Origin of the sequence: Natronoflexus pectinivorans, from assembly GCF_004345615.1 — a bacterium.
Classification (GTDB): Bacteria; Bacteroidota; Bacteroidia; order Bacteroidales; family Marinilabiliaceae; genus Natronoflexus; species Natronoflexus pectinivorans.
The window spans coordinates 7,705-62,994 of record NZ_SLWK01000018.1 but is presented as its reverse complement, the minus strand read 5'-3'; the positions used below and the strand labels follow the sequence as shown (position 1 = coordinate 62,994).

Below are 55,290 nucleotides of genomic sequence, written 5' to 3'. Positions count from 1 at the left end.
CGGATTCTTTCATTGCTGTTTGTTCCCATGTTTGTTGTCCAATTAAAAAGTTATTAACAATTTTCTTGTCAACTTATATCATGGAAAGACAAACTCTCAACTCTCAACCCTCAACCCTCAACCCTCAACCCTCAACTAATATACTACCTACTCAAATATACATATCCCGTTATCTGTTTTTTTAGTCCCGGAATTTTAATGGCATAATAATAGACTCCTGTTGGTAAAAGTTTTCCATTAAATGGGCCTGTGTTCGCCATGCCATTCCAGTTATTGTTATATTGTTGATCATCATAAACCATTACTCCGTGACGATTAAAAATAGTTATAGAAAGATTTGAGTATTGGTCAAATTCAGGAATATTAAAAGTATCATTAATATTATCTCCATCGGGAGAAAAGCCTTGCGGGATAAATATCTTGTTATCCGAATCATCAGCCAGTTTAATAAAGAGATATGCTCTGGAACAATCGCCATCCCTGTCGCATACTTCATAAAACAAGGAGTCCATTCCTAAGAAATACTGATCAACCCTGAATGAAATTTGATTGTTGAAAACTTCAGCTCGGGCATTTCTGAAATTTGAGACTATTGATAAAGAGATTGGGAGATCGTATAAATTTCTATCGTTCTGAAGAACATCAATGGTTGCATTACTATCTTTAAATACAGTTACAGTGTCATTTACTGCAATTGGTTTAAAATCAAAGTCTTGTACAGAGACGAAGACCGAGGCTTCATCACAGTTTCCATAAGTGTTACATACACGGTATTCAAAATAATCATGCCCGGTGAAATAGCGATTAGGCGTATAAATGATGGTGTATCGTTCTGTAACAATGGCCGTACCATTAATGGGAGGTTCTGTTATGGTCATACTTGTAACGCCGGCGCTTAGCCCGTAATCGTTAATTCTCACATTGGCCTCGTGTGGATGCATCTTATTGGTAACAATAACGTCATTGTTGGCAATAACAGGAATTCCGCTTTGTTCTTCAAGCATTGAATCGCTGATGTCGCTGATTGACATGTCAATGCATGCTCTGCCATAGTTGGGTAGTAGCAAGCATAGAAACAGAAGTAGTACTGTTGTTATTTGTTTTTTATTGGATATGAGGGTAAATGTTGTCATCAACCAACTTTTGGTTTTGTATTTTGTACTGCGAATATATAAATAAACGCCATATATCCTTAATTATTACCAGAGACTTATTTTAATTGATTTCTTAGGCAATTAGATTTTGCCTCTCCGAACCGGATTCCGGAGTAATGATCTGGTGATACATAAAATTCCACCTGTAATCCTAAGTTGGCTTAGCAGGTGGAAATATAATTTATTTTGGAATTTTTTAGCGCCTTCTGAAAATGGAGAATCTCCTTCCATTTCCGTTGTCGCCTCCCGGCGATTGCAGCATTTCATCACGCTCATGACAAGGCAATGTTCTCGGACGCCCGCTTCTGCAAAATGCATATCCAACTACCAGCTGCATAGCACTTCCTAAATGAGTTTGTGCTGATGTTAAACCATGTTGATACTCTATTCCAAAGTTAATTCCTCTGTATACAAGTCCCAAAGTTGTTGCAATTCCCAGGTCTTTGCCGAGTTGGTGATCAACAGTTCTACGGTGAGCAAGTACGCCCCAGAAAGCCAGATCCGGATCGGGTGTTGGCATGCTCATTTTCAGGTTCATGTCCATACGGGTATCTGAGAGAGAATTACGCCTATAATAAACCAATGGTTCAATGTAAATATCGTAATTAGGAATTTTAAATAGAGAACCAACATGAAAATGCAAATCAGCAGGTAGTTCTGGTTCAAATTCTGAATTATACATCGGGTTATTTTGTGGGAAAATATTTGTAACAGAAGCCCCAATGTGATGTTGATTATGGTTCAGAATGAATCCGGATGCTGCATTAAAGCCTGTTCCGCTCAAAGTACCATTGTCTAGCACCGGATCCATGATCCCCGGGGTAAAATTGCTCTGATTTATAGAGGTTTGTTCAACAAGAGCAGACAACCCAAATCTCAATGTTGTATATCCCCTCATGTTTTCTCTCAAGGTAACCACTGTTGAGAAGGTTTGCTGTATGCCGATTTTTTTGTTATTTCCGTTTTGATCGTTATATAGGTATGTTCCTGAGCCAACATTGGCTCCAAGTGGTGCCTGTAAGGTAAATAGTTGAGTTGTTGGAGCCATATCAATACCAAACCACTGACGCTGGTAGAAGCCGTTCATGGTTACACACTCTGTATTTGAACCGGCACCTGCAGGATTCATCAGGAAAAGATCATATACGTAATTGTTGGTTACATAATACCTTTGACCATTTAAATGTGCGGTAAATATTATCAGTGGTATGAGTAATATGGTTAATTTATTCATTTTAATCGTTTTTGGTTACATTTTAAGGTTAATTGGTTGTGTTGGTTTGTCCTCTTCATCAGGTTTACTACCTGATGAGAGTTACATTTCCTCTTATATACTTATCAACCGGTAACAGATGGATGACGTACCAATAGTCGTCTGAGGGCAATGGCCTGTTCAGATAGGTTCCATCCCATGGTTGGTCTGCAGCTTTGAATTTTCTAAGGAGCTTTCCGTATCGGTTATAAATATATACGATTGATTCTGGCAATCTTTCTAATCCTTCAATGATCCAGTCATCATTAATTCCATCACCATTGGGAGTGAAGAAGTTTGGTATTTCAATATCGTAATCTGAATCCAGATTGAAAACAGCAAACGTTTCACATCCATGTGCATCTTCCACCCAAATTATGTGTTCCCCGTTGGGAACATTCATAAAGGTGTGGTTTGTTTGTGGAATTCCATCGTTTAATACATAGCTATATGGCATGGTACCACCTTCAACAAACGCAGTAACCTGTGCATAAAACATGGTATCTAATCCAGCAATAATGGGAGATGGGTAATAGGACACATCAAAAGTATCAGTTAGTACCCAACAACCATCAAAGACTTCAACTATGTATCTTCCACTTTCATGTATCTCAAGGTGTTGCTGATCTGCTTCAGCAATGGGGTTTTCACGACTGTTTAAAAACCAGTTGTATTCAATTATATCGTATCGTATTTCGTCATCGCTTCCTTCGCGGAATGTGAATTCGCCGCCGTCTAAAACGATTAATTCCGGTTCACAAGCTTCAACTGTGTCTCCAACCATAAAAAAGTTTGGTTGTTGTAAGTGTACCGTATGTGTGAGCATTGAGAGGCAATTGTTAAGGTCTCTGATGTACGCAACATTTACCGTATCGAGAATATTTGCAGGCCTTCTGTATTCATTGAAGAATCTGTTGTCGTGCCATGTTATTTCCTGAAACTGATCTATGTCTCCTCCCAATTCAATAATAAATGGAAGGTCGATGGGACATAAGGCTTCCACATCCTCAGGTGAAAAATAGGCGCGGGGTAATTCAATCCAATCAATAAAAGTTTCAGCTACAGAACGACAGCCATATTGATCCGTAACACTAACTGCATATCTACCCATTTCTGCCTGAATTGAGTTTGTATCTCTAATATACCCTTTTGGTGTGTCCCAATATATGCTATAATTATTGGGATTGAAACCTACAGATAAATCAGTGCTTTCGCCGGCACATTTTGTGGGGATGTCTGGAAGATTAACAACAGGGTGTTCAATTACATTAACTTGCAAGGAGCTTGATGAAGAGCAATTATGCTCATTCCAAACTTGTAGATTTACGCTGTTCTCTCCCGGAGTGGTAAGCACGTAAAAGGCAGGTTGATCATCTTCTGCATTGCCTCCCCATTCATACCTGGTATAAGTATCATCAATTTCAATGGTAATGGTTTCGCCAATACATACCGCCCTGTCCTCTCCCAAGCTGAAAACAGGAGACGGATTCATTGTGGCTGTAAAAGTTACGGAAGTAAAACAACCAATTTCATCAAAATTCTCGTCGAAATGTAAATTATTGTCCTCAACAGTGAGTGTATACTCACCCGATTCGGTGATAGAAATGTCATTATCGGTGCTGCTCCCCGATGCCCAACTCCATGTGTGATTGCGAATATCATCTGTGTCTACAACATCTGAAAGAGAGATGATTCTACTCTCATTATCACAAAATTCAATATCTGTAAGATTGATGGTTGGAACTATGTAATGCTCTGCTGCAGCGGATTCAGTTCTGAAACATCCTCTTTCGTCCCAGACTGTTACGGTATATGTTCCGACGTTTGGCACTGTAATAGAAGTTGCCTCTTCATCAGTATCATGTAACCATTGAACATTCAGAATATCTAAACCATCAACAAAAAGCCAATCTATTTCAAATCGGAACTCTTCGGTTCCGGGACATAGTGTTACATCAAACAAATAAAATTCTGGTTGAGGATATAGCTCTACCTCAATTTCGTCCTCATTTCTACAACCAAAAGTTTCAGTTGCTTCAAGTCTGTATATCCCGGGAACGGTTGCAATTATATATGGCTCATCACCAATATCCATAAATACAGGGTCAGTAACCTCTCTAAAAGACCATTTATAGCTACTAAACATATGGCCTGGTGTTGAAATTCTTATGGTATCCATAGAACACATAAAGCCTGATTCTGCGTACTCATTAAAGTTTTCTATTTCTAGAGGTGGGTTGCCAATATAGATCTCAACATCAAAAGTACTGCTAACATCGCATCCATTGTTATCAACGGCGGTAATGGTATATGTTCCCTCTTCATCAAGCTCTCCCAGAAATGAGTTAATATTCTCAGGATCCGTTGTATAGGGTGGCTCGCTGTTAAATTGCCATACGATATTGCTAAACAAACTTCCGTCAACTTCAACATCAAAACCTACTCCCGCACAAATTCTCACATCTTCATAGTCAAATGGAATTTGATTATGTACTGTGAATTCTGCTGTAGCAGTTGCTTCACAACCATATTCATTGGTTACGGTCACGCTCACTTCAGGTACTGACTCGCTCAAAGTAATTGAACTCCCTGTTTCATTGTTATGCCACCTGATGGTTTCATAGAGAGCCCCGTCAATTGTAAAAGTCCCTGTTTCACCATGGCAAACTTCAATGTCATTCAATTCAACCACTGGCAATGGGTTGACATTTATTTGGCGTGAATAGGTATCAAGGCACTCTTCTTCCGTCCAAACTGTTAAACTATACAATCCGGATTCTGTAGGTTCAATATAATTCTGCTCAGGCTCTCCGGGATTTAAAACCGTACCATTAAACGACCATTCATAACGATGATTTGGCGAAAGATTCCGGATTTCATCTCCTAAGCAAATATCATTGGTTTCTCCAATGTTCCAATCTATTATTGGTGCAGGCAGTCCTCGTGCAGTAATGGTTTGAGTATCATAACAACCCATTTCATCTGTTACGGTTAGACCAATGACGTATGTTGTGGATGGTTCTATCGTTAAACTAAAATTGTTGTCTGCACTAAAATCTTCCCCATTTAGAGTCCATTGAAACGTTTCTCCGCTTGTGAATTGATTGAATTCAAATGAGAGTTCTTCTCCCGGACAAAGTATTTGATCTTCACCTAAGTCGAATTCAGGTACTGCAAATTGAACATTCAGTTGATCCGATGCCACACATCCTGAATATTGCATCTCGACCCAATAAAGACCAGATTCTGTAACAGTAACGGATTCTGCTGTGGCAAATGGTGCTCCGGGGTTACTTTCGTGAAACCACATAAGATCTACCCCGGCTTGATTAGTGCTTAGCGTTATTTCACTTCCTCTACAAGACATTGATGGACCATCAATATGCAATTGATTGTATGAACTAAAATACCCATAACTCATACTGGCTCCGTTTGCATCAAGAATACTGAGGTGGAACAATCCATAGTGATCGGGAATAGAAGGATTGAACATGATGGTGTATGGTCTTTCTGTGCTGATGGTATTTTGTGGGAAGTTTTTAACAGCACTATACCAGGTGTCTTCGTGTCCGGCAGGGCCTGTGCCGGGCACTCTTACCCAGTTAAGATCATTAAGATGTGCGTGAGTCTCGCTTGGTAGCATGACTAAATCATTACGGTATTTATATTGAGTCATGATTTGTACCAAAAAATCTGCATTGTTTATTTTTTGAAAACTCACCTGTCTGGAGCCGGTACAATTAATAGCAGGCAGTATGGCACTTCCTAATTCATAACGAAAACTGGCAAACTGGTAAACATATACCGGAGCAGTTGCTGTAATGTATATGGCATTGTTTGAAATATCAGTCATGACAAACTCTCCCCGTCCTAATCTAGGTCCGGTAGCGACTCCGTTCACAGAGACCTGAGTTCCTCCTGGTTGATCAGTTGCTGCCCAAATGAAAACTTTCTGATCAGTACTTTCATATACTGTGGAGGTGTTATACGCAGTATGCATGGCTATGTATTCTGTACCAATAATACTGATTGGAACCAATTGGTCTCCTACCAGATCATAGTGCCCCATTCCCCTTGTATTGCTGGTTCCATCTCTGTGCGCAATTGAATCATCTGAAATTGTAACAGCTATTGGTCTGTTTGATGTGATGTATGTTCCTCCCAGATGACGTCTTCTGTCCCTGGATGTTGATCGCAGGCTGTATGTTTGTCCTCTGTTTAAGGTGATTGTGAATGTAGATCCGGCTGCGTGACCTTCAATAGCATGGTCGTCTGTTAACTCAATTGTTATTACAGTATTATCTTCGGTAGCTACTATGTCAACTTTTTCTCTGGCATTGGGTGTGTTTTGATGATTGACATATATGTTTTGCGATGGTATTAAGAATTCTGTTCCCAGCGCATTTCCTCCTTTCAAGTTGAATCTTTCAGGATTGCTTCCGTTGGCAACTTCATAATAAACAGAAATAAATTCGTCGGATTCAATAAGAATTCCTTTGTTGAAGGGTGTCCCGGCGGACCATCCCTGCCAGTCATTCGGGAATGAGTATCCTTCTCCGCTTAGGGCATCCATAGTGCCATTTTCTATGGTCCAGAGCATCTCTTCAAAAATTACTCTGCCGTCACGAACTATAACTGCGTCATGAAATTCATGCATTAATTGCGAATTTGCCGGAACGTTGAGTTGTATAGGTTGAAAGTCAGGGTTAGTCGGCATTGAAATGGTTACATTTGCCGCATTTTCGAATGCGGTTACTCTGAGCACACCCGGGGCTTTGTTATGTGCTCTGGTTGTTTCCGGTGCAACAAACCAGAATCTCTTATCTATCTGTCCAAGAATATCTGGGTTGATAAGAAATAAAAGTACAAAAAATAGAACTGTGAATTTTATTGTCTTATTCATATTTTTAATGATAAGGTGTAGGTTAAATAGTTGATTAAAACAAATTAATAAATAACAGAACGTTTTTTGTTATTATGTTAATCTAGTTATCTGAATTTTAAATATTTCTGACAAAATAAATGAGCATGCAATTGTAATTAGTTTGCACTAACAATAATTTATACTAATTAACAGTTAAATTGTTACACTTTTTCAATAAAAAAACAATTCGATTCTAATGTTTTTGAAAATCGAAAGATTATGTTAATTTAAATCGGTGCGAATCCCCAATAAACCTTGTGTGGTTTATTATTTTGTGTATTTTTGTGTGACGTGAAGAGTATCGTCACATAAATAGTCAATTATACCTTTAGAGGTTTATTTGTATTTTTAATAAGTCGCATTCCCGTTTTTTATACATGCAAAAGTATAATTTATAGGTAATCGGCAAAACTTTATAATGAATTTTTAACGAATATTTCTATATGCAGGTTTTAAAATTTGGAGGAACTTCAGTTGGTAGTGCTGAAAATATTCAAAAAGTAAAAGAGATCGTTTCGTCTGTTCAAGGACAGAAGGTTGTAGTTGTTTCAGCTGTTGGTGGCATCACCGATCGGTTAATTTCTATGGCGCGAACGGCAGAATCTGGAGATAGAACCTGCTTTGAAAATCTTCAGTCAATCATAGATGATCATTTTGAAATCATTGATAAACTTTTTCAACCAATTGAAAAGGATGAGGTAATTAAGTTGATTGAACCTGATATTGAGGAACTAAAAATAATCATTAAAGGCGTTTATCTGATTCGTGAGTTAAGTCGAAAAAGTTTCGAGAATTTATCGGGAATGGGGGAGCGCTTATCATCAAAAATCATCGCCCGATATATTGGTGCCAATTGGTTTGATAGTCGTCATTATATAAAAACCAATTACGAGTTTGGTCGTAATCAGGTTCTAATTGACGAAACACAGAAGCTTTTGTCAGAAGTTAAGCTGGAAATGGGCAATTGTTCCCTTTTTCCGGGGTTTATCAGCAGTAACCAAAAAAGTGAAAATACCACATTGGGACGAGGCGGAAGCGATTACACAGCAGCCTTATTGGCTGCTGCTTTTGATGCCGACAACCTTCAAATATGGACTGATGTGGATGGCTTTATGACGGCCGATCCCAGGGTTATCAGTCGTGCTTATTGTATAGATAAATTGAGCTATGCCGAGGCCATGGAGCTTTCACATTTTGGTGCTAAAGTTATTTATCCGCCAACCATAATACCGGCCTTCCAGAACAGCATTCCCATATGGATTAAGAACACATTTAATCCGAGTGCACCGGGTACTTTGATTAACAACGAGAAAGTCGACATAAAGGAACGGCAAATTAAAGGGATCTCCTCCATTAAAGAAGTTTCGTTGTTAACGCTGCAAGGGATTGGAATGGTAGGAGTTACCGGCATTTCTATGCGAATGTTTACGGCGTTGGCTGCCAATGATGTAAATATTATTCTTATATCTCAGGCATCATCGGAGAACAGCATCAGCGTGGTTATAGGCGGCGATCAGGCCTCAATTGCCCGTGAGGCAATTGAATATGAATTTAGAAGAGAAATTGCTCAAAATCATATCAGTCCGGTTACCATTGATGATAAAATGGCCGTTGTGGCCATTGTTGGTGAAAATATGAAACACACCACCGGGATTGCCGGACAATTATTTAACAGTGTTGGTAAAAATGGCGTTAATATTTACGCCATTGCGCAGGGTGCCTCTGAGTTGAATATATCTTTCGTTATCAAAGAGAAGGATATACGTAAGGCATTGAACGTTATTCACGAGGCGTTTTTCCTCTCTGATTACTCTCGTCTGAATCTGTTTCTTGCCGGAAAAGGAACTGTTGGTAGCAAGTTGCTTCATAAAGTTGTCTCGCAGGCGCGCAAACTGAAAGAGGAGAACAACCTGATGATTCGGTTGGTTGGAGTTGCCGGAAGTCGAAATATGCTTTTGGAACGTGAAGGTCTTAATGCCGCCACAGTTATTGAAGATCTTGATAAAATTGGAGAAGCATGTACCATTGAGTCTTTTCGCGACCGCATCATCGAAATGAATGTGGCAAACAGTGTCTTTGTAGATTGCACCGCCAGTGAGGAGGTCGCATCGGTATACCAGTCGCTGCTTGATGCCAACGTATCGGTTGTAACTGCCAATAAAATTGCCAGTTCATCTTCTTATGCAGCATATAGTAAATTAAAGGCCACAGCGCGCGAAAAAGGCGTTAAGTTCTTTTTTGAAACCAACGTGGGAGCGGGATTACCTGTTATTGCCCCAATCAATGATTTGGTTAAGAGTGGTGATAAAATTGAGAGATTAGAAGCAGTTTTATCAGGGACTCTAAATTTCATTGTGAATACCCTTTCGGAGGAAAATCCCCTTTCAGAAGTCATCGCAGAAGCTAAAGCCAAAGGCTTTAGCGAACCCGATCCCCGTGTTGATTTAAGTGGAACCGATGTGGTGCGCAAGCTTCTTATCCTTGCACGCGAATCAGGTTATGTTCTCGAACAGGAAGATGTGGAAGTTGAACCTTTTGTTCCTGCTGAATATCTGGATTTGCCTTCTTTGGATGCTTTTATGGACAAGGTGAAAGATTTAAATCCTGTGTTTGAAAACCAGAGGAAAAAGCTGGCTTCTGAAGGAAAGCGCCTCCGCTACGCTGCGCGCTTGTCAGAAGGTAAAGCAAAAGTGGGATTAATTGAAGTAGATAGTAAACACCCGTTTTACGACTTGGAAGGCAGCAACAACATCATTCTTGTTTGGTCCGAAAACTACAATGAGCATCCCCTGCAGGTAAAAGGGTACGGAGCTGGTGCAGATGTTACAGCGGCGGGCGTGTTTGCCGATATCATTAAAGTGGCAAATGTGTAATAGAGAAATCCAGAATCTAGAATTTTAGATTCTAGATGATTAGAGACTGTTTAAATCGAAATTGAATCCTGTTGAGATTTTATTTAAACTTTTATTCAGTAACCTGTACAACAATTCCGGATGGACGTAAAGTTGATGTTTCATCCTGTTTGAACTGAACTTCCGGGTTGCCGGAATAGTAAACATTCCCTGAAGAAAAAATGGTCACATCAAGTGTTTCTGTAGAGTTTACAAAACAGTTGCCAAAGGACAAATGACGTATGTTGGTTGTTCCTGTTTTCAGGTCGGATGCGTTGATGTTGGTTCCGCCTTCTATGTGGTAGTATGCTTTATTTGCAACGCCTGTTAATTGATGCGTCGTCTTTGTACCACGTCCATAAACATTGAATCGAAAAAGGTTACCTTTAAGTTTCAATTGACTAGTGGTATATGTTCCTCTTCCGTTAATGGATATGTAGAGATTTTCAAATTTCAACGAGTCACGGTTGGCAAGTCGGCTCGGAGCATTTATGGTTAATCGCCTGAAATCAGGTGAATAGATTAAAATATCTGGCAGTTTGTCCTGTTGAAGCCGAAAAGGATTGGTATGTGTGATGTTTAGTTTGTTATCGGATGTATCAATTTCATAGCCCCTGGCTATGAAATCCATTCCCGTTATTTTGATCTTATAATCTTCGCTGTTTACCAGAACAATTGAGGATGAGGCGTTAACTTCAATTTGCCCTGATCCATTCCATGGAATTTCCATGGTAATTTCTTCTCCTGTTCTTTTCAGGTCGGTGATGTAATCACAGGCCGAAATAATAAGTATTGTAAAGAGAATGAATGAAATGACAGTTTTTTGCACGATATATATATGTTTGTTATTTGTCCTTTCAATGATTATCCCCCAGCAACTATAAACTAAAAACCCTAAACCCTCTTAACCTTCCCACCTTTTCACCTTTTCACCTTCCCCAACCTAATACCTAAATCTATATCCCAAGCCAAATTCGATGAACTCTGCCGTGAAAAAGTTGGCCTTTATACCAAAATGCCCCAGTAGGTTTTCATAAATCATTTGCCTGATGCCCAAACGTGCATACACTGGTTGGCGAGGTTCTGTTTTATAATGCACATAAGCACCTGCAGTAATATAAAGTGCCGTAGTTCCGAGGTGCGATTCCATGGTTCCGGTAATTCCGGTGTAAAAATAGTCAGAAAATCCATATTCCGCATTAAAATCCATATCCTCTAATTTAATGAAGGCCAAAGGCGCTCCGCCGTATCTAATAAAATCCAGTCCCAATCCATATGCTTTGGCTTCAGTTTGATACCACAAATGTGTAAAAGTCAAACTGCCCGACCAATGTATATCCGGAGGATATGGCGCGGCCTGATTGCGTCCTGCACTCAGTGTTCCGACAATTTCACGAGCTTTGATTCGAGGTGAGGTTTGTGGAAGAACCCGTGGGTAATCTTGTTCTGACAAATAATAGACTGCACCAAAGGAGATCGCAGCCGTATTGAGTCCGTGATTTGGTTTGCGTGAAGAGCCATTGCTCATATGGTTCAGCGAGAGGGTTGAACGAAGATCAATTCTATCACTGACCGGGTAGGATAGATAAAGCCCCAGACCAATATACGCATTCAGGTATGATCCAAAAATGTTGTTAAACAAGTTTTCCGTTTTGTCATAAGGGGTATCTGCATACCCCAACCCAAGTGCAACCCTGTATCTGGCATTAAAGTTTCCAATGTCGAACAGGTTGGAATTGATGTAAGGATATATGGCATATCCGTTTCCGTAGATATTCGGCTCTCCAAGAGTGCTGAACCAGAAACCGATTCCGGTTTCCGGGTATCCCATTTTACTTTCCCAGATTTGAGAGCCAAATCGTCTTCTGTTTAAATTTATTTCCACTCCACTGGCATAATCACTTATAAAATATGCCATGTTTGAGTGATGAGGTATGATGATTCCGTAATGGTATCTGGCTTCTATTGAGTAGAAAGTGCTGTCACTGTTTGCCTCCGAATTTGATGAGAACAAAGTCCAGATAATTAAAAAAAACGTGACGTTTTTTTTAAGAGTTAATAATTCCCCAATGACTTTTATTAAGTTATCAATCAATTTCTAATTCGATTACTATGTTAAATGTTTGTAGTTTATGGTTGATCGTTTGTAGTTGATTAGTCTATAGTTATTAAGCCCCTAAACCCTAAACCCTAAACCCTACTCCAAATAGGTGTATCCATATAATCCTGATCGGTATGTAGATAAAAACTCTTTACCTTCCTCTGCAGTAATTTTGCCGGTCTTCACCGAACTTGTTACCCAGGTTTCGACAGTTCTAACCAGTTTTTTTGGATTAAACTGAACATACTCCAAAACTTCAGCTACCGTTTCTCCGTCAATAATTTGTTCAATGTTGTATCCATCTTTATCAACACTTACATGAACTGCATTGGTGTCGCCAAACAGATTGTGTAAATCGCCCAGTATTTCTTGATAAGCACCCACAAGAAAAACTCCTATATAATAGGTCTCTTTTGATTTTAGGGGGTGAACGGGCAGGTAATGAGAAATATTTCTGGTAGCTATAAAGTTGTCAATTTTACCATCAGAATCACATGTGATATCTTGTAAAGTGGCGGCGCGGGACGGTTTTTCGTCCAATCGATGAATGGGCATGATGGGGAAAATTTGGTCAATGGCCCAGGAATCAGGCAGCGACTGAAACAACGAAAAGTTGCAGAAATACTTGTCAGACAGGATTCTCGACAGATTTCTGAATTCATCGTTGGGATGCTTCATGGTAGATGCCATTTGGTGAATTTCACCTGCAATAGACCAGAACAAACGTTCAACTCTGGCTCGTGTTACCAAATCAAGAACCCCGAGACTATAACGGTCAAGTGCCTCCTCACGAATCTGAAGCGCATCGTGCCAACTCTCCAACATCCTTGGCTGATTCAGGTTATCCCATAAATCATAAAGTTCTTTCACTAAATCGTGATCCTCTTCGCCCACTTCATCGTCATCTTTCCACATAGGGGGAGAGGTTGCCTCCAATACTTCAAATACCAAAACAGAGTGGTGAGCCGTTAATGAACGTCCGGACTCAGTGATTACATTTGGATGTGGAATTCCCTCCTTATCACTGGCAACAACGAAATGAGAAATGGAGTCGTTTACGTACTCCTGTATGGTATAGTTTACGCTACTTTCACTGATTGAGGAGCGGGTTCCATCATAATCAACGCCCAAACCTCCACCAATATCAACAAAGTCAATTTTAAATCCAAGTTTATGAAGCTGGACGTAAAATTGAGCAGCTTCACGTAGAGCTGTTTTTATTCTGCGAATTTTTGTGACCTGGCTGCCAATATGAAAATGGATTAGTCGCAGACAATCTTCCATTTTGTTCTTTTCAAGGAATTCGCAAGCTTCTAGCAATTCACTTGAAGAGAGACCAAATTTGCTTTTATCGCCTCCCGATTCTTCCCATTTACCGCTTCCACTGCTGGCAAGTTTTATTCTGATTCCGATATTTGGCTTAATTTTCAATCTTTTGGAAATGGACGCAATGAGTTTAAGTTCATTTAGCTTTTCAACTACAATGAATATTCGCTTACCCATTTTTTGAGCCAACAGCGCCAGTTCAATATAGTCTTCGTCCTTGTATCCGTTGCAAATAATTAACGAATTGGTCTCAGTATTGATGGCCAACACAGCATGAAGTTCAGGTTTTGATCCTGCTTCAAGACCTATGTTGAATTTCTTTCCGTGGCTTACAATCTCTTCCACAACCTGACGCATTTGATTTACCTTAATCGGGTAAATCAAAAAGTTTTGAGCTTTGTACTCGTATTCCTCGGCTGCTTTTTTAAAACAGGTGGATATGGTTTCAATCCGGTTATCCAAAATATCCGGAAATCGGATGAGAACAGGGTTGGGGACATCCCGAACCATTAATTCATCCATGAGCTCCTTGAGGTCAACGCCTGCCTGACCTTTTTTAGGGGTTACTATAACATTTCCTTTATCGTTAATGGAAAAGTAATCTACTCCCCAACCGTTGATGTTGTAAAGTTCAGCAGAATCTTCAATACGCCATTTTCTCACTTCTGACCAATGTTTTAAGGTTTATAATATAAAGTGCGAAATAACTACTTTTTTATGAGAAAAGAAACAGATGTTACAATTCAAATTCCTGATTACTTCAATGAAGGTTTTATGGAGGTATTCTTTATTGAATAAGGATGTGTAACAGCAACTTCCAATCCCCAGTCGGTTAAGCCTTTAAACTTGCCTCGCAACTCTCCGCGTGTCATATCCATTTCAGCACAGTCGCCGTTTTCAACGGCTCCCCACGACCAGGCCAGCCAGCCAATGTCGCGTTTCTGGCACTGCTCCATGATGGTTTCATAATCAATGTATCTCGCACAGTTTACACCCATCGGTGCAAATTCTCCAACTATTAAAGGAAGGTTTAGTTCGACAGATTGTTCAATTCCATCAATAATTCGCTGGGTTGAGCCATCTTCAGCAACCCACCACATGTGTACAGAGAAAATCAAATTTGATAGTGGATCATGTTTCAATAAGCCGGGACCTGTCTCCAGAAGAATATCCAAATCCTGGCCCCAACCTGATGCATCAATTACTAATGGACATCGTAACCCGGTTGCACGAATTCTATCAATGGCTAATTCGTAACCCTTTCTAAATGTTTTTGCATCAACATCATGTCCTCCGCATTCGTTGGCAATGTTGAGTAGCAGGTAACGTTCATGTTTCTTCAAAACTTCAACAACTTCAGGCCTTACCCAATAATCTACTTGTTCCTGTAGTTTTTCCCATTTGCCGGTTGCTCCATGCAATTCCGGCATGGGGAACATGCCGGCATCAGCTGTGTTTTGAATGATTTTATCCAGATTCTCTGGTGTAGCATTGATGTTTTCTGAATCCGTTAGCCAAACAATTCTTAAAGTGTTGGAGTTGGTTTTCACAATTTCCGGAATGATGGTGTCTCCAATTAAATCATCACTCCAAATAAACATCTCGTTGACTCCCCGCATAACCAGTTTTTCATGGTTTGCGGTATAAATATGTCTTCCTTTCACATAAACCACATCATCCATCGATGGCGAGCTTGAGTTGCAATTTGTTAATCCCAGCATCGTCACAAGTGAAAAGATCCAACATATTCTCATATGATTTGCTTTTTGGAATTAAAGAGGGTTGCTTAAATTAAATTCTGCTCTGAACACAATCTCGCCTAAATAGCCTAATTCATAGGTCATGGTTGACAAATCATCAGAAAGTATAACGTTCCAAACCCGGTCAAGATCATCGTCCAGAAGATCGTCGGTATATTGATCTGCAGGGAATGATTGTCTGAATGGAGTCCCTGATCCATCCGAATAGCCACCATATAAAGTCAAGTCTTCTGGCGTCCCATCAGGATGTCTGTGATCGTGCCTGAATCGTAATGATCCGTTATCATTAATAAACATCCATGTACGTGAGGTATCATCGTCAATGTGGAACGGAATATGCACTTCATCTGATTCGCAAACTGTGAAAAAGATGACCATTCTTTTATGTGCCCAACTGTCGCGCCCATCCTTGGTGTAAGTTTCTCTTCCTTCAAAAGATTGGCCGCAAAAGGATTTTAGATTGTCGAGGAATTGTTGCTCTGTTTCAGAGAGGCTGTTAGATTGCTGAGAGTCTTGTCCCGGTGAGGTTGAACAAGCAACCAATATCCATGAAAGGGTTATGAGACTTAATACAGTTTTCATTTTTCTTATAATTTAAAGTGTGCAATTGAAGTCAAAGATATACTCTTGTTTACAAATTAAAAGTTTAACGAATTATTAATTGTATTGATTCTAAAATTAATTGCGATGCTAATTTATGCATAATATAAAGTGGATTTTTTTGATAAAAAATCTATCTCTTCCTCTTTGGTTAGATGTTTTCGATGTTCAAAAACTTAAAAATTAGTAATGTTCATGTATGATGATGCTCCACTCAATTATTTTTCGATGCAGAAGGAACCTCTTTAGTTGTCAAAACTGAAGTAAATATCGTATTTTAATGTTTATTTACAAAACAGCAACCTGGGAGCTTTTTATAAATTGGGTAGGCGAAATCATTAGTTCCATTTCGAAAACCAATGAAATTAGTTTTCAAGAGCGTTAAAAACCATCTTAAAAATTGTGTTATCTTGTAAATACATGTATATTTGTGGTTTTTAAATCTTTTGTTGTGTAGGCTTGTCATATTAGGGGGCAGGGCACAATTTAACCAACTCATTATTATTTGTTTTGTTGTTAGCGTCTTTACAAGTTATAATAATTTAATATCTGTGCCATGACCACTATTATCTACAAAAAATGGAAAAGTCTTTTTTCCCTTCTATTGATTTCAATATTTATTATTAGCGGATGTAAGGTTGATGATCATGACTATCCATCTTCTCGCATAACCATTTCATTTAACAATGATTGGATGTTTATGGAAGGAGACCATGAGGGAGCCCAGGCAAGAAGGTTTAATGACCGAAGTTGGAGAGCCCTTAATGTTCCTCATGACTGGAGTATAGAAGGAGAGTTTGATCAGAATAATCCAACCGGAAGAGGAGGGGGGTATTTGCCAAATGGCATTGGCTGGTATAGAAAATCGTTTGATATCCCATCAGCCTTTGAAGGGAGAAGAGTTTTTGTCCACTTTGATGGCCTTATGGCCAATAGTGATGTTTATATTAACGGAGAGCATCTTGGGCACAGGCCGTATGGCTACGTGAGCATGGAGTACGAATTGACCGACTACTTAAGGTATGGCCGATCTAATACCATAGCTGTGCGTTTGGATAATTCAAAACAGCCTGCATCACGATGGTACACAGGTGCCGGAATTTACCGAAATGTCCGTCTGATTGTGAAGAATGATGTGTATATTGATAATTGGGGAACTTTCTTTTCTACACCCGAAGTATCTGAAGAGTCAGCAACAGTGAGAGTGTTAACCACATTGAAAAATAGTTCTGACAGGATCCAACAAGTACATTTAAATACGCTGATCCATAATCCTTCAGGGGAACTTGTTTCAGAAAAAGGAACAGCTTTTGATCTCGCGGCAGGTGAAACTATGGATATTGAACATTTTATAGAAGTTAGGGATCCACAACTGTGGTCTCTTGATTCACCCCAACTTTATACAGGTGTTTCACGGGTGACTATAGATAATGAGTTGCAGGATGACCTTGTAACCAATTTCGGAATAAGATCGTTTCATTTTGAGTCTGCTACCGGATTCTATCTCAATGACGAGAACATCAGAATTAAAGGTGTATGCCTTCACCATGATGCAGGTGCTGTTGGTGCAGCTGTTCCTCTGGCGATTTGGGAAGAAAGATTAAATCAACTTCAATCGATAGGCATTAATGCGATAAGATTATCACATAATCCTTTTGCACCTGAGTTTTTGGAGCTTTGCGATCGTATGGGGTTTATTGTCATGAATGAGAGTTTTGATACTTGGCGTGCGCGCAAAAACCACGGAGATTACGGATATCAACTTCATTTTGATGAATGGTGGGAGGAAGACACTCGTTCCATTGTTCTAAGAGATCGCAATCACCCGTCAATATTTATGTTTAGCATTGGTAACGAAATACGGGATAATCTTGATAATGAACAGGGTTTTGAAACATTTAGGATGCAGTATGATCTTATTCATAAACTAGATGGGACACGCCCTGTTACAATGGGTTTGTTCAGACCAAATCAGGCCAATGTTTATCAGAATGGTTTTGCTGAAATGATGGACATTGTAGGACAAAATTATCGGGAAGAAGAGTTGCTTCAAGCATCAATCGATAATCCACATTGGAAGGTAATTGGTACGGAAAACGGGCATACCCGACAGGCATATCTGATTTGGAGAGATAATCCTGCCATCGCCGGACACTTTCTATGGACAGGATTCGATTATCTTGGCGAAGCTGACTGGCCTGAGGTGTCGCATGATTTTGGCCTTTTTGATCGCGCTGGTTTTACCAAACCACGCACCTACGAAAGAGAAAGTTGGTGGTCTGATAAGCCTATGATCAGAATCTTTAGACGTGAACAACATTTAGGTGAAGGAGGACTTGTGGATGATTGGACACCTACTGATTTTGATACATATGATGAGGCTCATATCGAAATTTATACCAATTGTGATGAAGTGGAATTGATCTTTAATGGTGAATCGCAGGGTATCAGAAAACGTCCTGCCGATCATTCACCCATAAGATATCGACTGACCTTTCAGCCTGGGTCTATAAAAGCAATTGGGCGAATTGATGGAAAAGATGTTGCAATCCATGAGATGCAAACGGCTATGCCTCCTTCTAATATTGCACTATCAGCGTCTAAAAATACATTGAAAAATGATTGGGATGATGTGGCCATCGTTCGTGTTATGCTGACTGATGAAAATGGCGCTCATTCTCCCAATTTCGATCGGCCATTGACTTTTAATGTTTCAGGAAATGGAGAGCTAATTGCGGTAGATAACGGCCAACGGGATAGCCACGAGCCGTTTAAGACCAATGTGAGAAGAACATCCAGAGGACAAGCCATTGCTATTGTGAGAGCTAACGCTGATGTTGGGCAGATTCTTGTGTCTGTGTCTGGTGAAGGTTTGGAAGAGAGCTCCATTGAGATTAATATAAACCAATAAACCTATACGACTATGAGATCTATTGTTTTAAGTGCTTTCTGTCTTTGGATAGCTGTAAGTTGCTCAACAGATACCGAAAAACAACCTGTTTTAACAGACACAACTGCTCCTTTGCATCTTTTGCAGGCCGACCATGGCGTTCCGTATGGTATAATGGCTGAAGAGGATATCATGGATGTTTTATTCAGAGTTCTTGAATATTTAGATAGAACAACACCAAAAACCCTGATTAATAAAAACTCATTATTGCCGGTATCTGACTATACTGAGATAGACAAAGAAACCATTTTTACAAGGGGCGATTACCGTTTGATCAGTTACGAATGGGGTGTAACCTATGGAGGCATGTTGCTGGCTGGTGAAATCACAGGAGATAAGAGATTTACGAACTATTCGGTAAGCCGATTGGAGTTTTTGTCAGAATTATTGCCTTACTTTAAGGAGCTATATGATAATGGGTTTGTTGAAGGTAACCCCATGAGAACCGTCATTGAACCTCGTTCATTGGACGATTCAGGTGCGATGGCTGCTGCTATGATTAAAGCTGTACGAGGAGGGTATACCGATGGACTGGATTGGATGATCCGGAATTATGTGGATTTCATATCCAATGATCAACTCAGGTTGTCAGATGGTACATTGGCGCGACACCGACCGCAGCCATATACTCTCTGGCTTGATGATTTGTTTATGAGCGTGCCTGCTCTGGCTCAAATGGGGGTTTACACAGGCGATGATAAATATTTTGATGATGCAGTATTGCAGGTGAAGAACTTTGCGGATTACATGTTCAACTGGGATAAAGGTTTATACATGCATGGATATGTAACCGGTATGGATGTTCACCCTGAATTCAGATGGGCACGTGCAAACGGCTGGGCAATTATGACCAAGATAGAGCTGCTCGATGTTTTACCGGCATCTCACCCTGGGTATGATTTCGTAGTTAACCTGCTTCAAGCCCATGTTGCCGGATTGGCAGAAGTGCAATCAGGATTTGGGTTCTGGCATCAGTTGCTGGATAGAAGTGATAGTTATCTTGAAACATCAGCCACAGCCATATTTACTTATTCAATGGCTAAAGCAATAAATGAAGGTTGGATTGATGGCTTGGCATACGGACCTGTTGTCTCTTTGGCTTGGAACGCTGTTTCGACCAAAATAAATGCAATGGGACAGGTTGAAGGCACATGTGTTGGAACAGGTATGGCTTTTGATCCTGCTTTTTATTATGCTCGTCCGGTAAATGTTTTTGCTGCACATAGTTATGGGCCAGTTATGCTTGCTGGTGCTGAGATGATTAGGTTGTATCGAGAGCAGAAAACTTCAATGAACGATAGTGCATTTCTGTTTTACGATGATGATGCTGAACTTGGAAGTGACCCGATTTTTTATGTTATACCTTAAATTGTTGAAAATTATTTATTTATATTGATGGTTCTGGATGATGCGTAAATATTACCTATTTGTTTTAAACAGAACAAAACTCAAATATGAGAAGCAAAATAGAGGCTGTTCCCATGGAACAGCCTCTATTTTGTATTAGCCTTGTCAAAGGTATTTGTGATCTTATATATTGCTAAACCCTCTATTCAATCTAATCGATTTTTTGCAATCAATGAATTTCTTTAGCCGATGCAATGATGATGTTTGTAAATTGGTAAAGATAGCAAGTTGTTGCTATCTTTGCTTTCTTTTCATGTTGCTCTAGGCCGACTTTAAAAATATATTCATATCATGAGATTTGATAAATACGATTTCCATCCTCAACTAATTAAAAACCTAGCTGATCAGGGGTTTAAAAAGCCTACCGATATACAGTATAAATCGATTCCACCCATTTTAAAAGGTGAGGATGTTTTGGCGGTTGCGCAAACCGGAACCGGAAAAACTGCAGCTTTTGCCATTCCTGTAATCGAGAGACTTATTCACAGGAAGAGAAGTCTGGCTAATTTTGAAGTGCGATGCATGGTAATGGTTCCAACTCATGAACTAGCGATGCAGGTGGCCGGGGTTTTTGATTCCCTGCTAAAAGGAACCGGACTTAAGGTTCTTCCATTGATTGGAGGGGTTGATCAAACACCACAGATTAATCGTCTGAAAAAAGGTGTTGATATCATGGTTGCCACGCCAGGCCGTATGTTTGATTTGTCAAGTCAGGGTTATCTGGATCTAAAATCGATTGAGATTTTAATTCTTGATGAAGCTGACCACATGCTTGAACTCGGTTTTTATAACGACATGCGTCAACTTTTCAGAAATCTTCCTAAGAATAAGCAAACATTGTTCTTTTCAGCCACGATTGATGAAAATATAAAGGATTTGGCATATGGTTTAGTCAGACATGCGGTGCGAATTCACATCTCACCCAAGAATCCGGTTTCCGGCAAAATTGATCATGCTGTGACTTATGTGGAGATGGATCATAAACGGTTTTTTCTGGAGAGAATCATCAGAGAGCATCCCGATAGTAAAATATTGGTTTTTGTACGTACAAAAGTTCGTGCAGAACGTGTTCTTAAAGCGATGGAGCGGGTTGGACTCTCCTCTGAAACCATTCACAGCGATAAGGATCAGAAGAACCGTAACAGTGCTATGAGTAATTTCCGGGAAGGAATTAATAAGGTTTTGATAGCTACCGATGTTAGTGCCAGAGGGGTTGATATCCCTAATGTTGAGATTGTAGTAAATTATGATTTGCCTGAGATTCCGGAGAATTATGTTCATAGAGTTGGACGAACAGGCCGGGGCGTAAATCGAGGAAAGGCTGTTTCATTTTGTAGCGATGAGGAACGTGAAATTTTGGAGCAAATTGAAGAGTTTTTAACAAATCCGATTGCCGTAATTAATATGAATCCTGAAGAGTATGAAAAATCGATAGATTTTTCTCCTGCAGCTACACATGACTGGAAATCATTGATTGATGAGGATCTTGATAAAGGAAAGAAAAAGATTAAAAAACGCAGATAATAATACCTGATTTAATTGCCTTTTGAATTAAAAAATCATAAATTTATTAAAAATAAAGCACTGTTTTTTGAAACGATAATCTCTTGAGTTGCGTACAATTTAATAAAGGATGACACATGATACATTAAAACGTTAAATGCTTCATAAAACAGTCTCCTTTATGACTTTTATAGTCTGGAACGGGAACCCTGTGTTCGAAGTAGTTTTAATTTTAACTGGAGGAACGGTCATGAAAACGAAAACATTAGTATTCAGGTTTCTTGCTGGACTTCTGGTGGTAGCGTTGATTAACATTCAAGGGATTTCCCAGGAGAAAGAAAAGTTAACTGACATTGGAACCATTTGTATTCTTATAAGCTCTGCTTATAGCCAACCAGTTTTAATTGAGAACTTTTCTTTTCTTGAGGATTGGATGATTAATGATAATTTCGTTGCCGGAAATCAGGAGATGAAGTTTATATTAGAGCCATGGATGTTGGACATCGAGAGGAATAATGAAATTGTAGAAGAATTGAACATGGTTTCTGATTGGATGCTGGAAATTGGGTTCGATGTTATGATTGATGAAACTGAGGGTTTGTTTGATTGGATGATTGAATTTGAGCAGTTTGTGATAGATGAGTTGTTGATCCAGACCATCGATTACCCTAAGTTGGAGCAGTGGATGTATGATGAATTTTTCTCTCTGGACGAATGGACAGCCGGAGATGAGGTGGAAGAGTGGATGCTTAAGTGTTTTAGTTTGAACTAATAGTTAGATTAGAAATTTGAATAAAAAAGAGTTGCTATTCGGCAACTCTTTTTTTTGTGACTTATATCAATGCAATATTCTATATTATTTTACATTGCTGTCCATCTAAGATTTTTTTAAAATGATATTCATATAATAGATTTCTCGCTTCGCTCGAAATGACAAGCTGTTGCGTGGTGAGAGGTGAAGGGTTTATTGCGGCTTCGCCGCAATAAACCCTTCACCCGCCTTGACCTCCTGAAGGTTTTGTCATTTCGATCAGAGCGAGAAATCTAAATTAATTAGCGGTCAGCAGTGATTATTTTAATATATTTGTATTCATATTGTTTAAAATACACTAAGCATGGCAGTAATTGATCTTTCTAAGAAACAAGTGATTGTTACAGGCGGCTGTAATGGAATTGGGAAAGAGATTGTAAATCAATTTCTTGTAAGTGGGGCATTTGTCCATATCGTTGATGTTGACCTGGAAAAGGGAAAGGAAATGATGAAGTTGAACAAAATGGTTCAATTTCATCAATTTGATGTTTCAGCTCCGGAGCATATATCAGATTTTTTTCAGCAACTTCGCGATGAATCTGTTCAGCCCGATATATTGGTAAACAATGCTGGCATAAGTCGTTTTAAAAAATTAATGGAGTGTGATAACAGTTTTTGGGATGAAGTGATTAATACCAATTTACGGGCACCTTTCATCTTTTCCCGGGAATTTGCAAAGATGCATAAGGCCATAAGTTATGGACGAATCATTAATATAGCTTCAACGCGATTTGTTCAGTCAGAGCCCGATAGCGAAGCATATGGCGCGTCCAAAGGAGGATTGGTATCATTAACGCATGCACTTGCTGCCTCCCTCTCCGGATCTGGAATTACAGTTAACTGTATCTCTCCCGGTTGGATTAATACAAACGAAAAAGCTTCATTTCCTGATGTCGATCATTTACAACATTTTTCCGGGCGAATAGGAAGACCATCGGATGTTGCAAATATTGTTCTGTTTTTATGTGACCCTCAAAATGATTTCATCAACGGTGAAGAGATTCGCGCAGATGGCGGCATGACGCGAAAGATGATTTATTTATAGCTGACAATATTATGTAGAGTTTTAAAACATATTTATTCAATAAATACCAAACCACTATGAAACAAAAATTACTATTACTTACTATTTGTGCAAGTTTATCACTTGCTGTTTTTTCACAAACCCGACAGCCCGCTTTTGACATGAATGAACGCCTGGGGCGTGGAATGAACATGGGGAATACATTTGAAGCTCCCTCAGAAACGGCTTGGAGCAATCCCTGGCAGCCTGAATATTTTGAGATGATGGCAGAGTTAGGATTCGATCATGTTCGAATCCCCATCAGATGGGAAACTGAAGCTAGAAGTATGGATGAATATCCATACACCATCACCGCTTCATTTATGAACAGAATTCAGGAGGTGGTCGATAACGCCATCGAGAATGGTCTCATAGCCATCATCAATATGCATCATCATGAATTGTTGTTGGCAAACCCGAGTGAGCAATATGATCGATTTATTGCACAATGGGTACAAATTGCTGAATTTTTCAAGGATTATCCGGATGAATTTCTGCTTTTTGAGGTTCTAAACGAGCCACATCAGGCCATTACTCCACAAATGTGGAATGACATGTTCGCCGATGCTCTGGAAGTAATTCGAGAAACAAACCCAACACGTGTCGTTTTAATGGGAACTGCCGAGTTTGGCGGTTTAAGTGGAGTGAGGCACATTGAATTACCCGAAGATGATTATTTAATATTATCTGTTCACTACTACAATCCGTTTCAATTTACCCACCAGGGGGCAGATTGGGTTGAGGGTGATTCTGATGAATGGTTGGGAACCGAATGGTACGACACCATTGAAGAACGCAATTATATCATTAACGAATTCAATTATACTCTTCAGTTTTCTATTGATAATGATGTGCCCATACATGTAGGAGAGTTTGGCGTTTACAGTAAAGCTGATATGGCATCCCGTGCTCGCTGGACCACTTTTGTTGCCAGATGGTTTGAAGAGCAGGGTTTTAGCTGGGCTTATTGGGAGTTCAGTTCTAGCTTTGGAATTTATAATCGAAATACCGGGAACTATTATTCTGAGTTGGTTGATGCATTGTTAAACAATCCAATGCCAGAACCAACTTCATTAAATAGTAACACTATTTATGAAAGTGACTTTTCAGAGGGAGCAGATGGCTGGTTGTTTCAGTTGGCAGGTGTTGCTGAGGGTACAATGAATGTCGACAATGATCAACTTGAGATTGAAATTACCAACGGGAGTACTTTAGGCTGGCATGCCCAGTTAATTCGACCCGATATCCCTCTTGAAAAGGGGAAGTTATACCGATTTTCATTTTATGCATCTGCTTCTTTCTCCGGAAATTCAACGGTTTACATGGGGAGGAATGCGCCTGAGTGGGATGCATACAGCGATCATTTTGGGGTTCAGTTTACATCAGAGTTGCAAAATTATTCCTATAGCTTTACCATGAACGCCGATTCCGATCCCGAAGCACGTATGGCTTTTGACTTGGGAGGGAATACTGGCTTATTTGTTTTGCGTGATGTTAAGGTGGAGGAGGTTCTATTGCCTTCGAGTACCAATGAGGAGTCTGCTTCTTTACAATCCGTATATCCAAATCCTGTAAGAGACAGACTGTATGTTAGAAGCAATCAGATCATCTCCCGCATAGTAGTTTACTCCATTTCCGGTGTGCAGCATTTCTCCAGTGATTTTAATAGCTCTGAAGCTGAAATTTCATTTTCGGAGTATCCTTCAGGTTATTATCTGGTTAAAGTGATGGATGTTTATGGTAACATTCAAATTCATAAAGTCCTGAAGTAGTAACTTGTTTTATTGGCCTGTAAACCTGTGACCTATACAAGGTCACAGGCTTCTGCAGGCATCCAATGCTTATCTTGTCCGTCCCATTTTACATTACAGCCAATGGGATTTGTTTTAGAATAAGGTGGCTTTTTGCCTGATGTCAAAGCACCCAACACCAACTCTAAGGTGTTTTCAGTCATTTTAGAAGTATCTCTGGGAGAATCAACACCTCTTCCAGTGTAAACCAATTCACGATTTTCATTAAAAATATAAAAATGGGGAGTTCGCAGCGCTCCATATTTCAATGCAATTTCCTGCGATTCATCGTGAAGGTAGATCCATGGAAATTTGAACTCGTCCATTCGTTTTACCATGTTTGGAAAACTGTCCTCTTCGTATGTGTTTTTACTGTTGGAATTAATGCCAACAAATTTTACTCCTTTGCTGATGAATTTCTGCGCTGTTTCGCGGGTTACTTCATCACTTCCAACAACATATGGGCAATGGTTGCAAGTAAAGAAGACCACCAACCAGGGAGTTCCTTCGAAACTGCTGAGTGAATAAGTAAGTCCATCGGTTGCAGGAAGGTTAAATTCGGGGGCTTTTTGCCCTAAGTCTAATGTAAATGCCATAATTCAATGTGTTTTTTGGATTAATTTGTCCTGTTTATTAAACAACCTCCCTAGAAAAAGGTTTTATTAAACATTAACTGTGATGCAGTAAAAGCCTGAAAGGCTTTAATATTAATAACCACGGGGAAATCCATGGTAGTAAGGCATTATCCACCCAACTCTGAAAGGATTAAATAAATTGGGTTTAATTTTATATCATTACCACTAAATGGAAACTTTTAAGGAACAGTTTATAGAATTTATTCATAATTTGCAGGATTCAATTTGTGAGGATGTAGAAAAGTCCGATGGACTTTCTCTTTTCCAAGAAGATAGATGGGAGAGGGAAGGAGGCGGTGGTGGTCGTACCCGAATCATTTCCAATGGGAAAGTGTTTGAAAAAGGAGGCGTGAATACTTCTGTTGTTTTCGGGCATTTACCCGAAAACATGATGAAATACCTTGAAACACCTCACAGCCGTTTTTTTGCATGTGGATTATCACTGGTGCTTCATCCTTTAAATCCTTATGTGCCAACAGTTCACGCCAATTATAGATATTTTGAATTATATGATGAAGAAGGTAACCCGGTTGATTTTTGGTTTGGTGGAGGTAGCGATCTGACCCCTTATTATTTTTTTCAGGAAGATCGAGATCATTTTCATCATGTTCAGAAAGAGGTTTGTGACCGTTTTGACCACAGCCTCTATGCTAAATTTAGTCAACGTTGCGATGAGTATTTTTATAATTCACACAGAGGTGAGACCCGTGGAGTGGGAGGTACATTCTATGATTATTTGCGCCCCAAAGGGGTACAAAACGGCAAGTTTTGGTTTGAATTAGTCACAGCTCTTGGTCATTCTTTTATAAAGTCATACATTCCCATTGTTGAGAAGCGAAAAAGTATGGAATATGGAGAAAGAGAAAGATACTGGCAGGAGATCAGACGGGGTAGATATGTTGAATTTAACCTTTTACACGACAAGGGGACTTTATTTGGTTTAAAAACCAAAGGGAGAACTGAATCGATTTTGATGAGCTTGCCTCCACGGGTGCGATGGGATTATGGTTTCACTCCCCAATCGGGAAGCAAAGAGGCCGAAATGTTAAATATATTGCAAAAATAGAACTGTTATATGGCAAAAAAAGTGATTTTACTAACCAATTTAGGTTCGCCCGATTCAACATCAGTGAAGGATGTGCGACGATATCTGAATGAATTTTTAATGGACGAACGGGTCATTGATCTTCCATATCTGGGACGATTATTGTTGGTAAGAGGTATTATTACCCCTTTTCGTGCACCCAAAAGCGCTGCAAAGTATAAAACAATTTGGACTGACGAAGGTTCGCCATTAATTGTTATCACCAATGAGTTGGCAGAAAAGGTAGAGAAAAAATCCGGGTTGTCGGTTTATGTTTGTATGCGATATGCAAATCCCACACCTGCTTCTGCATTTAGGCAAATTATTTCTGAACATCCCGATGTAGAAGAGGTGGTTCTGTTTCCGCTCTATCCGCATTATGCCATGAGCAGTTACGAAACGGCAGTTGAACACGTGAAAAATGCGCACAGCATTGGGGAGTATGACTTTAAATTGAATGTTGTGGCTCCCTATTACAATCATAATGGATACACAGATGCATTGGTTGAAACCCTTAGGCCGTATTTGGAAAATGGGAAATATGACAGAATTCTCTTCAGCTACCACGGTATTCCTGAGCGTCACATTTTTAAAACCGACCCAACCGGTTCGCATTGTCTGAAAACAGAGAATTGCTGCTCTGCTGAATCTCCGGCTCATGAAAAATGCTATCGCCACCAGGTGTTGGAAACCACCAGGTTGGTGGCAGAAAAACTGAACTTAGCTGAATCGGATTATCTTGTTTCATTTCAATCACGACTTGGTACCGATAAATGGCTCACACCTGCTACCTCTGATGTGTTAAAGGAACTTCCATCGAAAGGTGTAAAAAAACTTCTGGTTATCAGCCCTGCTTTTGTTAGCGATTGCCTTGAAACCCTGGAAGAAATTCATGAAGAGGGACGCGAAACTTTCATTGAGTCCGGCGGCGAACTTTATGATACGGTTCCTTGTTTAAATAGCAACGATGATTGGGTGGAGACAATTGTTGATTTGGTGGATAATGTTTGATGTTCAAAGTTTAATGTTTGATGTTCAAAGTTTAATGTTTGATGTTCAAAGTTTAATGTTTAATGTTCAAGGTTTAAAATTAGCTATACAAAAGAACTTAGAACTTAAAACCTAAAACCTATATCTTAAAAAAACGAAAAGAGATGAGTAAAACTGTATTGCATAGAGCTGAAACGAGGGGTGATGCCAACCATGGATGGTTACACAGTAAACATACTTTTAGTTTTGGCGATTATTACAATCCTGAGCGCACCCAATTCGGAGTGCTTCGTGTTTTGAACGACGACTATGTGGCTCCGGGGAAAGGGTTTGGAACTCATCCACATAATAACATGGAGATTATTTCCATCCCTTTGGAAGGAGATTTGGAACACAAAGACAGTATGGGCAATACTTCGGTAATCCGAAAGGGCGATATACAGGTGATGAGTGCCGGAACAGGTGTCACGCACAGTGAATACAATAGCAACAGCGATCGTCCTGTGAAATTCCTGCAGATATGGATTTTCCCCAGAGAGAAGGGTCTGACTCCTCGTTATGATCAAATTAAATTAGATGATGCAGCCATGGAGAATAATCTTATGCAGATTCTTTCACCCAATAGTGACGATGCCGGCGTGTGGATCCATCAGGATGCCTGGTTTCACATGGGGCGACTAAAAGGTGATTATTCTTCAAGTTATAAATTGAAGAAACAGGGCAATGGTGTTTACCTTTTTGTTTTGAGTGGTGATGTTGAGGTAGAGAACATAGAACTTCATGAGCGCGACGGACTTGGTGTCTGGGACAGTGATGAGGTGTCGATATTGGTTAAATCAGATAGAGCCGAAATCCTTGTCATGGAAGTTCCGATGGGGGATTAAATGATCCCCATCGAAATTTCTTTAGCTATTATTCAATTATTTTGTAAACTAAAATAACTGGATCTCAGTTAATGGTTAATCCATATTTTTTTAGTTCGCTTTCAGACATCTGATATGGATGCTGAAAGGAATACAATTTCCCTTGACTCATACTCACTGGGTATTGAAACATCCGATCTGGATCATCAAAAAGTATTGCGGATTTGGTTTTAGCACTATAACTAGTCCCGATGTTTCGGGACTAGTTCTGCTAAGACATCGAGAACAACTGAAATACAAATTATACACAGTTGAAATATTTTACTGCCAAGGGATTTCTGTTACAAATAGTTTTTCTACATCAACAACTGAAGTGGCAATGATTTTTTTATTGTCATGAGTGACGTCAAATGAAAAAACAGGCCTGTCCAACTTGAGTTTCATTACAGGAGTTCCATCCCATTCCCAGATATGTATTTCCTTAGAAAAATCAAAAACATGGGGCATCTCACCTTCTTTAAAATATTCGGAAACTGAGAATCCCCCGTAAAGAGCATAGATGTATTCATCGGTAGATTTTATTCGATGGTAATAATTAATAGGCTGCTTACTTCCACCTAAATCTAAATCCTTCAAGAATATTTGCCTGTTAATCGTGGCATCAGCCATTTTTAATTCAATAAGAGGAATTTCGTTGTCCAATGAATAAATTCTTAGCAAGGGTAGCATGTTATAAACTGATGCTATTAAGTTCTTCTCTATGTTAACTGTAGTCAGTTTTTGATTAATCATAGGGATAAATTGGGGATCAACACGCTCATTTAATAAGGGAACTGATCCTCCCCATTCAAATGAGTCGCCGGTTTCTTTGTTTATAACGGAGTAATCCTTTGATGAAATGCGTTGACTGCTTGAAGAGAAAATTTGGTCGTTGATTAAAAAGAAGTCCACATCAGAAAGGGAAGATGTGGGTAAATGATATCTTTTATTGGGTGCTATATCTAAGAAGTCATTGGATCTATTAATTTCTATAATTTTTAAATTATCAGCACTCTGGTATAAAATCATATTTTTCCCAATTTTCTTGAAATATGGAAAAATGACATACTCCTCATTTGGCCCTCCACCTTTTCTTATAATACTTCCAGAATAATTAAAGTTATCTTTTGAGAAAATGTGGAAAAACATGTCTGTTGTTCCGTCCAGAACAATTACATAATCATTCATGATTACCATATCCATTGGCGTCCCAAGAAGTGCTGAAATCTTATGTTCTTCGAAGAGAATGTTTTTTTCAATCGGGAAATCGGTATGACTCATTTCTTCATGTCTACTACAGGCATGAAAGATCAAAGTATTAAAGATAAGGTAAATCAAAGCAAAACTTAAAGTTTTCATAATTATGTTTTTAGAGTTATTGTGATAAAACATTCAAATAGTTAAATGTAATTTAGGAAATAGCAATGGTTTTATTTATTTGATTTAAATTAACGTTTTATTGTGTGCAATTTATATTTTTTGATTTAATATGTACATTGCAAATGATGAGTGCTTTATGGTAATTGATTTAGCCAGAAAGCACTCTTTCGCACTAATCTTTATCGAATTTTAACTTTTTGTTTCTAGTATTTACTCTGCTAATTGCATTGCTTTCGAACACCACCGTTCCACGAAAAGAAAATTGGTCTTCCACATTTATATTGTGGCCTTGTATTAGCATTATAAGTGCCACATGGAGTTACTATGAGAACTCCTCCAAGAGATACTTGGGTCCAACAATATTTAACACCTAAGCTACCTCCTTCCATATCCGGTTCCACATCTACTCTTTCTCTGATAACACTTGCCTCAGCCATTATCGAGATACTTTCCCAAGAAATCTCCTCGTTATTGTTGGATTGCAGTAAGTTCATGTTAAACACTGTTGCTGCTACGAAAATCCCTGCTGCTATTGCAAAAAATAACTTCTTTTTCATTATTAAAGATTACAGCTTAGCGAAATAACAAAAAGTGGCTTCAGCCTAACGAGGCTGAAATCCATTCTCCTACCTGACAGTTTCCCCGTAAAAATAAATTCCCGGGAGCCCGTTTTGATGAATAAATGGATGATTTGTGGATGGGCGTATGAAATGCTCTCCTTTAAATAGTTCCGTACGAATTGAAAAGATACCCTGGCCTTCATAGCATTTAAGTTCTATTGTTACAAGTATTTGTCCTTTGACAATAATGGCATATTCACTCACATCGAAATAGATCGTGTCGCCAACATCTTCTTTTTTTAAAGAGACCAATATTGGCTCTGCAAGTATGCTATTTGGGTGAGAACCTGTTTTTTCATCTATTTGATAGATGTTAAACTTAAGTTGAATTTTGTCAAAAGTGAGTTGATGGATGTTTATATGCACAGATCTGATTAGTACCTGTCGTTTAGCATCAATCAGAACTCCTGTTTCAAATGGCCATAATTTATAGGTTCCTAATTCGTTAATGGCAAACGCCATATGATTATTTGTAGTCACCGGTGTTCCATATCGTCTTGGCCTCCGTTTCGAATTTGTAATTTGCACTTCATGAATCTGGTAAGTTTTGGGTGTTAAGTAAATATGATGCTGTTGAAGGTTTTTAAGCTCCCTTGCTAGAAAAGTAACAGACTGATATCCAATAATTGAGAACTTGAGAGATTCCTGGTCATATCGATCGTCAATAAAAAGGTTAAACACACCGCTACTGTCTGATACTGTCCCAATGTCTGTTTCAATAAGTCCGATATTAACAAATTCCAAAGGTTTACCGGTTTGGTTGCAAAAAATCTTTCCCTCAAAGTGTTGGGTAAATGTAACTATGGCTAAACAATGCATCAATATAAGCAATGCAATAATCTTTTTTACTACCCGCTTATGACTAAGAATGAAGTGCATCTCAATTAAATTTCTATTTTTATTATCATCTTTTCAGAATCAGATCTGTCTTATTGCTCAGTTATAAAGGACTATAAGATGATGTCCACATATTGACTCAAACTGCATGCATAAAAAGTATTCTCTTTTTTTAGTATTTGAGATTTTTAGAAAAAGGATATCTCAACGATTAATAGTCCTGTACTTCAAATCTATATTTATAAAATGTAGCGCTTATATCTCCATATTCCATCATTTTACTGCTTTTCAGGAAATACATCATGCCGTTTTTACTAAATACGGGTTCATTTGAGGTTTTATTAATATTTAGCGGAATATCATATAATATTTCGTTTGTATCTATTGAATACCCCATCACAAACCGATTGGAGTTTAAAGTTCCTTTATTGCTGGTATTCAAAGTTCCATTTTGAATACCCTCACGATAGAAAAGCATTAACATTCCATTGATTTCAATTATTCGATAGAATGTGCCATGTGTTAACTGTTTTCTTATCTGTTCTAAAATATTACCACTCAAGTGAGTTGCAGAAATATCGGCATGTTGAGGATTGATCATTATGGCTTCATTCTTTAAGGTTTCTAAATCCATTCTGTTTAGGATGTTGGAGCCACCAAAGATATAGAATAGGGAGTTGTTAAATACAGTTACAAAAGGAAGACTAAAATAACCATAGTTCTTTCCACTTTCATAATCAGCTGGTAAACCGACAGGTAAAACTTTTATGCTTTTACAAAGAAGATTTACTTCAATAATACGTCCCGTATCGAAATGATCATTATGAGTATAAGGAATATCTGGGAAAAAAGGAATATACAAACAGTGGTTGTGTTCATCATAACAGATATCTTGTATTGACCCTGCCGGGTTAAAAATGTTATCTGCGGATTCTGGTTGAAACAATATTTTTTCTACAAAATCAAAATTCGAGTCCGCTATAATGGAATAAGGAAAGGAAATTAAAATGAACTGCTGATTGTGAATCTTTTTCACACCTAGTAAATTCTGAATGAAACCGGAATTCATCCCATATCGTAACGATAAATCAATTTGACTTACAATTCTAGCTCTTTCTTTTTTTGAGGTATTTAACACCAGTATCGTTTTGGTAAGATGATCAAATATCTTGTAGACTGATTCTTCCTTACTTATAATTGAGAAATTCCCTGAAGAAAATATCTCGTCATCCCCAATCAGAACCAATGAGTCTTTTAAAACGATGTTTACGTCTTTATTTAGATGATTTGAAACATAACTGGAAGTGTTTCGCTGGCACGCTGTAGCGATTAAGAACATTCCAATTACTAAAAAAATAAATTCTCTCATACATGTCAAGCTTTAACTATGAAGTAAGGTAGTACTATGGTGTAATAAATTCAGCACAGTACTACCGTAAAGTGATCTTAATATAATGGTCTAGTTCCTTCCCAACAGCTACAAGGTGAGCCTGATGGATCATGATACGCTGTTTGTCCGCATCGAACTAAAGGAACATCACCCTGCCATCCAACATGAATAAGATAACATTATATCGTTCCACCACCTCCTCCTTCACTTGGCTGTTTTTTCATTGATGCTTTGGGTTGTTGATGTGTTAAATATTAAAATGTTTAAGTGTTAACAATGGCACGAGTTATAAACTCGCGCTAGCTGGGTTATAAAATATTGAAGGACAAATATCAAGGTGGGATGGTTTTGCCCTAAGTATAGTTTACAGTATTCTGTAGGATGCTCATCAGGGGTTCATTTGGTTTGGGAATAGGGATGGTCTTTCAATGTATTTGATACGTTCCCCATAGAATGAAATTCCAAGATTAAAAGGAGATGTTTTCCATTGTGCTTGTGATGATTCTCTAAAATAAGACATTCCAATTGGAAGAGATTCAGCAAAGATACCTAAAGTCCCCTCACCGGAATGCTTAAAATATTCTACTGTGATTAATACTTTTTCGCTCACAATTATGGAATATTCTGTAACATCAATAATTAATTCCTTTTCAATGTCGCTTTTCTCAAAAGAGAAATATATTGGTTCCTGTAAACTATTACTAAATTCTTGACTACTTGACAATTTGTATATGTTTAATCTCATTTCAACAGAATCGATAGAGCATTTTCCAAAATTAATATTTATTGTTCTTATTAAAACATTGTTTTTCACATCTATTAAAACTCCTAACTCTTGCCCTAACCTGAAACGGTTTAAACTATCGTAAAATAAAGAAACAAGATTGCTTGAAGGAACAGGTGTGCCGAATCTTTTTATTCTATTTCGTCTTTTGGCTACTACCTGCATTTCCCTTATCGAATAAGACTTTGGAGATAACAATATATTGTAATCATCTAAATTTTTAAACCTTTCCAGAGTGAAAACTTTGGTTTTGTATCCGATTGTAGAAATCTGAATTGAATCTTCAAGAGTTACATTTTTGTTTATAACTAAATTGTAAAACCCTTGTTGATCAGATACCGTTCCCAAATTCTTCCCAATAACACCAATATTAACATATTCAATTGGCTTACCATTTTTATAACAAATAATTTTGCCTTTAAACTCCTGAGAAATAACAGGCAATGCAAGGCATGTTAATATAATTAATATTTTAACTCTCATACTTGTAATATTATTTTTGACACTTGCTCCACAAGACTTGCATAATGCTTCCAGTTTTTGATGTTATGCAATTATTGGTATTACGCTCAATACATTCGTTTGAAACTTAACCACCAATATTTAAAGAATATGTCAACTATTGAGATACCGAAGCAATTCAATCCTCAATAGAAATTCTATATCTTAAAAACGTTGTTTTTATTTCATTCATATTGAGTTCATCAAGTTTTTGGAAGTACAAAATATCGTTTTTAACATAAACCGGATTCTTATTTACCCCTTTAACATCCAAATAGCTGTCAAACAACACTTCATTTTTTTTAGGACAATATAGTATCATAAAGCAATTCAGGTCTTTGAAAGTTGCCCTTGGCTTAGCTGATTCTTGTCGCTTTCCCTTCCAATATAATAATAGTATTTTATCATTCACGACAATCATACGATAAAAAATATCGCATTCAAACAAACTAAAAAAAATATCGTTGGGGTCATTTCCAATTTCTTTAGTTCCAATTTTAGCATACTTTGGCCTAATCAGAATACAATGAAGGTTATTTGTTCGTAAATTATACTGATACAAATAGTTTGATCCAGGAAATATGTAATAAAGGTTGTCATTTAAAACAACAAGTAACGGTATGGAGAATAGCCCATATTTTGTATTTGGTTTATAATCGTCTGGTAATCCAAGTTGCAAAAGGGTGGATGTATTAGTTTCTAAGTTAACTTTCAGTATCCGACCAATATTATAGAAATCAATATGATTCTCTGGCAAATCAGGTGAAACTGGAAAATAAATGTTATTAGAAATTGTATCATTGAAGACATGTGTAATATTTCCAATACGATGAAAAAGTTGTTTGTTTGTGTTTACATTACTAACAATCTTCTCGTTGAAATTTAGATTTTTATCTGTCAATATTGAGTATGGTTCTGACAATAAAACATATTTATTTGATTTAGTATTAATTACTCCAAACAGTCGGGGTAGGAAACCAGGATGCATTTGAAAATCATTTTTCACATCTAAAACATGCTTTATTTGAAAAATATTACTTTCTCTATTTTCTTTAAATTTCAGTATTTTATAGGTGCTAAAATCAAAAAAACTTATATTATTATTCTTATGTGAAATCGGAAAAAGTGTCGTGAAAACAGAATTTTCATTAGCCACGCATACTATAGAATCAACCTGTGTTAGGCCAGCCTGTTTGTCAAGATATTCAGGTTTTGAACAATTCCCTATTTCACTTTTGCAAGCAACATAAGACAACATATGAAAACATATAAGCATTGATGATATTAATAGTTGAAAATTACGGCTTAATATTATTTTTTTCATGATTATGATGATTAATTAGCTCTGTATTTAGCTAGATAGAAACTAATATTTAATTATTCCTAAACTAGTTCAATACAGAGCATATTTCATTAAAATTAATAACTTATATTATTTGATCACTTGTTCCACATGGACATTTAACTTTACTAGAATCAGGGTATAGACTTTCTCTACAACTTATTCTAATCCATGAATAGTCATATGCCGTTTGTATTACTTTCCAATAGCAAAAACTGCCACCACCGCCACTTTCCATATCAGGCTCTTCATCTACCCGTTGCCTTAAACTAGCATAAGCTTCCATCATTACTGAAACATCATATGCCAAATCATCACTTTCCCTATTTTCTATTGCGACATCAAGGCTAGTAATTGTTGCCACGGCGAAAATCCCTGCTGCTATTGCAAAAAATAATTTCTTTTTCATTATTATTGAATTAATAAATTAGTGATTGACTGTTTAATTTACAGCCTTTAAGTATTAAAACATTTGATAAAACGCATCACAGCCTGGCAGGTGCACTTATCTGTAGTTTTTTGGCTACAGATTCTATCTTTAAATCTTTATCTTTGTCATGTTATACCTAAATTATAGGGCATAATACTGACGTTTTTTTCATAAACACATTACCTCCTTTCTTTTTAAGTTTGGAGGGAGTCGGAAGAGGAGGCGTGTGCGGGGTAGCACAGTGGGCTTCCTCTTCTTTTTCCCAGTTGGTTACACGGAGATCACGGTGGAAACACGGAGTTTCATGGAGATTTTTAATTTTCTCTGTGGTTCTCCGTTTATTCTCGGTGTATCTCTGTGTTATCTTTTTTGGTTACACGGAGTTTAATAATTTACTCTGTGTTATCCTTTTTTGTTACACGGCGAGCACAGAGGTGGCACGGAGATACACGGAGTTTTTTCTCTGTGTGGCTCTGTGAGTCTTAGTGAATCTCTGTGTTACTTTTTGTTACACGGAGTTTTTTTTATTTCTTCGTGTTGCTCCGTGCATTCTAAGTGCATTCTCAGTGTTACTCTTTTCTTGGTATACATAGATTCATGGATTTTTTTCTAAAAATTACTCCGTGTTTCTCTGAGTATTCTCCGTGACACTCTGTGTTACCAAATTCTTCATTTAATTCATAATCTCCTTTGTTGCCCAGTGCTCCACCCTTACCGGGCTGTTGTGGATTTCCAGAAAAATTTGTTTGGCTTTATGGTGTTGGCCACAGTCGAATAGAGTTTGGCCATTAAGTATTTTGGTGGTAAAAGTGCTCGCAACTTGAGATCTGATGCATGTAGCAACAAACCTTCTGCAAAAAGGCAGATAGTTGTGAGGAATATTTTGTTTAGAATGAATCCGGATATTAATAGAACCTGAAATTGCCATGATTAAAGTATTAAACATGGCTACAAGAATTAGCAGTTGAAATGAAATTTGGGTATTTTTAAGGTTTTCTTCCATTTGGGTTTGGCTAGGTTATTCAGTTAAGAACTTAGATTTCTTAAACAAATATATTAACTTACGTTTTGTAATCCAATTTTTCGGGGGGGCGGTAAATATTGTTGTAGAAAGTTAATAAATATTAATTATGGATTTTTAAATGATAATTTCTTCATTTATTCAAGTCAGAAAGGAAGTTCTAAGTTTAAGGTTTGAAGTTGCTGGGTTTAATGTCGATTAATATAACCTAGACGATAAAATTATGTCTTTGGATTTCTCGGATTATGTTTTGAGACAGTAGAGAAGTCAATGCTCCTCGATCTCTGAAGAACAGTTTAAGCCAAGGTTGAAAAATAAAAACGAGATGGACTTAAAATAAGTACATCTCGTTTTTTCTCATTATTCAATTTATTTACCAAATTTTCGCACGGTCATCCGGTGCAATGAATCTTTCACCCGATTCATCCAGATTAAACGCTTTGTAAAACTCCTCCATGTTATAAACAATACCGTTTACCCGTGCTTCTCCCGGAGAGTGAGGCCCTTCGTTCAGTTGTTGACGAAGGCGCTGTTCGCGCATGTGGTTTCTCCAAACTTGTGCGTAGCTGACAAAGAATCGTTGCTCAGGTGTGAATCCGTCAATTTCTCCCGGGCGACCATCTTCTTCGAGTTTGTTTTGCAACGCCTGGTAGGCAATGCTTAAGCCACCCAAATCGGCAATGTTTTCACCGAGACTCAGTTTCCCGTTAATTGTGAGGGAATCCAGCATGACATAGTTGTTGTACTGATCTACTAATACCTGAGAAAGCTCATCAAATCTTTGGCTGTCTTCCTCTGTCCACCAGTCGCTCAGATTCCCATCTTTGGCAAATTGTCGACCCTGGTCATCGAACCCATGAGTCATTTCGTGACCTATGACCATACCAATGGCACCATAATTCATAGCATCATCGGCATGCAGGTAGAAAAATGGCGGTTGCAAGATGGCAGCGGGGAAAACAATTTCGTTCATTGTGGGACTGTAATAGGCATTTACGGTTTGCGGACTCATGAACCATTTATCACGGTCAACCGGCTGTCCAATTTCATCAAGATTACGCTTTATATTAAAAGCTCTTGCAGCTAATATGTTGAGAATGTATGGCTGCTCTTTAATCTCCAGATCGGAGTAATCTATCCATTTGTCCGGGTACCCGATTTTAACGTTCATGGCAGCCAATTTGCCATAAGCTTCTTCTTTTGTTTCATCGCTCATCCACTCCAGGTTACTAATGCGCTGATGAAATGCTGTTCTCAGGTGTTCAACCAGGTCAATCATGCGCTCTTTGGCTTCGGGTGGGAAATAGAGTGAGACATATTCCTGACCAACTGCTTCACTTAAACTTCCGTTTAAAACTCCTAGCACACGTTTCCAACGTTCGCGTTGTACTTCGCTACCGGTCATTACGGTGCCATAGAATGCAAAATTTGCTTTGTCAAAATCGCTGCTTAAAAAGGATGCAGAACTGTTTAAAACATTCCATTTCAGATAGGTTTTCCATTTTTCAAGTTCCACAGTGTCCATCAAGTCCGAAACAGTTTTAAAGAATTCCGGTTGAGCAACATTCAGATCATCAATTGACACGTTTCTGATGTCGAAATAATTGTTCCAGTTGATGTTTGGCGAATTATTACTCAGTTCGTCAAGCGTCATGATGTGGTAAGTGGCGTAGGGATTTCTCAAGGTTAACCGGTCCATTGAAGATTCCGCAAGGGAAGTTTCAATTTGCATGATGGCTTCTACAGCTTTTTCTGCTTCTTGGTCATCGTAGCCCGCAAGGGAAAACATTTGTGCAATAAAATGTTTATATCCTTCACGAATTTCTGTTGAGCGCGCATCATCTTTCAAATAGTAGTCTCTGTCCGACATGCCTAAACCACCTTGCCCAACTGATGCAATCATCCAATCGGTGTTTTTCCTGTCCTGTGAAGCACCCATCCCAAACAGTGGACGTATTCCGGTTTGGTGAAGCTCTGCTATAACCGTTTGTAGCTCTTCTTTTGAATCAATGGCGTCAATTCTCTCGAGAAATGGCCGGATTGGGCTAATGCCCTGCTCTTCCAGTAAAAGGGTGTCCATGGCGCTGTTGTAAAAATCACGGATTTTTTGTCGGTTGCTGCCGTGTGCCGCGCTTTTGTCTGAACGAATGGCCATTAGCAGATCATATAATTTCTGCTCGTTCTCCTCGTTAAGCTGTTCAAATGCTCCGTAACGGCTGTAATCGTCGGGTAGGGGGTTGTTTTGTAACCATCCATTGTTGACAAATCGATAAAAGTCGTCGCCGGGATTAACTGTAATATCCATATTTGCCGGATCAAGAGCCGGTTTTTGTGGTGCATTTGAGCAGGAGTAAATAAATGCTGAGAGCATAATCAGAGTGATGATTTTTACTTTAACTAAACTTTTGAAATTCATTTTGATGGGGTTTATTTAATAGATGTAATTACTCATTGATACAATAAACCGATAAAAATAGTTTTTTGTTCGTGTTGTAAACACGACAAAAGTCATATTCTGATATGGATGCCCCTTCAGTTTAGTCATAAAGCCCTTTGAAAAATCTTCTCAATTTGTATTTTTTACTCTTCTGTCTTAACCTGCATTATTCATGAATTGTCGTAATGAGATGATCAAATACCAATAAATATGGACAACCGCAAAGATAATTGATGAAGGGAATAATGAATTATTTTCAAATCAATTTTATTGAGGACGTCCAGATTTAGTAGGTAGTTGAGCATCGTAATAGATAATTTGTGAATAATGCAGGTTAAATACAAATTTCAGACACAGAAATAAATCTACCACCATATTTGATGATTATTAGCATCCAACGTAAATATGCGCTCCTCCCATCCTTTGGTGTGGTTTCTCAACCAGAATAAACCTCCCATCGGGACACTTTCATAAACCAGTTCATTTGAGTCGGCTATCCGGCGTCCCATACTTGCCCATTCTCTATTGAACCAATAGAACAGCTCATATTCATCTCCAACTTCTACCATGTTGCCATCATTTCGCGTTGCGAAATGAATTTTGCTGACAGCTTTTGGCTCAGAAAGTTGTAGTCCGACCCATCCTCCCGAGGGTTCCGGAGCATCAAAATAAGTAAGCACATTACCATCAAATACCATGTGCTTTGTTCTGCCGGAATTATCAAGGCTTCCTTCTGTTCCAATTACCTTTCCATTAATTACTTCTCCATTAGCATCATAAAAAACAATTGTATTAATATTACAATGTCCTCCATCGGGACCGATATATCTTAAGTATCTAAATTTTGATGATGGTTCAACATCAATTGTGTGAAAAATTGGCTCAGTCATATCCTGTGTAATGATGCCTATGGTTCTTGCATCAGAAAAATCGCGTTTATTTGCGCCCTGAAACTCTCCTCCCACAATTAATGGATGGTAACTCTCATCAACCAATCTGTTCGGGAATTTTCTCAACAGCGTAATGTCCTGAGTTTGATCTTTAGATGCCCGAATATGATGAATTGTTCCAAGGGAGTCAAAATAAAATGGTTCATTAAACGCTTCAAATCGACCATTTACATAAAATGCCGGCAGATACATGCCTCTTGGCTCTAGGTCTTTGAATATAACTTTATTGTTTCTTGACCTTTCTCCCCATGTGGTAACAACCCACCCCCTGTTATTGAAAACCATCAGGTAGCCAAATGCATTTCCTTCATGAGTATCGTAATGAATATCAACTGCCACATCTACCACATCACAATACTCGGCCGTAACATCTTTAAAATATGGATTTCTGAATTGACTTGGAATACTTTCTTTCCCATTATTAATGACAAACAGGCTGTTCCTGTTGATTGAATATGTTTCCCGATAAACTTTTCCCTTGGCAAAGACATCCACCCATGTTCCTGCTCCAACGGGATTGTGACAGTTGTTTTGAATTGTGTTTCCCCTCAGGTCAAATATTACACTCCAGCTATGGCCTGCATCTCTTTCCGGGTAATTGAAAACAAAATCGGTAGCACATGCAACTCCCATTGACCTCAACACCATGGTTTGAAAGGCGGTCTGTTCCACGCACGAACCATATGTATAATCCAATAGTTTTATGGGACTAATGGCTCCAAAAGAGGCATAGGATCCTGACCAGTGAAAGCGATTGGTTATCTCACTTATTTTTTGTGCGGCTCTTATGGTATTGTCAATAAAGTCATCATTGATATTTTCAGCTTTTTCTAAGTGCCAGATAAAGTCGTCGCACATCTGCTCAGCGGGCAATTGAACCAATATGCCATCGGCCTCAGAAAATGCCAGTATTCTGCCTGTCTCTCTGTTCCTTACCTGGTATCCCCCGTTTTTCATAGGGATAAAAGCCCAAAGCTGATTCTGAAAGCCGTGATCGTTATAGGTTATGAGCCATTCGCTCTCTCCGAAAGGGAATGCATCAATGGCCTTTATCAGGCCGGAATCTTCAAATAGCAGTTGATATAAGTTATCATCTTTTGCTACAATTCTTATGGGCCATTCCTTTTGCGGGTTTGGCTCGATGTTGATGTTATTCTCGTTGATAAGGGAATCTGCCGCAATGGTTATTCTGCCGTATGAGTTGCTGAAATAATACTTTCCTTCAGAGATAACCGACTCAGGAAACTTCATAAATATATAATCCGGAATATAAACGTAATCAAGCAGAATACTTTTATCCAGAGAAACTATTTTTAATGTATGCTTACCTGCATTCAAATTGGCTGTAAATTCGACAGGAGGATCTTCGTTATTCACTGTATGCCAATTGCCCGTTGAGGGAAATATGAAATCACCTACGACCAGGCTGTCGATCATGATGCGGATATTTGCAGCTGTGGGGTGTCCATTCAGATAATGCAAATTAAATAGTTGGAGACCATCTTCCCGGGCATTAAATTCCATCTCAAATATGAGCGAACTGTCATTACAAATTCGGCGTGTATAACCTCCTGACGCACCATTTACTCTAACCATAAGAGATTCTAAGTTGCAATGCAATTCGGCCTCAAAGTGAGATTCAGCTCCTTTAAAAGCAGAGTAATCCAAAAAATCGCCATACTTATTATATGCATAACTTCTCCAGCAGACTGTATCAGAAAACCCAATTTTATAAGGAAGAATATATTCACAGAATAATTCAAAGGGATATTGCCGACTCCATTCATGCCGTTGATATGTGTCAAAAGCAACCTCAATCTGGCTTATTAAATATTGAGAAGAGATTCTCTTTAAATCGAATTCCACATCACTCCGGGCATTTCTTAACCTGGAGATTGAATCGGATAAATATACTGAGTTTCTATTATCTCTGGAAACACCATAAACATATTCATAGCTCTTGTTTAAACCATCTACCCCGGAACCGAAAAATGAGTAGTGATATTTCATGTTAGAGATTAGAAATTCTGCTGCTTTTAGCTTTTGCGGATCGGGATTAACTTCGGAATAATAAATTAGCACCTTCTCCAATTCGGCTCTGTTTTCTCCGGCCATTTTCAGAGCCTTATTTGTTTCGGAGGACCAGGGACTACAGGCGGCTATTGATAATAAAAACAAGAAGAAGACAATTTTTCCACTAACATTTAAGATTGAAACAGCTGTTTTCATTTAGGTTGGTTTTAGGGATTATTTATAAATGGGTTAAACATACTTAATGGGTAAATGAGAGTTACACATATTTTCCGTAATTATTTTAAACTGATTCTGACATTTTTATAGGATGTTACAATTTTGTTCCCAAAAAATCTCACAAAAACAAGTAACGTATAAATATTTTTCACTCTTAATCTTCTCTTTTTTCAATTGGTTCTGATATGGAGAAGATACACACCACAGCAAGAAGTCTGTTCTTAATGAGGTTAAAATCAACACCCTCATTACTAGCTAAAAAAATCATCATACTTGCTGATAAAATATGACCTGTACTCATTATAAATTCATATAAATCCTGAAATAAAGGATCTGCTTCTCCTATCTTTCGAATGTAGTCGACATATTTCCCATTAATGTTTATCGATAGCTCCGTTCTGCTCGTTTCCATACTACTGATTTTATTCATGTTTGCGCACTGCAGATACCAAAACTCATCGAAAGTGTTTTCATTAATACGCTCAAATATTGAGCATTTGGTCTCTCTATTAATCGGAACGATATAATTTCCTTCAAACATATTTATTTTAAGTTTTTCAAAGTATAAAGGATAAGCAGTCTTTACATCATCGGATTTAGTCTCCGCTTTTACCAATTTGTCAACATAATCAATTAATTTGATTATGTCATTAAGTTCTTCGTCATTGAAGGTCTCTACAAGAATTTTATCGGTTTCTAAATTATACTTCATATTAAAGCTAACAAGAAGTCCAAAACAAGTAATAAATAAGATGTTTTTTAAAAGCATAACATTTTAAATTTTTAATTCTACTATTTTTTACTCTTACACATTTGATGGTTTTCCAAATGATGTTCTTCATATTTATTAGTATCGTGCTAAATGGCTTACGCCCTTTCTGGGCTGTATTTGATTGATATACATTCTCATAGGGCGTTGCCCTATGTTGATGATGTCGCCCCGTTGGGGCTAAACAAAATTTTCTCTTCAAAGGACGGCCATTTTTTATGCTACACACAACATCCACAGGGTGTTCCCCTATGTTGCATATTACATTCCCGTTGGGGCTTCAACCAGTTTGCGCATTACTATTTCAATACATTTTGATGCTAACATTTATTCTCGCTCATTGAATCACCTTAATCTTCTCAATATCCTGGACATCGCTTTATTATTTTTCGAACTCGAAAAAATAATAAAAGAGGCCTTGCCAATTAAATATTCTTCCCTTACGGGGCCAAAATATCGGGAGTCCTCACTGTCGTGAAAATTGTCGCCCATGAAAAAGTAATAGTTGCAACAAAAGGTGAAATAACCACAATCATCATTTATATGGCTGCTACGAAACTGCGCATCATAGTTCATCAAATCTTCGTAAATCGCCAGATTATCAGGGGTTCTTTCCATAACCAATCCTTTTTGGGGAATGATGTAAGGGCCATAGTTATCAATATTCCATGACAACTGATGTGAATGTGGGAAAACTGACCATGCGGTATCAGGACGATTGGGTTCTATACCGGCATAAATCACACGCGGATGCGCATTTAAAATATCCATTTCACGCTTTGTAACATATCCGTTAAATTGATTCTTTCCCGAAGTTCTATGGAGATGATTCATTTTCAGATTTAGGCTGTCGAGAATGAAATAGCCATCCTGCATACTCTCAAACCCGACATTTGAATAAAACAATCTGTTCTTTGGTGTTTCCTGCTTATTGCCATTAATATACAATTCCCCATGAATGATTTGAAGGGTATCACCCGGTAAACCGGCGATGCGTTTAATAAAGATATTTCCATTATGGGGATGATTAAATACAGCGACATCACCTCTTTTGGGAGCAGAATAGCCTTTTAGGCGATTATAACTCCACCAACGCCTTTCTGTGTCGGCATTCTTACCCTCCCAGAACCACACTAGTAGATTTACCCAGGATATTTCATAAGGTGAATATGGTAACCTTGGACCATAAGCCAGATTGTTAACATACACCACATCGCCCGGCACAATGGTTTTCTCCATGGAGCCGGATGGAATTGTATAAACTCCGAAAAACAGTGTTTTAAAGGTGACGGCAGCCAAAACGGATCCAATGATGACCAACGGATATATCAACCAGGAAATCTTTCGAAACCTTGCAATGACCGGCAACTTTGACGTTGCTGCCCAAAACAGAAGCCAAACAATTCCCCATCCCACTGCCATCCACCAGATTGCAAGGAAGAGATGAATTAAAATGGCCATCGGGAAAATGTAGTTTAGGAGTTTGATGTTCATGAGTTTGATGTTCATGAGTTTGGTGTTTTAAGTTTAAAGTTTAAAGTTTTAGGTTTTTCGAAACCGGGCGTTGGGGGCATGTGTTGATGTTGATGATCTTCATGTGATTATGTTTATATCTGTTTCTGATTGACTGAGTTTTTTGTTTCGTGTGCAAATTTTTTCGTTCAAAGTAGGGGCGTTAGCCCTGGCATCTTACTACCTATAATACTTAAGCATGGTTCGTATTTAGGGTCTGCTGAAAAAGTCAACAGACCAAAATAATAATTCTTTTGTCCTCAAGCCGGACGGACTCTTACTTTTTTTCAACAGCAAAAAAAAGTAAGCAAAAAATGCCGTCGCTGCTGAAAAATTGCCTAAATAACAATCTGCCAGGCTAAAATCTGCGAACTCGCTACGCTCAAACAACGCATATTTTTACGCCTGTCACATTGTTATTCTTAACGGCATTTTTCAAAGGCGGAAGTTTCCATTATTTCTAGCTTTTTCAATGGACGTAAATTCTATAGTTATATTAAAAAGGCTTGCACTTTAATGACTGAAAACAAGGCTATGTCACACATTATTAATTATGTAAAAGTTTTTCAGCAATCCCTATTTAATTTATTCACTACAGTATGTTAATCATTAGATTTCAGGGCTACGCCCCTTACAGATCTATGGTCAAGTCAAATCTGAATTATCTCGCTCGCTCTCCCCTAACCCCCAAGGGGGAACGCCAAACGCACAATACAAACCCGTCAATTCATGGTTGACCAGACACTTTAATTTTTAATTTACTCCCGATTTTTCATCTTATGTTGAGGAGTTCGTCTTCATTGAACACAATGTCTTCGTTTTTGGCAAAATCATACAGCGTAAGCCTTCTGAGGTAGAAGTAGTTGTTCCAGTATTCGGAAAGTGCATTGATGTATTGAAGACGGGCATTGTCCTTGGCTCTTTGCGATGATGTCAGTCTTAATACGTCAACTTGTCCGTTTTTAAATCTTGTCATGGTCAGCTCATAACTCTCATTGGCAAGGGTGTCTGAAAGGGCTGCCGACTCCAGTCTCGACTTCTGAATATTAAATGTGATGGCTCTTGTTACAGCATTTTGATTAAATTGCTGCAACGACTGCTGCGAAGCAACCTGGGCAATATGATATCGCGATTTTGCCATTTCGTACTGGCCTCTGTTTCTGCCCCAATCCAGGATGGGAATATTAACCCCCACACGCACCTGTTGATAGTTGTCGAATTCGGGACTGTAAACGTTACTCAAGCTCCCATTCTGTCCTACAAATCCATCGTCTTTGCTAATACCATAGGATAAATTCACATCGGCACTGAAGTGCCTTGCCCTGTTGGCCTGTTCAACATTTCTCTGACCTTCCAGAATGTTCTGTTCCAATTGAAGTATTTCCGGATTATTTGCCAGGGCTTTCTCCAAGACCTTCTGAACATCAATCTCCTCAACGGGAATGTTCTCAGGCACAAATACCTCAACATCTACGTCAATGGGCAACATCAGGAAATTGAGCAAGTTCTCCTTTGCTTCCCGGTGGTTGAGCTTTGCCTGTTGCAGGTCGATTATTGCATTGTTGTGCGACAAGCGCAAATCCAACAGTTCTTCACGGGTTACGGTTCCCAGTTCGAAACGTCTGTTTGCCACCTGCAATAAATTCTCAGTATTGGAGATGTTTCCCCGGGCAATTTCCATCTGTACGTGAGCACTTAATAAGCCGAAATAGTGCCTGACTGTGGTGAGGTGCATGTTTTCAGTTGACTGGAGATACTCCAATTTGGCCTTTTCAAATTTCAGAGGCTCAATTTTTCTTTGCCATTTCATGGCATTGAAACCAAACAACTCCTGGTTATAACCAATTCTGAAAGGACGAGAGGAGTACTGTGTGTATTCGTTTAATCCAAAGTTCTCAATTCGCCCGAGTTCCGACTGAACAAAAAATGTTCCGCCCGTGAGTGCTACTTTCTGGGATACGTTTAAATTGAGATCGGAGCGCAATGTCTCAGTTCTGATAAATTCATCTGTTCTGCTGGACGAGTTATACCTTAATTGCGACGCATTGGAATAGTTCAATGGTGTTGCCTGCAAGTTTACAGACGGCAGGTAATCTGCTCTGTAACTTCGATACGCCCAGTAGTCGGCCATGTAATAGTGCTTATTTAAAAACGTTTGCAGCGATTGCTCTCCGGCCAGTTCCAAGGCATCGTCCAAAGTAAGACGGATGGAGCCCTGCGAAAAACTACATATCTGATGCAGTAGAAAAAAGATTAGGATGAATGATTTTTGTTTCATGGGTGTTTTGTTTTTATTACACGGAGAACACGGTGGAGACACGGTGTCTCACTGAGTTTATGTTTTTTTCTCTGTATTACCTTTTTGTTACCTTTTTGTGTCACGGAGAACACTGAGCAAGCAATAAGATTCACGGAGTTTTTTTTTCTCTGTGCATCTCTGTGAAATACTCTGAGTATCTCTGTGTGACCTTTTATGTTCCTTTTTTGCACAAATAATAATAACACAACGGAATAAAGTACAAACTCACAAATGTGCCCAGCACCATTCCGCCAATAACTGTAAGTGCCAGGGGTTTTTGAAGTTCGCTGCCCATGCCGCTGCCCCACATCACGGGCGTCAGTGCCAGAATGGTTGTGATACTGGTCATGATGATGGGTTTTAGCCGTCGCCGGCCTCCTTCTTTTATGGCCTTTTCCAACGGCATGCCTGCACGGTAAAGCCTGTTAATGGTATCAATTTTTAATATTGAGTCGTTTACAATGATTCCGCTCATTACCACAATTCCTATCATCGACATAATGTTGATGGTTCCCCCGAAAATCCATAGCAGAAATAAGGCTCCTGCCACATCAATGGGGACTTCCAGAAGAATAATAAGCGGTTGTCTCAGTGATTCAAACTGGGCGGCCAGAATGAAATAGAGCAGCAGCAGGGAGATTAGAATCACCACAGACATCTCTTTCAGCATCTGCCTGGCAGCAAACCAGTTTCCTGAAAAGTTTACATTTACGTCAAACCTTTCCTTTAACTCTCCCCCGGTGGTTTCGAGCCATCCGCCAACGTTTCTTCGGGGAATTCTGTCAATATTAAGCGGAACAAAAGCACCTTGCGTACTCCCGTATAAGACTTTATAGTCGTTGCGATTATTAACTGAAATCAATGTGCTGACCGGGATTTCTGTGTTTTCGCGGTTTATCACTTTGAGTTCGTTGAACATGCGGTTGACCGGCACCGGTGAATTTCCGATGACCATTGGCACATAACCGGCTCCGGTATGCAAAACGCCCACCTGGAAGGCATTCATTGCAGAAAGCAGACGGTTATACAAAACCTGGTGGTCCACATTGTAGAGGGCCATCATTTCGCTGCGGGCTCTTATTTCAATGTGCGTATCTGATGCAGGAGGCATAACCTCTGCACCCGGAATTGTTTCGGACAAAAACTGAACAATTTCAGTCGTTTTTGATAATTCAGGAATTCCCCGTTCACTTTCATCACTTACACGAAACACCATCTGGGCTTCGTCCTGATGAAATAATTTTTCGAAAATTGTTTCCGGCGCTTCAAAAGTGAATATGGCGCCGGGCCATGTTGAAGCAATAACCCCGGAGAGATGCTTTTTAAGCTTCTCCACATCATCTTCATTGTTGCATTTTAAATATACTTTTGCCTCCGAAATGGACTGGTCCAAATCCTTATGCAACATATAGTTCTGGGTTCCGGTGTAACTGTTGCTGAATTGAATCAACCTCGCGGCCTCTGTTTTAATGCTGTTTACCCGCTGAATGTTTTCGCTGAGGGTGATGTTGGCATCCCAGTCAATTACCAGGAACACATCGTTGTGGGTAAAGGCGGGAAAACGTTCTTTTGGCATGTAAAATGCCAGTAAAAACGCAGGTATTATCAGACCAAGGAATAACAAGATAAAAGCGATCCGATGGCGAAAGACCTTTTCGAAACCCTTTTCATAAAGGGTTTCAGTTTTGAAAAGATTAATTTTCTCCAAAAATCGGGTAACCCTGCCTTTTCTGAGTTGTTCTTCGTTTTTTGATTTTCGGTTAAAAAGATGAAACAGAACGGGAATCAGGGTAATGGAAACAATGAGCGATGCCAACAGGCCAATGCCTACGGCCATGGCCTGGTCATAGAAAAGAGCACCCGACACGCCACTGATAAAAATCAATGGCACAAACACGGCACATGTGGTCAGTACAGAAGAGATGAGTGGCCTTATGACCTCGTTGGTTCCTTTTATGCATGCATTGGCCAGTGTTTCCCCTCTTTCGGTATATTGTGTGATGTTATCGATGACAATGATGGAGTTGTCGATGATCATTCCAATGCCAAGAATTAACCCAGAAAGTGATATGATGTTAATGGACAAGCCGGCCAAATGGAAAAACAGGAGGCTGATGATGAGCGATGCCGGCACCGATATTCCAATAAGCCACGGGGAGCGGGCGTCTTTCAGGAAAAAGAAGAGGATTAAAAAGGCCAGCATCCCTCCAAAAAGCAGGTTGGTTTGCAGGTTGCTGATGGAATAATCGAGGATGGCGGTTTGGTCGCGCACAATTTCGAAATGGATGCCCTGATAATTGTTTCTGAAATGCCACAGGAGCCCTTCAACCCTTTCTTTGAGCACATCCATGCGGGCGTCGGACTGCTTTATTACGGCTAGTGACATGGCCGGAACACCATTTCGCAGGAAAACTCCTTCCTGTTGTTTCGGTCGCAACCCGATTTTAGCCAGCTCCTCCATCCGCATGAGGCGGGTTCCTATTTTTAAGCGGATATCCTTTACATCATCCACCGTTCGCAGACGGTTGGCAAACCGGATGTTGAACCGGTATTGGCCGTCGGCCACCTCAATGGAGCCCATGGAGAGGTTGTTTTGCTCCAGTGCATTTACAATTACCTGATGCGAAACACCCAGCGACCGCAGTAATTGTTCATTTGGTTCAATGTACAGTTCCGGTTGCATGTGCCCTGTAACATCCACCATGGCGACTTCCTGCTGTTGCTCCAGACGTTTGATGATGACCGAACGGGTGAGGTCACTCAACTCCATGAATTTTACTTCGTCGCTGTCATCCATCCAGATATTGATGTAGAAGACGGGCAAATCCGATGCCGTGGCTTTTATAATGGCCGGGCGTTCCATGTCGGCAGGCAGATGACGCATGGCTTCGTCGGTTTTTTCATTGACATCGATAAAAGCATAGTTTATATCGGCTCCAAAACTGAAGCGCAAGCGAATGACCGCCCTGCCATCAGAGCTTTCGGAAGTGAGCTCCTCCAGATGCGGCACCTGCATTAAGTTGTAACGCATGGGCGCAATGATGCCCTCCTCTATTTGACGGGCCGATTCTCCCGGGCGGTTCAACTGTATGGTAATCTCGGGAATATCTATCTCCGGCATTAACGACACCGGCAATAACCGGGATGCCACAATTCCGAGTGTTAATATTGCCAAAAATGTCATAATGACGGCAATGGGGCGGCGAATTAAAAAATCAATCATGTTTTTTCTGTTCTATGTTCTATGTTTTAGGTTTAAAGTTTAAAGTTCTAGGTTTAAAGTTTTAGGTTTCGCAGCTTAGCGAAGTCCCGAGAATCGGGATAGGTTTAAAGTTTAAGGTTCTATGTTTAAGGTTTTAAGTTCTATGTTTTAAGTTTAAGGTTATTGGTATTTAGTTCCACGAAAATTTGAATTTGAAAGATATTTCATAAGGTTGGTGATTTTTCCTTTTATGTTTTTTGCAAGGTTGTAAACCTCATTAAATGTTGTTTCATTGATATATTTTAAATCAAGGGCTCTATATAATTGAGATTGAACTTCAGAGGCTGATCCTTTTGCGTACGATAGAAATTGAATAAACTCTTTGTTGCCATCTCTCCCATAACCTTCGGCGATGTTATCCATAATTGAACCAGATGAACGCTTGATTTGATCTTTAAGCGAAAAATCATTTTTAAAATTATCGGATACCGTAATTTTAAAAACTTCAACACATAATTGTCTTGCCAATTGCCATGCCTCAATATCTTCAAACCTATTAATAGTCGCCATAATTTATACTTTATTACAAAACATCAAACCTTGAACTTCAAACTTTCAACATCAAACCTTCTTAACCAATATCAACGGCAACCACACCACCACCGCCAAAAGTGAGAACAACAATCCGCCGATGGCACCGGCTGACAATGAGAACCAGAAGCCTTCGTCTTTACCTGCCAGCAGGAATGGGAGCAGACCAACTGTGGTGGATAGGGTTGTTAAAATGATGGGGATGATTTTGTGGTTAAATGCTTTTAAAAACAATTTCAGCTTGTTGTAATTGGGCTTTTTTGCTTTCATGTTGTTATAATCGTTTATGATATATAATACGGCGTTTACGGTGAGTCCGCACAGCAGAATCATGGCTGCATATCCTCCCTGGTCAAAGTTTATTTTGAATATGGAAAATGTGAGGAACAATCCAGTGAATGCAACGGGTATGGATGCTATTACAGCCAATGGCTGTAATAAAGACTCGAATAGGATGGCGCACAACACAAATACCACCACTGCCACGATGAGCAAAAGCCAGTACTGGCTTTTTTCTTCCCTGTTCCATCCCCACCATGAGCTTTGGTCGATGGCCGAAAATCCCACGGGCAACTGGTCGTTTATCATTTCAACATACCTGTCGCGAACTCTCCTGTTGAGTTCCCAGGGGCCTATAAAATCGTATTCAACCAATAGCCGGTACTCCTGGTTCTCTTTTCTTATCATATCGCCGGTGCGTTCACGGTTTAAAAATCCGACATCTTTAAGGCGGAATGAGGCAGAACCGGAACTGAGCATGTTGTTGTTCATGTCCCAAACGGATGTGGAACCGGCAGAAGCTTCTCTTAAATAGACCGGAATCATGGATTTGTTATTCCTGACATTTCCGGAATGGATTTCCCGTGGTGACTGAAACAGCAACTCGTAATATATATTTCGCAGTGAACTGCCAACTTCTTCCAATTTATCGGGGTTCAACCCCATCACGAAACCGTAACGCGGTTTCCCTCTCCAGGAACTGCCGGTTTGAAGGATGACTTCCTGTATGCGTGGATTTAACAGCAGCGAATCTCTGAAAATTCCGGCCTGCTCAAGCATCAGTTCATAATTGTAACCGTGGAACTCAATGCGGTTATTGCGCATGCCATCATGAAAAGCGTTGCTGAATCCTTGTCCCACACCGTAAATTGAAAAGTCGGCACTCCCAATTTGTATGGCCTCACGTATTAATTCATTTCTTAGGATGTGCGGAAAAGCACCGTTTTCGGCCTCCGGTGTAAATGATATTTCCAGAGTGGGATTGTCTATGTTGTTGATGCGGGTGGTAAACAGTTCAATTTCATCGAACTGTGCCAGGTAATTCTCCAGGCTTACAAAGACATCATTCATTTGGTGAATGGTTGAGCCATCGGGCATGGAGCCACGGGCATACAATCGTGTACGCGATGAATCCCAGTTAAACCCGGAGGATGAAAAATAGTTGGTGAACCAATACCAGCTGCCTCCCAATACGCGGTTTACCCAGGGCTTTATATTCGACACGTAATTTTGATTGCCCAATGTTTGATTATAAGTTTTATGATACCACCGGGGCTTCTGCTCCTCTTTTACATCTAATTTATCGGGCAGGAAGAAAACCGGGAATCCGAAACCCCATACAATGACCAGGATAAATGCCCATCGCCAACGGAATCCGAAACGCAAAAAGCGTTCGTACCAACGTGAAAATTTCACAATTCGCCGCTTACGGCGAATAATACGACCTCTGAAGGAGCGTTTTATTGGAAGCCTGTGAAGCAGGGACGGCACAAAAAAGAGTGCAATGAACAGTGAAACACCCAAATTAACCAGCATCACAATGGCGAAATCGATGAGATTGAGCCTTTGTTCTTCTTTTAGGAAGAAGATAACAATCATTGCTCCCATGGTGGTGAGTGTGGCGGCCAGTATGGCCAGAAATGCCTTGCGGTTTGCGGAATGCCGAATGTGGTCGGCCATAACAATGGTGTTATCAATAATCATCCCCAAAGAAACGGTGATGCCTGCCAAACTGTAGAGATGTATTTCAATCCCGAGAAAATAGTAGAAGATGACGGCGATGCTCAAATTTGCCACAAGGCTTAACGCTATGATGAAAAGGTATCGCCATTTACGGCTCACCAACAGCACAAACAAAAGCAGAATGATGAGTGCCAACAGGGCTCGTGAACTGATTTTTTGCACCTCGGTGCTGATCTCTTCCGATGCATCATAGTTCACAAGCAGGGAGAAGTTTGGGGGAAAGCCGGGCTGCAACTCTTTAATGACTTCTTTAACCCGGGCTGCCAGTTCCACCTGGTTTGCTTCCCGTGTGGAATGGATGACAAGATAAATGGAGCTGAGTCCGTTAACCCGGTAGTAGGAACGGGATTCACTCTCTTTTAGCCGCGGCGATGCCACGTCGGTTAACCTGATGACCCGGTTGTTGAAATTCCCTACAATAAATTGGCTCCAATCGACAGAATCCGAAGGGATTCCACTCAGGGTGAGGTTGATGGTGCGGGTATCAGAGCCCCTTTCAATGGCGGCGGTTCCCAACTCGCGCCTGACCAGCTGGTTGCGAACGGCATCCCGCAGATGGTTTTCGTTTAATCCAACGGCGTTCAATTTGTTTTTATCGTATTCCAGCTCCCACTCGAGGGAGGTTGCGCCGTAGGAATATACACTGCTGATGTCGGACATATTGCTGATGCGCGGCACAATATAGCGATCCACATACTGCTTGATGGCGTGGCTGCTTCCCTCTCCATTTACGGTGTAGATTAATAGTTGGGGGGTGTCTTCGTATCCTCCCCAACCATAACTTACACGGGGCAACGCCACGCCCTCCGGTAAATTGCCATGAATGCTGCGCATAAGACTTGACGCCTCAAAACGTGCCGCATCCATATCTGTGCCCTTTTTGAAGGATACCCTGATGGATCCGCGTCCTTCATAGGACTCAGAAGTAATACGACTGACACCACGCATGGCCGACAGTGTTCCCTCTATGGGTGAGGTCACCTCTTTATCTACCACCTCGGCTCCCATGCCCGGCCAGCTATAGCCCACATGAATGGTATTTCCGGTTTGCTGCGGATGAAGCTGAACAGTGAGCTGCGGAATTAGCACCAACCCGATGATGGTGAGAAGGATGAAGATGATGTTTATGGAGAAGGAGTTTTTCATTTTTTCTTTTAATGTTGTTTTTTTGTTACACGGAGAACACTGAGGTGACACGGAGTTGCACAGAGTTTATATTTTTTCTCTGTGTATCTCTGTGATATCCTCTGTGTGGCTCTGTGTATCTTCTTTTGTTATATTTTTGTTACACGGAGAACACGGTGGTGGCACGGAGTTTCACTGAGTTTATATTTTTTCTCTGTGTATCTCTGTGAAATCCTCTGTGTGGCTCTGTGTCACTTCTTTTGTTATATTTTTGTTACACGGAGAACACGGTGGTGGCACGGAGTTTCACTGAGTTTATATTTTTTCTCTGTGTATCTCTGTGAAATCCTCTGTGTGGCTCTGTGTCACTTCTTTTGTTATATTTTTGTTACACGGAGAACACGGTGGTGGCACGGAGTTTCACTGAGTTTATATTTTTTCTCTGTGTGGCTCTGTGTCACTTCTTTTGTTATATTTTTGTTACACGGAGAACACTGAGGTGACACGGAGTTTCACTGAGTTTATATTTTTTCTCTGTGTATCTCTGTGATATCCTCTGTGTGGCTCTGTGTATCTTCTTTTGTTATAGTTTTGTTACACGGAGAACACTGAGGTGACACGGAGTTTCACTGAGTTTATATTTTTTCTCTGTGTATCTCTGTGATATCCTCTGTGTGGCTCTGTG

General features: G+C 39.3%; 35 protein-coding genes. 10 read left to right on the top strand and 25 right to left on the bottom strand.

Going from position 1 to position 55,290, the window contains the following annotated elements:
• Positions 1-143: 143 nt before the first annotated feature.
• From EV194_RS15770 to EV194_RS15760, 3 genes are all read right to left on the bottom strand, one after another.
• A complete protein-coding gene (locus EV194_RS15770; protein WP_132435334.1) occupies positions 144-1,133 on the bottom strand; it encodes a T9SS type B sorting domain-containing protein in 990 nt (329 codons plus the stop codon).
• Between the two features lie 217 nt (positions 1,134-1,350).
• Positions 1,351-2,388: a PorP/SprF family type IX secretion system membrane protein gene (locus tag EV194_RS15765; protein ID WP_132435332.1), complete on the bottom strand. Its 1,038-nt coding sequence runs from the start codon at positions 2,386-2,388 to the stop codon at positions 1,351-1,353.
• 67 nt (positions 2,389-2,455) lie between these two features.
• Positions 2,456-7,309, bottom strand: a complete 4,854-nt coding sequence (locus tag EV194_RS15760) for a T9SS type B sorting domain-containing protein (RefSeq protein WP_132435330.1) — start codon at positions 7,307-7,309, stop codon at positions 2,456-2,458.
• 464 nt (positions 7,310-7,773) lie between these two features.
• On the opposite strand from EV194_RS15760, the gene thrA reads away from it, so the two are divergent.
• Positions 7,774-10,203: a bifunctional aspartate kinase/homoserine dehydrogenase I gene (gene thrA / locus EV194_RS15755; protein WP_132435328.1), complete on the top strand. Its 2,430-nt coding sequence runs from the start codon at positions 7,774-7,776 to the stop codon at positions 10,201-10,203.
• A 91-nt stretch (positions 10,204-10,294) separates the two neighbouring features.
• On the opposite strand, the gene EV194_RS15750 is transcribed toward thrA, so the two are convergent.
• The 5 genes from EV194_RS15750 to EV194_RS15730 all read right to left on the bottom strand — a co-directional run bounded on the left by EV194_RS15750 (position 10,295) and on the right by EV194_RS15730 (position 15,990).
• Positions 10,295-11,050 (bottom strand): GIN domain-containing protein, encoded by a 756-nt coding sequence (locus EV194_RS15750; RefSeq protein WP_132435326.1) that lies wholly within the window; start codon positions 11,048-11,050, stop codon positions 10,295-10,297.
• Positions 11,051-11,164: 114 nt separating this feature from the next.
• Complete coding sequence (locus tag EV194_RS15745) at positions 11,165-12,235, bottom strand: acyloxyacyl hydrolase (protein ID WP_132435324.1); 1,071 nt, start codon at positions 12,233-12,235, stop codon at positions 11,165-11,167.
• A gap of 183 nt (positions 12,236-12,418) precedes the next feature.
• Positions 12,419-14,311 (bottom strand): biosynthetic arginine decarboxylase, encoded by a 1,893-nt coding sequence (gene speA, locus EV194_RS15740; protein WP_132435322.1) that lies wholly within the window; start codon positions 14,309-14,311, stop codon positions 12,419-12,421.
• A 92-nt stretch (positions 14,312-14,403) separates the two neighbouring features.
• The gene (locus tag EV194_RS15735; protein WP_132435320.1) at positions 14,404-15,402 is read right to left on the bottom strand and encodes a glycoside hydrolase family 5 protein; all 999 of its coding nucleotides are present in this window, start codon (positions 15,400-15,402) and stop codon (positions 14,404-14,406) included.
• An 18-nt stretch (positions 15,403-15,420) separates the two neighbouring features.
• Positions 15,421-15,990 (bottom strand): hypothetical protein, encoded by a 570-nt coding sequence (locus EV194_RS15730; RefSeq protein ID WP_132435318.1) that lies wholly within the window; start codon positions 15,988-15,990, stop codon positions 15,421-15,423.
• Between the two features lie 574 nt (positions 15,991-16,564).
• Between EV194_RS15730 and EV194_RS15725 the strand changes: the two genes are divergently transcribed.
• The 6 genes from EV194_RS15725 to EV194_RS15700 all read left to right on the top strand — a co-directional run bounded on the left by EV194_RS15725 (position 16,565) and on the right by EV194_RS15700 (position 25,514).
• Entirely contained in the window at positions 16,565-18,919 is a 2,355-nt protein-coding gene (locus tag EV194_RS15725) for a glycoside hydrolase family 2 TIM barrel-domain containing protein (protein ID WP_132435316.1), read from the top strand.
• A gap of 12 nt (positions 18,920-18,931) precedes the next feature.
• Positions 18,932-20,326, top strand: a complete 1,395-nt coding sequence (locus EV194_RS15720; protein WP_132435314.1) for a glycoside hydrolase family 88/105 protein — start codon at positions 18,932-18,934, stop codon at positions 20,324-20,326.
• A gap of 330 nt (positions 20,327-20,656) precedes the next feature.
• Positions 20,657-21,889, top strand: a complete 1,233-nt coding sequence (locus EV194_RS15715) for a DEAD/DEAH box helicase (protein ID WP_132435312.1) — start codon at positions 20,657-20,659, stop codon at positions 21,887-21,889.
• Positions 21,890-22,049: 160 nt separating this feature from the next.
• Positions 22,050-22,640, top strand: a complete 591-nt coding sequence (locus tag EV194_RS15710; RefSeq protein ID WP_132435310.1) for a hypothetical protein — start codon at positions 22,050-22,052, stop codon at positions 22,638-22,640.
• A gap of 343 nt (positions 22,641-22,983) precedes the next feature.
• Positions 22,984-23,724: an SDR family NAD(P)-dependent oxidoreductase gene (locus tag EV194_RS15705; protein WP_132435308.1), complete on the top strand. Its 741-nt coding sequence runs from the start codon at positions 22,984-22,986 to the stop codon at positions 23,722-23,724.
• Positions 23,725-23,780: 56 nt separating this feature from the next.
• Positions 23,781-25,514, top strand: a complete 1,734-nt coding sequence (locus EV194_RS15700) for a cellulase family glycosylhydrolase (protein WP_132435306.1) — start codon at positions 23,781-23,783, stop codon at positions 25,512-25,514.
• A gap of 32 nt (positions 25,515-25,546) precedes the next feature.
• Here EV194_RS15700 and EV194_RS15695 read toward each other — a convergent pair whose 3' ends face one another.
• On the bottom strand, positions 25,547-26,128 hold the full coding sequence (locus EV194_RS15695) for a thioredoxin family protein (protein WP_132435304.1): 582 nt from the start codon (positions 26,126-26,128) through the stop codon (positions 25,547-25,549).
• Positions 26,129-26,336: 208 nt separating this feature from the next.
• On the opposite strand from EV194_RS15695, the gene hemF reads away from it, so the two are divergent.
• The 3 genes from hemF (at position 26,337) to EV194_RS15680 (ending at position 29,125) form a co-directional block, all read left to right on the top strand.
• Entirely contained in the window at positions 26,337-27,233 is an 897-nt protein-coding gene (gene hemF / locus EV194_RS15690; protein WP_132435302.1) for an oxygen-dependent coproporphyrinogen oxidase, read from the top strand.
• A 9-nt stretch (positions 27,234-27,242) separates the two neighbouring features.
• Positions 27,243-28,262, top strand: coding sequence for a ferrochelatase (hemH, locus tag EV194_RS15685; protein ID WP_132435300.1), 1,020 nt, complete (start codon positions 27,243-27,245; stop codon positions 28,260-28,262).
• 143 nt (positions 28,263-28,405) lie between these two features.
• On the top strand, positions 28,406-29,125 hold the full coding sequence (locus EV194_RS15680) for a pirin family protein (RefSeq protein ID WP_132435298.1): 720 nt from the start codon (positions 28,406-28,408) through the stop codon (positions 29,123-29,125).
• Between the two features lie 300 nt (positions 29,126-29,425).
• Here the strand turns inward: EV194_RS15680 and EV194_RS15675 are convergent, their stop codons facing one another.
• From EV194_RS15675 to EV194_RS15600, 16 genes are all read right to left on the bottom strand, one after another.
• Positions 29,426-30,502: a BF3164 family lipoprotein gene (locus EV194_RS15675; RefSeq protein ID WP_165921916.1), complete on the bottom strand. Its 1,077-nt coding sequence runs from the start codon at positions 30,500-30,502 to the stop codon at positions 29,426-29,428.
• A gap of 239 nt (positions 30,503-30,741) precedes the next feature.
• The gene (locus EV194_RS15670; RefSeq protein ID WP_132435294.1) at positions 30,742-31,080 is read right to left on the bottom strand and encodes a hypothetical protein; all 339 of its coding nucleotides are present in this window, start codon (positions 31,078-31,080) and stop codon (positions 30,742-30,744) included.
• Positions 31,081-31,149: 69 nt separating this feature from the next.
• Positions 31,150-32,022, bottom strand: coding sequence for a carboxypeptidase-like regulatory domain-containing protein (locus EV194_RS15665; protein WP_132435292.1), 873 nt, complete (start codon positions 32,020-32,022; stop codon positions 31,150-31,152).
• Positions 32,023-32,191: 169 nt separating this feature from the next.
• On the bottom strand, positions 32,192-33,349 hold the full coding sequence (locus tag EV194_RS15660) for a hypothetical protein (RefSeq protein WP_132435290.1): 1,158 nt from the start codon (positions 33,347-33,349) through the stop codon (positions 32,192-32,194).
• A gap of 409 nt (positions 33,350-33,758) precedes the next feature.
• Entirely contained in the window at positions 33,759-34,637 is an 879-nt protein-coding gene (locus tag EV194_RS15655) for a carboxypeptidase-like regulatory domain-containing protein (protein ID WP_132435288.1), read from the bottom strand.
• A gap of 157 nt (positions 34,638-34,794) precedes the next feature.
• Positions 34,795-35,979, bottom strand: coding sequence for a hypothetical protein (locus tag EV194_RS15650; RefSeq protein ID WP_132435286.1), 1,185 nt, complete (start codon positions 35,977-35,979; stop codon positions 34,795-34,797).
• 103 nt (positions 35,980-36,082) lie between these two features.
• Positions 36,083-36,406, bottom strand: coding sequence for a hypothetical protein (locus EV194_RS15645; protein WP_132435284.1), 324 nt, complete (start codon positions 36,404-36,406; stop codon positions 36,083-36,085).
• Between the two features lie 694 nt (positions 36,407-37,100).
• Positions 37,101-37,430, bottom strand: coding sequence for a hypothetical protein (locus EV194_RS15640; RefSeq protein ID WP_132435282.1), 330 nt, complete (start codon positions 37,428-37,430; stop codon positions 37,101-37,103).
• 391 nt (positions 37,431-37,821) lie between these two features.
• The gene (locus EV194_RS15635) at positions 37,822-39,864 is read right to left on the bottom strand and encodes a M13 family metallopeptidase (RefSeq protein ID WP_132435280.1); all 2,043 of its coding nucleotides are present in this window, start codon (positions 39,862-39,864) and stop codon (positions 37,822-37,824) included.
• 386 nt (positions 39,865-40,250) lie between these two features.
• Entirely contained in the window at positions 40,251-43,064 is a 2,814-nt protein-coding gene (locus EV194_RS15630) for a hypothetical protein (protein WP_132435278.1), read from the bottom strand.
• A 175-nt stretch (positions 43,065-43,239) separates the two neighbouring features.
• The gene (locus tag EV194_RS15625) at positions 43,240-43,854 is read right to left on the bottom strand and encodes a hypothetical protein (RefSeq protein WP_132435276.1); all 615 of its coding nucleotides are present in this window, start codon (positions 43,852-43,854) and stop codon (positions 43,240-43,242) included.
• A gap of 345 nt (positions 43,855-44,199) precedes the next feature.
• Positions 44,200-45,363, bottom strand: coding sequence for a signal peptidase I (gene lepB / locus EV194_RS15620; protein WP_132435274.1), 1,164 nt, complete (start codon positions 45,361-45,363; stop codon positions 44,200-44,202).
• Between the two features lie 775 nt (positions 45,364-46,138).
• Entirely contained in the window at positions 46,139-47,644 is a 1,506-nt protein-coding gene (locus EV194_RS15615) for a TolC family protein (protein WP_132435272.1), read from the bottom strand.
• Between the two features lie 193 nt (positions 47,645-47,837).
• Positions 47,838-50,888: an efflux RND transporter permease subunit gene (locus tag EV194_RS15610; RefSeq protein WP_132435270.1), complete on the bottom strand. Its 3,051-nt coding sequence runs from the start codon at positions 50,886-50,888 to the stop codon at positions 47,838-47,840.
• Positions 50,889-51,047: 159 nt separating this feature from the next.
• Complete coding sequence (locus EV194_RS15605; RefSeq protein ID WP_132435268.1) at positions 51,048-51,437, bottom strand: four helix bundle protein; 390 nt, start codon at positions 51,435-51,437, stop codon at positions 51,048-51,050.
• 51 nt (positions 51,438-51,488) lie between these two features.
• Positions 51,489-54,626 (bottom strand): efflux RND transporter permease subunit, encoded by a 3,138-nt coding sequence (locus EV194_RS15600; RefSeq protein WP_132435266.1) that lies wholly within the window; start codon positions 54,624-54,626, stop codon positions 51,489-51,491.
• Positions 54,627-55,290: the final 664 nt, after the last annotated feature.

Bases quoted from the DNA above. Each gene is read 5' to 3' on its own strand.
- EV194_RS15605 (WP_132435268.1), bottom strand. From the start codon at position 51,437: ATGGCGACTATTAATAGGTTTGAAGATATTGAGGCATGGCAATTGGCA.
- EV194_RS15610 (WP_132435270.1), bottom strand. From the start codon at position 50,888: ATGATTGATTTTTTAATTCGCCGCCCCATTGCCGTCATTATGACATTT.
- EV194_RS15645 (WP_132435284.1), bottom strand. From the start codon at position 36,406: ATGAAAAAGAAATTATTTTTTGCAATAGCAGCAGGGATTTTCGCCGTG.
- EV194_RS15705 (WP_132435308.1), top strand. From the start codon at position 22,984: ATGGCAGTAATTGATCTTTCTAAGAAACAAGTGATTGTTACAGGCGGC.
- EV194_RS15770 (WP_132435334.1), bottom strand. From the start codon at position 1,133: ATGACAACATTTACCCTCATATCCAATAAAAAACAAATAACAACAGTA.
- EV194_RS15720 (WP_132435314.1), top strand. From the start codon at position 18,932: ATGAGATCTATTGTTTTAAGTGCTTTCTGTCTTTGGATAGCTGTAAGT.
- EV194_RS15615 (WP_132435272.1), bottom strand. From the start codon at position 47,644: ATGAAACAAAAATCATTCATCCTAATCTTTTTTCTACTGCATCAGATA.
- hemF (WP_132435302.1), top strand. From the start codon at position 26,337: ATGGAAACTTTTAAGGAACAGTTTATAGAATTTATTCATAATTTGCAG.
- EV194_RS15765 (WP_132435332.1), bottom strand. From the start codon at position 2,388: ATGAATAAATTAACCATATTACTCATACCACTGATAATATTTACCGCA.
- EV194_RS15700 (WP_132435306.1), top strand. From the start codon at position 23,781: ATGAAACAAAAATTACTATTACTTACTATTTGTGCAAGTTTATCACTT.
- EV194_RS15760 (WP_132435330.1), bottom strand. From the start codon at position 7,309: ATGAATAAGACAATAAAATTCACAGTTCTATTTTTTGTACTTTTATTT.
- EV194_RS15715 (WP_132435312.1), top strand. From the start codon at position 20,657: ATGAGATTTGATAAATACGATTTCCATCCTCAACTAATTAAAAACCTA.
- EV194_RS15600 (WP_132435266.1), bottom strand. From the start codon at position 54,626: ATGAAAAACTCCTTCTCCATAAACATCATCTTCATCCTTCTCACCATC.
- EV194_RS15680 (WP_132435298.1), top strand. From the start codon at position 28,406: ATGAGTAAAACTGTATTGCATAGAGCTGAAACGAGGGGTGATGCCAAC.
- EV194_RS15725 (WP_132435316.1), top strand. From the start codon at position 16,565: ATGACCACTATTATCTACAAAAAATGGAAAAGTCTTTTTTCCCTTCTA.
- lepB (WP_132435274.1), bottom strand. From the start codon at position 45,363: ATGAACATCAAACTCATGAACATCAAACTCCTAAACTACATTTTCCCG.
- EV194_RS15675 (WP_165921916.1), bottom strand. From the start codon at position 30,502: ATGAAAACTTTAAGTTTTGCTTTGATTTACCTTATCTTTAATACTTTG.
- EV194_RS15670 (WP_132435294.1), bottom strand. From the start codon at position 31,080: ATGAAAAAGAAGTTATTTTTTGCAATAGCAGCAGGGATTTTCGTAGCA.
- EV194_RS15710 (WP_132435310.1), top strand. From the start codon at position 22,050: ATGACTTTTATAGTCTGGAACGGGAACCCTGTGTTCGAAGTAGTTTTA.
- EV194_RS15635 (WP_132435280.1), bottom strand. From the start codon at position 39,864: ATGAATTTCAAAAGTTTAGTTAAAGTAAAAATCATCACTCTGATTATG.
- hemH (WP_132435300.1), top strand. From the start codon at position 27,243: ATGGCAAAAAAAGTGATTTTACTAACCAATTTAGGTTCGCCCGATTCA.
- EV194_RS15655 (WP_132435288.1), bottom strand. From the start codon at position 34,637: ATGAGAGTTAAAATATTAATTATATTAACATGCCTTGCATTGCCTGTT.
- EV194_RS15625 (WP_132435276.1), bottom strand. From the start codon at position 43,854: ATGCTTTTAAAAAACATCTTATTTATTACTTGTTTTGGACTTCTTGTT.
- EV194_RS15660 (WP_132435290.1), bottom strand. From the start codon at position 33,349: ATGAGAGAATTTATTTTTTTAGTAATTGGAATGTTCTTAATCGCTACA.
- EV194_RS15695 (WP_132435304.1), bottom strand. From the start codon at position 26,128: ATGGCATTTACATTAGACTTAGGGCAAAAAGCCCCCGAATTTAACCTT.
- EV194_RS15735 (WP_132435320.1), bottom strand. From the start codon at position 15,402: ATGAGAATATGTTGGATCTTTTCACTTGTGACGATGCTGGGATTAACA.
- EV194_RS15640 (WP_132435282.1), bottom strand. From the start codon at position 37,430: ATGGAAGAAAACCTTAAAAATACCCAAATTTCATTTCAACTGCTAATT.
- EV194_RS15650 (WP_132435286.1), bottom strand. From the start codon at position 35,979: ATGAAAAAAATAATATTAAGCCGTAATTTTCAACTATTAATATCATCA.
- EV194_RS15665 (WP_132435292.1), bottom strand. From the start codon at position 32,022: ATGCACTTCATTCTTAGTCATAAGCGGGTAGTAAAAAAGATTATTGCA.
- thrA (WP_132435328.1), top strand. From the start codon at position 7,774: ATGCAGGTTTTAAAATTTGGAGGAACTTCAGTTGGTAGTGCTGAAAAT.
- EV194_RS15630 (WP_132435278.1), bottom strand. From the start codon at position 43,064: ATGAAAACAGCTGTTTCAATCTTAAATGTTAGTGGAAAAATTGTCTTC.
- EV194_RS15730 (WP_132435318.1), bottom strand. From the start codon at position 15,990: ATGAAAACTGTATTAAGTCTCATAACCCTTTCATGGATATTGGTTGCT.